Raw genomic sequence first — 56,921 nt, 5'->3', positions numbered from 1 at the left:
GCCCGAGGATCTGGGCGAAGGTCAGCCCCAGCGCCCGGCCCGCTTCGGCCTGGCCGACGGGCACGGTGTTGATGCCCGAGCGCACGACCTCGCAGATGAACGCCGAGGTGTACACGGTCAGCGCGATCACGGCGGCCGGGAAGTAGTCGACCTTGACGATGTCGAGCAGCGGGTAGGCGAACACGAAGAACGCGAAGACCAGCGTGAGCGGCGTGTTCCGGGCGATCGTCACGTACGCCGTGCCGACGGCGCGGAAGACGGGCACCGGGCTCACCCGCAGCATGGCCAGGATGGTGCCCCAGATCAGGCTGCCGACGGCGGAGAGCACGAACAGTTCGATCGTGCGGAGGAAGAACGGACCGAACAGGTCCAGGTTGTTGAGCAGGACGTCCATGGAGCCTTCCCCGCGTCCGTTTCTTTCGAGCGGTGGTCAGGTGGTGATGGATGTGGGAAGGCCGGCGGACCGGGAAACCCGATCCACCGGCCTCGTGTCACGTCAGTACTTCTCGAGGGTCGGGACCTTGGCGGCCGAGCCCGACTTGCCGAGGGTGGCGTCGTAGATCTTCTGCCAGGTGCCGTCGTCCAGCGCCTTCTGCAGGATCTCGTTGACCTTGTCGCGCAGGACCTTGTCGTCCTTGTTCAGGCCGATGCCGTACTTCTCGGTCGAGAACGGCTGGCCGACGACCTTCAGGTTGTCCGGGTCCTGGGCCGCGTAGCCCTTGAGGATCGCGTCGTCGGTCGTGACCGCGTCGACGTCCTTCGACAGCAGCTTCTCGACGCACTGCGAGTACTTCTGGAACTCGACGATGTTGTTCGGCTCGGTCAGGTTCTCCTGCCGGACCTTCTGGATCGGGGTCGACCCGGTGACCGAGCAGACCTTCTTGCCCTTGAGGGTGTCCTTGCTGGTGATCGAGCTGTCGTCCTTGCGCACCAGCAGGTCCTGGCCGGCGACGAAGTACGGGCCGGCGAAGGAGACGAGCGCCTTGCGCTTGTCGGTGATCGAGTAGGTGCCGACGTAGTAGTTCACGTCGCCGTTCGCGATCGTCTGCTCGCGGGCGCCGGAGTCGACCGTGCGGAAGGTGATCTTCTCCGGGTCGAAGCCGAGACCGGCCGAGACGAGCTTCGCGATCTCGATGTCGAAGCCGCCGAACTTGCCGGTCGTCGGGTCCTTCTGGCCCAGGCCGGGCTGGTCGTCCTTGGCGCCGACGGTCAGCGCGCCCGCCGACTTCATCTTCGCGAACACCGGGGAGCCGGCCAGGTCGACGCCGGTCGCGACCGGGTAGGTCGGCAGCGCGGCGGCGTTCGTGCCGCTCTGGTCACCCGAGCCCGGCGTGGTCGGCGTCCCTTCCTTGCCGCAGGCGGTCAGGGTGGTCATCGTCAGACCACCGACGAGCAGTCCCACCGCGAGGGTGCGGATCCTCATGTGAATCTCTCCTGTGTGTCGTCACCCGTGACGCGAAAGGGCGCCGCGGAACGTTCTCAGTGGGTAAGGATCTTGCCGAGGAAGTCCTTCGCGCGCTCGCTCTTCGGCGAGGAGAAGAACTCTTCGGGTGTCGTGTCCTCGACGATCTCGCCGTCGGCCATGAAGATCACCCGATCGGCTGCCCGCCGGGCGAAGCCCATCTCGTGGGTGACGACCAGCATGGTCATGCCGTCCTTGGCCAGGCCGGTCATCACGTCGAGGACCTCCTGGACCATCTCCGGGTCCAGCGCCGAGGTCGGCTCGTCGAACAGCATGACCTTGGGCCGCATCGCCAGCGCCCGCGCGATGGCGACGCGCTGCTGCTGGCCGCCCGACAGCTGCGCCGGGTACTTGTCGGCCTGGTTGGCGATGCCGACGCGCTCCAGCAGCTCCATCGCCGTCTTGCGGGCTTCGGCCTGGCCGACCTTGCGGACCTTCACCGGCGCGAGCATGACGTTCTCGACGATGGTCTTGTGCGCGAACAGGTTGAACGACTGGAACACCATGCCGACGTCGGCGCGCAGCGCGGCGAGGGCCTTGCCCTCGGCGGGCAGCGGGACGCCGTCGACGGCGATCTCGCCGGAGTTGATCGGCTCGAGCCGGTTGATGGCCCGGCACAGGGTCGACTTGCCCGACCCGGACGGGCCGAGCACCACCACGACCTGGCCGCGAGGCACCTCGAGCGTGATCTCCCTGAGCACGTGCAGGTCGCCGAAGTACTTGTTCACGGCGGACGCCTTGATCATCGGCGCCGCCACCTCCGCGGTCATCTGGCCTCCAGGGTCGTTCGTACCGGCATGTGGGGCATGGGTCACCACGCGATGGCGAGAACCTACCGTTGCTCTACCGGCTGGCAAGGCCGCTTGAGCAATACTTAGGGTTTCAACTGAGTATCGATGTCCATTTCGGGCAGTATCGGCCCCCCGGGCCCCCACGTCGAATTCGACTCACGGAGAGTGACCGTCCGGGTGGCCGGTGCGGACCTCGCCCCGACGTCCTAGAGTTCGCGCTACCGGCCGGTGGAGCAGGTCACCATGGGAGGCGGACGGGTGCGGGTGCTGCTGGTGGAGGACGACGACCGGGTCGCGGGTGCGCTCATCCCGGCGCTGGTCCGCCGCGGCCTGGCGATCGCCCGGCTGGCCACCGGCGCCGGCGTGCTGGACCGCGTGCACGAGGTCGACGTCATCCTGCTCGACCTCGGCCTGCCGGACATCGACGGCGTGACGCTCTGCCGCCAGATCCGCGCGGTCAGCGACGTCGCGATCATCGTCGTGTCGGCGCGCGGCGAGGTCGACGACCGGATCCAGGGCCTGCGCGCGGGTGCCGACGACTACCTGGTCAAGCCCTACGACGTCGAGGAGCTGCTCGCCAGGGTCGAGGCCGTGCGCCGCCGCCGCGGGGAGCACACGGCGACCGAGCCGGTGGTGATCCGGGTCGGGGACGTCAGCGTCGACCTGTCCCGGCACGAGGTGCTGGTCGACGGGCGCGCGGTGGCGTTGTCGCGCAAGGAGTTCCAGGTGCTCGCGCTGGTGGCGGGCGCGCGCGGCGCGGTGTGCTCGCGCGAGCACGTGCTCACGGAGGTGTGGGGCCACCGCGGCCCGGCCGAGAGCCGCTCGCTGGACGTCCACGTCGCGACGCTGCGGACGAAGCTGGGCCGCCCGGCGCTGATCGAGACGGTGCGCGGGGTCGGCTACCGGCTCGGCGGCCAGGTCGCCCGGAGCTGACGGGGGTGCGCGTCCGGCTGCAGGGCATCGTGCTGACGCTGGTCGCGTTGCTGGTGTTCGGCCTGGGCATCCCGCTGGCCAGGAGCATCGCCGCCGGCGCGCAGCAGGACCTGTTCCTCGACCGGCTGACCGACACCGCCCGGTTCGCGTCGCTGGCGCAGCGGCCGCTGCTGGACAACAAGCCGGGGCTGATCAACCCCGACCTGATCCGCTACAACGAGGTGTACGGCGTCCAGGTGGCGGTCGTCGACCAGGACGGCGAGCTGTTCGCCTCGTCGCTCGGGCCGTCCGCCGCGCGGATCGACCTCCGGGACGAACGGATCAGCGGGCCGATCCACGAGGCGCTCGCCGGCCGCCGGTCCCAGCCCGCCGGGGTGCTGATGCCGTGGGATTCGACGCCGCTGGTGCTCGCCGAGCCGGTGCTCGCCGACGGCGAGGTGCACGGCGCGGTGCTCACGGTGTCGGACACCGGGTCCGAGCGGGCCGACGTGCTGTGGTGGTGGCTGCTGCTCGCCGCGGGCGGGATCCTCGCCTTCACGCTGGCGCTGGCCGTGGCGATCCCGGTGGTCCGGTGGATCCTGCGGCCGGTGCAGCGGCTCGACGACGCGACCGGCGCGCTGGTGGCGTCGGTGGTCGGCGGCCGGGAGGCCGAGCCGGTGGGGGAGGGCGGCGGGCCGCCGGAGCTGCGTCAGCTCGGCCGCTCCTTCGACCGCATGGCCGAGAGCGTCTCGGGAGCGCTGGCCGCGCAGCGCGCGTTCGTCGCCGACGCCTCCCACCAGCTGCGCAACCCGCTGACCGCGTTGAAGATCCGCCTCGGCAACCTCGAAGGCCACGTCGACGACGAGCCGGCCGCCGCCGACCTGGAGGCCGCCCGGGTCGACGCGGGGCGGCTGCACCAGATCCTGGACGGGCTGCTCTCGATGGCCCGTGCCGAAGCGTCCGGCGGCGAGCTGGACCCGGTGGTGCTGGACGAGGCCGTCGCCGACCGGGTCGCCGACTGGACGGTGGTCGGCGAGGCGCGGGACGTGCGCCTGGTCGTCGACGCCGCCGGGGACGGCGCCCGCGTCCGCATGCCGCCGCGGGGCGCCGAGACGATCCTGGACGCGCTGCTCGACAACGCCCTGAAGTTCACGGCGGCGGGCACGGAGATCCGGATCGCGGTGGCGCGGGACGGCGACCGGGTGCGGTTGTCGGTGCGCGACCACGGCCCGGGGCTGCGGCCCGACGAGCTCGACCGCGCGCGGGACCGGTTCTGGCGGAGCCCGGCCCACCAGAACGTCCCCGGTTCGGGGCTGGGCCTGGCCATCGTCAGCGAAATCGTCGCGCACTCCGACGGCGAGCTGGAGCTGGACCTGCCCGACGGGGGCGGCCTGCGGATCACGATGGTGTTCCCGGTCGCCTAGGTCTTCTGCGACCGGTAGTAGCGCAGCGCGCCCGGGTGCAGCGGGACCGGCTGGGTCTCGATGCCCGGGTGGACGTCGATCGACAGGGCCGCCGGATTGGCCTCCGCCAGCTGGTGGCGGGCGTCGAACAGGCCGCGGACCAGTGCCTCGGCGACGTCGGCGGACATGGACTTCGGGACCACCAGGAAGTTCGGCACCACCAGCGTCGTCACCGGCAGGAGCTGGTTGTACGTGCTCGCCGGGATCGTCGCGGTGCTGTAGACCGGGGTGAGCGCCTGCATCTTCGGCATCAGGTCGGCGATGTCGAGCAGCCGCAGCGAGCCCTTGTCGTTGTAGTCCACCAGTCTCGGCGTCGGCAGGCCGCCGGACCAGAAGAACGCGTCGACGTCGCCGTTCAGCAGCGCCGCGACGGAGTCTTCGAGGCCGCGGGGGGTGGTGGTGACCTTGTTCTTGAGGCCCGCCACCTCCAGGAGCTTGCTCGCGATGTACTCGACGCCGGACGCCGGCGTGCCGATCGCGATCCGGCGGCCGCTCAGCTGGGCCACCGACCGGATGGGGGAGTCGGCGCGCACCACGACGTGCAGGTAGTCGTCGTGGATGCGGGCGAGCGCGGCCAGGTCGGGACGGCGCTTGTACTCGTCCGCGGCGACGTCGGCGGCGACGAAGGCGACGTCGGCCTGGCCGGCGAGCACCTTGGCGACGTTGTCGGGCGAGCCCTGGGTCTGCAGCACCTGCGGCCGGTCGATGTCCAGATCGGTCTGCCAGGCGGTGGCGAGGGTCTGGGCGAGCTTGTAGTAGACGCCGCCGGAGTTGCCGGCGGCGATCCGCAGCTTGAGCTCACCGAAGCCGGCGGTGCAGGCCGAGAGCACCAGCAGCAGGGCGGCCGCCACCGCGAGTCCGCGTTTCCGCCGGGTCCGGGCCACCGCCTGATCGTGCCAGATCCGGGGCCCGGGGTGCGTCCGGAGCCGAGGTTCCCCGGTCCTTCTCGCCGGCGACCGCGGCCGCGGACAGGAGCGTCGCGGTGGCGAGGCTGCCCCAGAGGACGCCCGGGCCGTGGGGGGCGAGCGCCGTGATGGCCGCCGGGGAGACGGCGAGGCCGAAGCCCGTGGAGAGCTGGAAGCGGGCGAGGGCGCGGCCCAGGACCCGCGGCGGGACGAGGGCCGTGACGAGCGCGGTGGCGCTGCCGGCGTAGAGGATCTCGCCGAGGGTGCAGACCACGGACACCGCGGCGACGGCCGGGGCGCTCCAGCCGGGGCCCAGCGAGGCGGCCCAGAGGAAGCCGAGGTAGGACGCGGTGAGGACCACGCCGGCGAGCGCCAGCACGGTCCGCCGGGAGAAGCGGGACATCAGGACGGTGACCGGGACCTGCAGGGTGACCACGAGCACCGTGTTCGCCACGAAGATGGCCGAGGACCACACCGGGGACGCGTGCACCTGGGTCACCAGGACCAGGGGGAGCGCGATTTCGGGGACGTTGAGGCAGAAGACGTAGACCACGTTCGCGGCCAGCAGGCCGCCCACCCGGGGTGCGGGGCCGCCGGTCCGGTCCCGGACCGGGGCCGCGGGCGCGCGGAGGTGGACCGACCACGCCAGGGCCGCCGCGGCGAGGTAGGCCAGCCCGGTGACGGCGGCCAGTGCCTGCAAGGCGGTCGTGCCGCCCGCCACGCACGCGGTGGCGACCAGCGCGCCCACGCCCAGGCCGGCGTTGCGCAGCGCGCGGCCGCCCGCCAGCGCGGCGTCGCGTTCCCGGCCGTGGGCGACCGTGGCCACGAGAGCCGCGTGGGCGGCCGGCCACGCCTGGTTGCCGATGCCGAGGAAGAGCGCCGCCGTCGCGAACAGCCAGCCGTTCCCCTCGGGGGTGACCAGCAGGAGCGCGACGCCCAGCACCCGCACCAGCATCGACGCGGCGACGACCGTGCTGCGGGCGCCGCGGTCCAGCCACCGGCCCACCGGGGGCAGGCACAGCAGGCCCACGACGATGCCGGCCGTCATGGCGACGCCGGTGGCCGGCGCGGACAGCCCCAGCACCGTCACCCCGTAGAGCAGCAGAAAGGGACGCAGCAGGCCGGTGCCGAGCGCGTCCACGGCCAGAGCGGCGGCGTAGCGGGGGCCGCCGGAGGCCCGGACGAGGGCCCGGGGCCCGATCTTCGTGGTGATCGCCATGGCGCCGACGGTGCGGCCCGGCCGCCGGTGCGGGCACGTCGATTGACGGCCACCGTCAATCGGCGACGCCGCCGCCCGGCCGGTCGGTGATGATGACGGCGTGACGTTGAGGATCGACATCAGCGGCCTGCCGCCCGAGCGGCTGCGGTTCGCCGCCTCCCCGCTGGCCGAGCTGACGGCGATGCTGCACGTGCTCGCCGAACCCGGGCACCACCCGCACCTCACCGGCTGGGCCGCGGACGTCTGGGCCGGGCTGGGGCCGGAGCTGGCGGAGTGGCTGCGGGAGGCGGACTTCCTCTGGCGGTCCTCGCAAGCCGACTTCCTGCTCCCCGCCCGGCCCCGGCCGACGCTGGCCGAGGAGCTGGACGACGTCGACCGGATCGACGACGAAAGGTACGTCACCGCCGCGCTCGTCACCACCTGCGGAAGCAACCGGGTGCACTTCGCCACGACGTCGCCGCTCTCCGACGCGACCGCCCGCGACCGGGCCCTGGACCTGGCCCAGGCCCGCGGCGCCCGCCAAGAGGCCTTCGCGGAACGGCTGCTCGCGGACCCGGCCGCCGTCCGGGCGCGGGTGCGGCACACCTTCGAACAGTGCGCCGAGGCCTTCTTCGACGCGGCTTGGCGGGGCGTCGCCGGGCAGCTCGCCGCCGACCTGCGCCTGAAGAACGACCTGCGGACGCGCAAGGGCGTCGGGGCGGCCCTCGCCTCGGTCTCCGGTGCGGTCGCCCTGGCCCCGGACGGCGACCGCATCATCGTGGACAAGCTGCAGGACAAGGCGACCGCCGCCCGCGGCGCCGGCGTCACGTTCATCCCCAGCGTCTTCGGCCGCCCGCACCTGGCGGTGGTCCACGCGCCCGGGTGGCAGCCGGTGGTGCAGTACCCGGTGGCGGAGCCGGCGCCGCCGGACCAGGTGCCGCTGGAGACGGTCACCCAGCGGCTGGAAGCGCTTTCCCATCCGGTCCGGCTGCGGCTGCTGCGCACCCTGGCCCGCGGCTCGCACACCACCGGCGAGCTGGCCCACGCCTGGGAACTCACCTCTCCGGAGGTTTCCCGCCACCTCGCCGTCCTGCGCCGCGCGGGGCTGCTCACGGCCCGGCGGCACGGCCGGTACGTCCGGTACACCCTCAACTCGCCCGAGCTGACGGCGCTGGGCACCGACCTGCTGGCGGCCGTCCTGCGCTGAGCGGCCCCGGGTTTCCGGTCCGGCCGGCTCTTGACACGGTGTGGCGCGGGCCGCTTACACTGCGGTCATTCCTCCGGCTGTGGCCGATCACCCCGATCCTGGCGACCGGTTGCCGCAGGCCGGAATGTTAGCGCTAACAGTGTTGTGGTGCACGGCTTCGGCGTTCGACGACGAAACGGGTGGACGATGATCGGTCGACGGGGACTGATGGCGGGCGTGGCGGGAGCCGCGGTCGCCGGCGTGGTCGGCGGCAGGGCCGTGGCGCGAGCCCAGACCGCGTACGGCGGTTACGTCATGGCGTACTTCACCGAGTCGCCGTCCATGACCGGCGCGGACTACGGGCTGCACCTGGCCGTCAGCGCGAACGGCCTCGACTGGACGCCCCTGAACCAGAACAACCCGGTGGTGACGCCCACGGCCGGCACCGGCGGGCTGCGCGACCCGTTCGTGCTGCGCCGGCAGGACGGCCGGTTCGTGGTGCTCGCGACCGACCTCAAGGGCACCGACTGGTCGCTGCAGAACCAGTACGTCCACGTCTGGGATTCGGCGGACCTGCGCGGGTTCACCGGCTACCGCCGGGTGAAGCTGCACTCGATGGCCACGCACAGCTGGGCGCCGGAGGCGTTCTGGGACGCGTCCCGCAACCAGTACGCGATCATCTACTCGGCGGCCTACGGCGGCCACGACGTCATCATGGTCAACTACACCACCGACTTCGTGACGGTCAGCGCTCCGCAGGTGTTCTTCGACCCCGGCCACGCGACGATCGACGGGACCATGGCCGCCATCGGCGGCGTCAACTACCTGTACGTCAAGGACAACACCAACAGCACCCTGGTCGGCACGCGGTCCGGCTCGCTCGCCGCCGGTGGCTTCACCACCTACCGGACCGGGATTTCCCCCGGGCGGGGTGTCGAGGCGCCGCAGATCGTCCCCGCGCCGGCGGGGAACCGCTGGTACCTCTGGGGTGACACGTGGAGCCCCAACGGCCGGTTCTTCTGCTGGGAGACCACCGACGTGGCCGCCGGGAACTGGACGCTGCTCGGCGACCGCGCCTACACGCAGCCGCTGAACTCCAAGCACCCCGGGATCACGCCGATCACGGCCGCGGAGATGTCCGGCCTGCTCACCCGGTGGGGCGCGCCGGCCTGGCGGCGCCTCAAGTCCTACAACTTCCCGGACCGCTACGTCCGGCACGCGAACTCCGTGGGCCGCATCGATCCCTACCCGTTCGACCCGTACCAGGACCAGCTGTGGAAGCTGGTGCCCGGGCTCGCGGACGCGGCCGGCGTGTCGTTCGAGTCCGTCAACTACCCGGGCCGGTACCTGCGGCACAGCGACTACCAGCTGGTCCTCGCGGCCGACGACGGCTCGGCGACGTTCGAGGCGGACGCCACCTTCCACCAGACGCCGGGTCTCGCCGACCCGGGCTGGTCGTCGTTCCGCTCGCACAACTTCCCGGACCGCTACCTCCGGCACTACGCCTACGTGCTGCGGATCGACCCGCTCGGCAGCACATCCTCCACTGTGGACAAGCAGGACGCGACTTTCCGCGTCGGCTACTGAGATCGCTCGCGGAAGGAGCCGTCATGCTACGACGTCGTGGCGCGGTGTTGTCCTTGCTCGTGCTCGTCACCCTCCTGCTCGGCGCACCCGGGGCGCACGCCGCCCCGGTGACGGTGACCAACGGGAGCCAGTTCACCGACACCTCCGGCGCCTTGGTGCACGCCCACGGCGGCGGGGTGCTCAAGGTGGGGGCGTACTACTACTGGTTCGGCGAGAACCGCAACGCCGACGACACCTTCCGCGCCGTCTCGGTCTACCGCTCGACCGACCTGAAGACGTGGGAGTTCCGGGGCGACGTGCTGACGCAGTCGTCGGCGGCCGAGCTGGGCCGGGCCAAGATCGAGCGGCCGAAGGTGCTCTACAACAGCTCGACCGGGCAGTACGTGATGTGGATGCACAAGGAGAACGGCGACGACTACGCCGAAGCGCGCGCGGCCGTGGCCACCTCTTCCACGGTCGACGGCGGCTACACCTACCGCGGCAGCTTCCGCCCGCTCGGTGCCCACATGTCGCGTGACATCACGCTGTTCAAGGACGACGACGGGACCGCGTACATGGCCTCCGCGGCCCGCGAGAACGCCGACCTCAACGTGTACCGGCTCACCGCCGACTACACCGGCGTCGCCGCGCTGGTGCGGACGCTGTGGCCCGGCTCGTACCGCGAGGCCCCGGCGATGTTCAAGCGGAACGGCGTCTACTTCATGGTCACCTCGGCCGCGACGAGCTGGCAGCCGAACCAGCAGAAGTACGCCACGGCCACCAGTGTCACGGGGACGTGGAGCGGGTTGGCGAACCTCGGGGATGCCACCGGCTACGGCAGCCAGACCGCGTACGTGCTGCCCCTGCAGGGTTCGCAGGCGACTTCCTACCTCTACCTGGGCGACCGCTGGGCGGGTGCGTGGCAGCGGCCGGTCAACGAGTCCCGGTACGTGTGGCTGCCGCTGACGTTCCCCAGCGCGACCACGGTGTCGATGGGCTGGTTCCCGAAGGTGAGCATCGACGCGGCGACCGGCGTGGTCGCGGGCGTCGGCACCGGCAGCGCGTACGAGTCCTTGGTGGCGCGACACAGCGGGAAGTGCGCCGATGTCCCGGGTTCCGCGCGCGACGACGGCACGGCGGTGAAGCAGTACTCGTGCAACGGCGGCTGGAACCAGCAGTGGAGCCTGCTCGACCTCGGCACCGGGTACTACAACCTGATCGCCCGGCACAGCGGGAAGTGCCTCGACGTCTCGGGAGGCTCGACCGCGGACGGCGCCGCGGTGGTGCAGTGGGCGTGCACCGGCGGGACGAACCAGCAGTGGCAGATCCAGGCCGCCGACAGCGGGTACGTCCGCCTGGCGGCGCGGCACAGCGGCAAGTGCCTGGACGTCGTCTCGGCGTCCACGGCCGACGGCGCCGCCGTCAAGCTGTACCCGTGCACCGGCGTGACGAACCAGCAGTGGCTCCGGCGGGCGGCCTGATCGGCCCTTGACGGCCCGGACCCGGCTCGCTAACTTTTTGCGAAACTCCTTCATGTTTGGGGCCGCCATCATGCGCATGCTCGTGGCTTTGCTCACCGCCGTGGCGATGACGTCCGGCGTCGTCGCCTCCGCGGTGGCCGAAGACGTCCCACCGCACCGGCTGACCGTGCGCGGATCGGCCTTCGTCGACGAGTACGGCCGCGAAGTGGTTCTGCGCGGCTTCAACGTGTCGGGGGAGACGAAGCTGGCGGAAAACGGTTTCCTGCCGTTCGCCGACGCGGCCGACGCGCGCCGCTCGGCCCGGTCGATGCGGGCGCTCACCGGCGCGAACGCCGTGCGGTTCCCGATCGCGTGGGCCGGGACGCAGCCGGTGCGCGGGCCGGTGAACACGCAGTACCTGGCCGCCTTGACCGACCAGATGAAGGCGTTCCTGGACGAAGGTTTCACGGTCCTGCCCGACTTCCACCAGGACCTGTTCTCCCGCTACCTGTTCAACCGCGGCAGCTGGTACACCGGCGACGGCGCGCCGAAGTGGGTTGTCGACCTCGGCGGCTATCCCGCGGAGAGCTGCGGCATCTGCGCCCACTGGGGGCAGAACATCACCCAGAACGGCGCGGTCCAGGACGCCACGAAGGACTTCTGGCACAACGCGCGGGGGATCCAGGACGAGTTCGTCGGCCAGGCCGTCCAGACGATGGCGTACCTGCGGACGAACCTGAGCACCGGCCAGTTCGCCGGCATCGCCGGCATGGACCCGTACAACGAGCCCTTCGCCGGCCGGTACGACCAGGGCCAGGACAGCAAGGCGTGGGAACAGAACGTGCTGTGGCCGTTCTTCAAGCGGTTCCGCGAGGCGATGGACTCCGCGGGCTGGCAGGACAAGCCCGCGTTCGTCGAGCCGAACATGTTCTGGAACGCCAACATCTCCTTCCAGCTCCACCCCGGCGGCTTCCAGGACACCGGGGTCATGGGGCCGCGGTACGTGTTCAACACCCACTTCTACGACCAGCTCGCGCAGTCCGGCGTGTTCATGCCGGGCAAGGCGGGCGACGGGCAGTACAGCGCGAGCTTCGGCGCGGTCCGCGACCGCGCCGCCGCGCTGGGCACGGCGGCGATCGTGACCGAGTTCGGGCACCCGATGACCGGGTACACCTCGGACAAGACCCCGACGGTGGACAAGGCGATGTACCAGGCGCTGGACTCGCGGGTTTCGGGCGCGAACTGGTGGCGCCGCCCCGCGGAGTCGGGGCCGGTGCTGTCGGGAACGCAGTGGCAGTGGGACATCTACAGCGGCCGTCACCACGAGCTGATGAACGACAACCCGGACAAGGTGCGCACTGAAGGGGACGCCTGGAACGGCGAGGACTTCTCCTCGGCGCGCACGGCGGACGACGGGACCGTCCAGCTCCGCCAGGACGCCCGCCTCCTCGACCGGCTCTACCCCGCGGCGGTCGCCGGCCACACGCTGGCGTTCACCTACGAGGACCGCTCCCGCGACGGCAGCCAGACCCTCACCTGGAACCAGGTCCCGTCGACGCTGCCCGCCACCGGCGCCCTGACCGGCGCGGGCCGGTACGGCGTCCTGGTCTGGCAGGGGACAGCGGCGGGAGCGCCGACCGAGCTCCACATCCCGGCCGGCATGACCCCGACGGTGGTGACGGACCTGGCCTCGTCAGCGGTCACCCGCTCCGGAGACCGCCTCCAGCTGGCGGCGACGCCGGGCCTGCACTACGCGCTGATCGCCGAGCCGTCGACACCCCCGACGGCGGCCCAGCTGTCCGCGGCCCGAGCCGAACTGGCGGCCTGGGCTCCTACGGCGACGAGCTGAGGACGAACCGGGTCCGGCGACCCTGGGTGGCCGAGGCCACGAGTGGGGAGGGGACCGCCGAGCCGCAGGTGGGAGCGGGGCTACCCTGAAGGGCGATGACCGAGAACCAGGCACCCAGGGCGTACCAGATCCGCACCTAAGTCTGTACAGATTTGCAAACGCTGAGGCACTGACAGCCTCTGCCGTCTCTGACGGCGGACGTACTTCGGCTGTGGCGTAGACGACTCGGATTCGGCCGAGGGGCCGCGCGGGTGTGGGCTGCCGTCAAGGGACGGGAGACGAGCGAGACGCCCACAGAACCGCCCCTGGATTGCGAGAGCCGCGATCTGCAGGTCCTGCAGATCCTGGAGCAGGTCTCGCCGTGGCCGGGGCGCGAGGTCGAGCTGGTCACAGCCGAGATGCGCGCCGCGGACAAGGCCGGCATGTGAGCAACGACGACCCGATCGAGCAGCGGCTCTCCGCGGCCGGAGCGCAACCCGGACGCCAGCGTCGAGTTCACTGTTCGGCGCCGGATGAAGCAGCTGCCGACCGCCTACGACGATCTGCTCGCCGACCCGGAAGGGCTCGCGGCCGCGGACGCGGAAATGGACGCCTTCGTCGCTGGCGAGAAAGTCCTGCGCGACGGAATTGCCGCCCTGCTACAAGGGGGCACTGTGGCTGGCGGAGGGGCGGCTGCAGACGTTCGCGCTGCTCATCAACCATGACGGACAGCTTACGAATTGGGCCGAAATCCTCGTCTGCGACGCGGCCCTGGTTGAGGGCGTCGGACGGCAGCGGCGCGGCACATCCCGGAGCTGGACCTCGATGGTCTCGGCTCACTGACCTTGATCTCTAGTGGCTGGTCGGTCTACGCGGCGGGAGCGCAGCCGCAGCGGCGGCGATCTTGGCTGCGACGTTGTCCGGTGTCGACTCCTTGGTACTCAGTCCAGCGTGCGAAGCCAGCAGCGGGCTGACGTTGTTGAGGTCGTCAAAGCTCACCCCGTGCAAACCCACCACGGTAAGAAGTCCGTGGCGAGTCGTAGGAGGAGTAGGACCGATACGACCTCCCCCACGACATGCCGGGCATCGCGCAGCAGCCGCTGACGAGCGGTGGCCTTCGACTGGTGCTGTGCATTGCGCCATAAGTGCATGGCAGACGCAACCTCCGACACTACTGAGTCGCTTTGCCGCCTGACGCTTTCCGTGTCGGAACGCGACCTGTTGACCAGCTCGACGAGACTCGCCGACGTCGGGCCATGCGCTGGCTGCTGTCGAGGTTCGACGCCGGGCACGCCTCCGCGCGGGCGGCCGCGCCGGTCAATGCACCGGGAACCCCTCTGGGGCCTTGCCCCCGCCGCGTTTGCGGCCCAGCGACTTGAGGAATTCGTCTTCCCCCGGCGTTGGTGCTCGGGCGATGATGCCGTCCGCCGCGATTTGCAGGCGCATCGAGTAGGCCCGGCTGGCATCCGGCGTGCCGTCAGGGCCGTCGAGCACGTCCAGCACGATCCGACCGGTCGGGCTCTTGGGGTCATCGGCGATCCGGACATACCAGCTCGACACCGAGCCCGTGATGATGTAGCCGTGCCAGTTGCGATGCCGGGTGGCACGCCGCTGCTCTCGCCATCCGCGGGCCTGCTTATTGGTCCACACGATCACGCCGACCACGATGGACAAGCACCCGCTGGCTCGAGCCGCTGTCGGCGCCATCAGCATCGGTGGCGCGACACCCTTCTTCTACAACTGACAGAGGTCGAGACGATGACTTCCGATCAGCGCCTACCTCCCGCCCGTGCCGCCGTGGTTCGACTGTGCACGATCGCCCAGGTGCTGTGGTTACTCCGCTGGTTGATCAAACCGGTAGGGCAACCCTTCGGTCCTGAAGCTCACCCTGCCGATCCTCAAGGCCCTGCCCGGCTTACTTCGCGAAGACAGACACTGGGCGGCCTCCCCCGGGGCAACTGTTCCCCCGGCCCCCAAGATCGGCGACGAGGACAGCGCGGACGGGGGTGATGCGCCCAGCTGATCTTCGCCCGGTTCGGCGCTGCATCGAGCCCACGCCGGGCCCATCCCTCGTCGCGGCTATGACGTTCCGTGCTCGGTGATGGTGAACTCGCGCGGGATGAACATCGCGGTGGTGAGATCGGAGTGCGGCGGGTCCACCGCCTGGTCTAGCTGCAGCTCGTAGTAGTCGGTCTCGACGCCGCTCCGAGCGTGGCCTGCGGGTGCCTAACGTCGCGCGCACTTCGCGTCCCGCCAGCGCGGGCGGGACGTCGAGGTCGCGCCTCAGTCTCCAGCGGGTGCCCTCCCAAGGCGTTCGCCGTGTGGCCGCGGCGGGTGTCCCACACGACCGGGCGGCGCACCGGCCAGAATATCCTCGACGACCGACTCGAGGTTGTAGAGCAGGGTGTCGCCGACTCCTCGTCCAGCGTCGGCTCCGTGCAGTACGGCGTGACGAGCAGCCCGTCCAGCACCGCAGTCCGATCAGGTCCCGGGCCACGACGGTCAGGTCGCCGTCGCTCCAGCGCGGCTCGCCGACCTTGACTCCGGCGGCGCCGGCGGGCAGCAGGCCGGCGGGGTCGAGGTGCCGGTCCGACCACTCGGGCAGTTCGGTGTCGTGAGCGCGGATCTGCACGGCCATCGCGGCCAGCGACACCGCGACCGATCCGGGGGCTCGAGGCCGAGCGCGTCCTGGGGCACGAACTGCAGCAGCGCGGCCGCCTCCCGCAAGGCCGCCGAGTGCCCGGCTAGCCGGTGCCGGGAGATCTCCCGCGCGCCGGTTGCGGTGCGCACGTCGGCACGGGGAGATCAGCCGCGCCGTGCCGCGGTCAGTGCTTGTAGCCAGGCGGGTGAGCGCGTCGGCTTGGCCGCGGCGCTCGGCCAGCCGCCAGGGGGCGGCGTCCCCGCAGCCGGATCGTTCCGGAATGGTGGCCCTGGCGCAGCAGGCGACCTCGACGACGACGTCGGCGGCCCGAAACCGGGTGGAGTCGGCGGGTTCGATGGCCAGGGGTGGCGCCCAGTGCGGCAGCGAATTTCCGGCATGCCGCGGCGGCCTCGGCCAAGCGCCGGCGCGCCCAAACCAGCTCCCGTTTCCCGGAGAAACGGTCGGAGGCCGCGGTCTGCTCGCAAGCGGCCGCGGCGGAGGGATTGGGCGGAACTTGGTACGCCATAATTGTTGTGCTCGAGACGTGCTCGGGCCTGGGTGGGTGCCCACCGGGCTGCGCTTGTTCAAGTGCAGCCCGGACTCCATTGGACTGACGGTCTCGCCGTGATCGGCGGTCGGCGACGTGTCAGGAACATGGCCTTCGGCGTGCGAGGCAGGCCCGCCTGTCCGGGCGACGTGGGTACCGGAAGGCGAGATGTTCAGGTCCACGTTCAACGTTCGATCGACCACCAGCGCCATCGCATCCACTAGTAAAGCGGTGTGCGGGTCTACTTGCGTGGATTTAGTGGTTTGGCTGGAGCTTGTCTCTCGAAAGAAGTAACCCTTTTGCGGGGGATGGGTTTGTCAGTTTTTGCAAGCTGTTTATATGGCAGGAAAACTGAGAATTTTGGGTGCTATCCGACTTAGTCGTGCAACCGATGAGAGTACCTCGCCTGCGCGGCAACGCGACCGAATCGAGTGGTGGGCGAGTGGAAACGGTGGTCGTGTCGTGCACGTCTCTGAAGACCTGGACGTATCAGGGTCGTATCGCCCTTCGAACGTGGAGGACCGGGTGAGTGGCTGACCGATGCGCAAGCCAAGCATTGGGATGTTCTGGTCGCCTGGAAACCAGACCGAATCAGTCGCTCGGCTGAAGACACGTTGCGTCTGCTTCGGTGGTGTATTGATCGGGGTAAGCGCATCGTATGTGTCGATGACGGTATCGACTCGGAGACGTCGATGGGTCGGGTCTGGACCCAGCTCGCGGCGATCTTTGCCGAGGTTGAGCGGACAGCGATCAAGGAACGCACTGCCGGTAGCCGGGAGAAGTTGCGGCAGGATGGAAGGTGGGCTGGCGGGGCACCTGTGTACGGTCTGCGTGCCCAGCCTCGCGAGGACGGTCCTGGGTATGGCGTGTATCGGGACCCTGAGGCTTATCCGCACGCGAGGTACATGGTCGAGGTGGTCCTGGCAGGGAAGTCGCTCAATTCTGTCGCGAAGGAGTTGACGCGTCGGGGCGTGCTGTCACCGCAGGACCTCCGGCGTCAGCAGGCTGGTAGGTCGACCCGGGGTCTCAAGTGGAACGTCTCGACGGTTAGGTCGATCCTGACTTCGGATTCTCTTCGGGGTCTCATGAGTCACGAAGGACGGCCGGTAGTCGGGCCGGACGGATCGCTGGTCAAGGGGGGAGAGTCGATTGTCTCTGTAGGCGAATGGAAGCAGCTGCGTCTTGGTCCGGTTTGCGGCGGTTCGTCGGCTTTGCCGGCCGTAGAAGGCTATGTGAACGTGGACGCGCCAGGCGCGGTACCCGAGAGCGGGGCCATCTCACTGGACGGATGTAGTGGCCGTCCGGTCACGACGGTCTGATGTCTTCCTCGCCGCTTGCCTGTTCGTTCGGCGGCCGACCCGGTGGCTGTGATGACCGGCATCTTTCGCACTCGGTGCGAACGAGCGTGAGATTCTGTGTCGGTGAACCAGAGCCGTAGGAGTCGCGCGAATCAGTCTCGGCGCAAGCGCGAACGCTTCAATTGGGCGGGCTTCATCGTCGGCGCGGTGCTCTGTGGCGGTGTTGCGGCGGCCCTGCTCTCGGTCGGCGTGTACAAGTGGCAGCAGGCGCCCACCGAACCCGCGTCCACCACCGCGACCGTCGTCGCCTGTTACACGGCGACGCCGGGAAACGCCTGCAGCACCGGCGACGCGGTTTTCACCGTCGGTGCCACCGTTTACCACACCGAGCGGGCCATCCCCTACGACGCCCACGTCGGCGACAGCTTTCAGATCAACTATGACCCCGGCGACCCCGAGCACAACGGCGACACTCTCACTACCGCCATCACGTCCTTCGTGATCGGTGGCATCGCGTTGGTCCTGTTCGCCCTGAGCATCTCCAGCTTGATCCGCTACCGCCGGCGTGTCCGGCGGAAGCAGGGCGCGCCCGGCCGCCCGAGGACGGCATGACCCCGTCCGGGCCACGCGAACGCGAGACCCGGTCACTCCGGACTCGATCAGGGTCGGTGCGGGCAGGGGTACCGGTACCACCGCGTCCCCGAACCGGCTGTGGTCCCACCCGTGGACGGTCCATGGGTGCTCGCCGCCTTCGGCTCGAACCTCCTTTCTCTGCTGGCGCGGGAGGCGGAGCTGATGTCGAGCACCGTGACGGCGCTGGGCTCGCTGGGGTCCGGGCCGCCGTCGCGCTGGGCAGCGACGAGGCGGTGGAGAGTCGTGGGCCGGCCCGTGTCCGGCGAACGTCGAGCTGGCCGGGTTTGTCCCGCAATGCGCGTTGCTCGCCACATGCGACGTGTTTGTGACAAGCCGGCTTCAGCGGTGTGCGCGAGGCGTCCGCGGCCGGGACCCGTCAGCCCACCCGACGGAACAACAGTGGGGCGAGGCAGGCGATGGTCGCGCAGAGGAACCCGATTGCCACGTACTGCGGGTAAGCTGGCCCGGTGGTCGCCGCGATGACCGCGCACACCACCGCGACCAGTGCGTAGAGCCCGCTGGCGAGACGCACCCGACGGCGCCGCCGAAACGCTGGCGGCTGTCCCCGGAGGAGCACCTCGTGCTGGCGGTGCTCGGGCAGCGTTACCTCGGCTACGACCCCCAGCCGCTGCCGCTGTCCCGGCAGCAGGCGGCCGCCGAGCTCGCCGAACGGCGGCCCCACGAGAACTGGACGGTCAAGCGGGTCGAGCACCTCGTTTCCCGGGTCCGGCAACGGCTTTCCGACGCCGGGGTGCACGGGCTGCGGCGCGAGGAGGTGGGGGAGCCGGTGGGGCTGACCCTGACCGTGAACCTGCTTCGCGAGCTGGTGCTCTCGACGACGCTGGTGCCGATGGACCTGGAACGGCTCGAACTCCCCGATCCGCCGCCGTTTCCCGGATGAGGGAGGCCGTTCGCTTCGCGACCTGTTCGGCGTCTAGCTCGGCGAGGGGCGAGGCGTTGTGGCCTCGAAGACCCGGTGGGTCAGCAGGGCGGCGCCATCGGTGAATCCGTTGATGACCAGCTTCCGGCCGTCGGTGAGCTTGACCAGGCAGCCGACGTCGCCACCGAACGCCTTGGCGAGAACGTTCTGCTTGGTGTGGTCGACGACTGTTAGGACAAGATCAGGATGACGCCGTGCTCGCGTCGAGCGGCCTGCTGCAGGCAGTCCAGTTGCTGCAGTGCGAACGACCGAAGCATGAGGTAGTCGTATCCCTCGAAGGGGGCAAGGCTATGGCCGGCAAGGTCGCCGGCATCGTCGACGAACTTGTCCAGTTCGGGCCATGGCAGCGACTGAGTCGCGTCGAGTACCTCCGCCACAGTGCTTGGGCGCAGGGCGTACAACGGCCGGCTCTCGGATGTAGGCGGCTCCGCGAGCCCAGCGTCGGTGAGCAGGCATTGGCGGTCGAAAGGCACTGGAACCTCCTCGCACAAAGCCAGCAACGGCAGCACAGGTTCAAACGCGTGTCGCAGTTCGTCCGTCAGCGCCGGGCGGAAAGCATCCTCGTAAAAATCCGACACGAGATAAAATGCTCGGGTGCCGCACCACAGGTCCGGGTCTGCGGCACCCGGCAGGCCGGGCAGCTCGTCGAGTTCCGGTGGGTACGGCCAGGAGGCGCCTGAAGCCGTGTATCGCTCGTTGCGTGCCAGGCAGGCATTCCAATAGAATTCCAAGCCGTTCTGGCGATAAGCATCCACGGCCGACTCCCAGTCAACCATCAAGCACACGATGTCGATTCCCATCGGGATCGCGATTCCGTTCTTGAGTTGGCTGGTGAATTTTCACTAGACGGGTCATGACTTTTATGAAGATCATTTTAGCAAGCACTTCCGGGGACCGGTCCCGAGCTTCGATCTTACCAGGCGGTGCCGGTGCAAGGTGGAGACCAGCCCGGCAGTTCTTGACAGGCGCAACGCCAACGCCCCCCCCGGGACGTGCTCGCCGCACAACGCCGCGAACGCGCCCGCATCCGCACCGAGAAAGATATCCGCTGGGGCGGCAACACCTCACCCCAGCAGCCTGACCTGAATGCAGGTCGCCGAGGTCGAGTGGTGGCGTGCTGTCGAGGTGTAGCCAGTGGACAGGCCGACAGCAATCTACTTGCGGTCTCACATCTGGCCTTTTCGTAGGCGATCGCCCAGGTTGTCGGCGTCCTGACACCTGTACAGGCAGTCAATCTCAAGGTCGGCTCGGGCGAATGCCTGGTTGTCGTGCTGACCAGCGCATTTCTCGGATCACCGCCGACCTCGATCGACTTCGGTGCCGGCGGTGCCGACATCGAGTTCGAACTAACCGCAGCACGCCGCAGTGGCTCGCAACGCTGGTGGGGCGCGACGACGTCCAGCGCGTTGACTTCGAGGTGAAGTCGCCGTTTTGTTGCGGTTGGTGATGAAGTGTTGCTGGGCCCGCCAGCGGCAGGTGAGGACAGCGGCGCGGCGTTCGCCCAGGCAACGCAGACCCTGCAGCGACGCGTTGCGGGTACGCGTAGCGCCGTCACGACGGCGCTCGGCAGCCGTGTGAAAATGCCCGATTATGAGCGACGTCCCGGAGCTGCGCAAAGAGGCGTGAGTCATCCTCGCCTCGGCTATGGAAACCTTGGCGCGCGACCTGAAGAAGTTCCGCCGGAAGTTCCAGCCACTGGGTTTCGCCCAGGAGAGCGGGATGGTGCGCGCGATGCCTGGCGGGTCCTACCTCGTGGTCGAAGACCTGGACCCGGTGGACTACGGGGCGAGCGGCACCCTGGGCGACGAAGTCCTTACGCCGGGTTACCTGTGGAAGTTCCAGAACCGTAAGTGGGGCTACTGCGAAATGACATTGACCGTCAACGACCGGCGGGAGGCCGAGGAAGCCGACTTGCACTAGTCGTAACGTTCCTCCACGAACCAGCGAGCGGGCGGTGCGCCGCGCAGTACCCGGTCGTTGCCGATCCGCGGCTGGCCGCCGGGGCGCCGCTGGTCTCGATGTGCTCAAGTGCCGGCTGCGCCCGGTCGACTTCTCGGATTACCGCGTCCCGCTGACCGCCGCGGGCCAGGCCCGCATCCGCGCGACGTTCCCCGGCGGGGACTGCGGCTTCCGGCAACCGGGGGTGGGTCAGGTCCGGCCGCTGGGCACCTGGCTGTCCTACGGCGACGGACACAACGGCGCCTTCGGCCACGCGCCGTTCCCGACACCCGTGGATGGGAACCGATGAAGATCATCCTGTTCGGTGCCACCGGCACGCTCGGCCAGGGCGTGCCGGCGTACTGCCTCGCCCACCCCGAGGTGGACACGTCCTGGTCGTCACCCGGCGCGGCACCGGCGTAGCGCGCTCGAAGCTGCGCGAGCTGCACCACGACGACTTCGGCGACTACTCGGCTGTCGCGGGGGAGTTCGAAGGCTACGACGCGTGTTTCTGGTGCCTCGGCCGCACGGCGAGCGCGCTGTCCGGACCGGAGTACGTGCGCACCACCCGGGACTTCACCCTCGCCGCCGTGAACCCGAAGCTGCGCTTCTGTTTCGTCTCCGCGGTCGGCGCCGATCCGGCGGCGCGGCTGGCCGCGGCGCGGGTGAAAGGGGAGACCGAGCAGGAGCTGTGGCGGATCTTCCCGGACACGGCGTACTCGCTGCGCCCGGCGCACGTGCAGCCCATGACCCTGGGCGGGGTCGAGCGCTACAGCGCGGGCTATCGGCTGACCGCGCGGCTGTTCCCGGCGCTGGACACGCTGTTGCCGAAGTACATGACGACGGCGGAGCGACTCGGCCGGGTGATGGTGGACGTCGCGGGGAACGGGGCGCGCGGCAAAGTGCTCGAGGGCCTCGACTTGCACTGAGCGGCTCGTCGGGTGCTGCGGGCTCGTGGGAGCGCCGCTCACTTGTCGCTCGGGCCGAGGATCGCCACTTCGCAGTCTTGTTCGATCTTCTCCGCGTTCGAAGGCTGTGAGTCGCTCGAGTACGCCCAGGGTGACTCGTCGTTGTCCGGTGTCTCGACCACGTGCATGCCCTTGTCGTTCATGCACTGGACCCACCGGTGCATGTTGTCCTGGTATGCCGGGTTCTGGCGGTCCATTCCCCAGGGCAGCAGGGGCAGTTTCGGCCGGCACGCGTCGCCGGCGTCCTTGTGGTCGGCGCTCCACTTCTCCGCACCCTCGATGGTGTTCGGCTGCGTGTCGACGTCCGCGCCGTGGTCCTTCATGCACGTGCGCCACGGCTCGATCAGGCGCTGGGACTCTTCCCGCGTCTCGTCGACGCGGTGGCGGGGACGGCCGCCGTCGGCGTCGGTTGACGGCGCCGCCGAAGAAGCAGTTGCCGACGGTGTTGCCAGCGAAGCCACCTGGGGCGCCGGCGCGGACGGTGTCGAACACGCGGTGAGCCCCAGCCCGAGCACGAGAACGGTCAAGATCCGAGGTGTCATTCCCCGAGCATGACCGGTGACTTTCAGGAACTCGTCAGCACGCTGTGAGCGGATCATGCCAGTGCCTGCGTCGGCGGCATCCGCGCGGCCCGCACCGCCGGGTGCAGCCCGGCCAGCACCCCCACCACCAACGCCCCGAAGACCGCGGCCGCCACGGACCACGCCGGGATCACGGGCGGCCACCCCTGGTAGGTCACATACGCCAGGGTCACCAGCACGCCCAGCGCGGTCCCGGCCAGGCCACCGAGGCCCGACAGCGTCACCGCCTCGGTGAGGAACTGGCCGCGGATGTGCCCGCGCGTCGCGCCCAGCGCCCGGCGCAGGCCGATCTCGCGCCGGCGTTCCAGGACGGAGACGAACATCGTGTTGGCGACGCCGACCCCGCCGACCAGCAGGGCCACCCCGGCCAGCCCCAGGAACAACGCCGAGAACGCTGTCTGCGTCGCCTGTTTCGCCGCCAGCGCGTCCGACGGCCTCGAGACCTGCACCAGCCCGGGCAACCGCGGGTTCAGCGTCGCCGGCAGCACCGCCCGGACGTCGCCGAGCGCGTCCTCGCGGGCCTTCACGTACACCACCGTCGGGTGCCCGTCGAAATCCAGGAACCGCTTCGCCGAGTTCCACCCGACGACGACCGACCGTTCGATGTCCGGGGCCAGCGGCATCGGCGCGAGCACGCCGATGACCGTGTACCAGGCCGTGCCGATCAGCACCACCGGCGGCGGTTGTCCCGGCACCACTCGCGCGATTCCGAGCCGGGACGCGGCGACGTAGCCGAGCACCGTCACGGGCAAGTCGGACGCGTCGAGAAACCGTCCTGATTGGACGGTGCCGTTCAGTGCCGGCAACAGGCCGGGCGAGGCGGCCAGGACCGACAGCCCGGAGCCGTCCTGGGGGTCCGTCCGGTCGGACCGGCGGACGACGGCGTGGGTGTTCGCCACAGCCGCGGCCGTGGTCACCGGCCCGATCCGCCGCACGCTGCCCAGCGCCGACTCCGGCAGCACCACCGGCGGTGTCTGGTTCGGCTGAGGCTCGGCGCGCAGCAGGTTCGTGCCCAGCGCCGTCAGCCGGTCCAGCAGCGCCGCCTGGCTCGATGCCGGGATGGTGGTGACCACGATCATCGTGGCGATCCCGAGCGAGATCCCCAATGCGGACAGCGCCGCCCGCAGCCGCCGGGTGCGAATGCCCAGCAGGCCCAGGCCGAGGACGTCGGCGGGGGTCATGCGGTGTCTGCCGGGATGTCTCGCACGATCCGGCCGTCGCGGAACTCGACGCGCCGGGGCAGCCGGGCCGCGATATCGCGGTCGTGGGTGATGACGGCGATCGTGGTGCCCTCGGCGTGGAGCCCGGTCAGCAGGTCCAGCACGGCTTCGCCGTTCGCGGTGTCCAGCGCGCCGGTCGGCTCGTCGGCCAGCACCAGCGCCGGGTCGTTGACGACCGCGCGGGCGATCGCGACGCGCTGGCGTTCACCGCCGGACAGCTCGCGCGGCCGGTGGGCGACGCGGTGCCCGAGCCCGACCCGGCCCAGGGCCTCCAGCGCCAGGGCCCGCCGCCGGCGCCGCGGCACCCCCGCGTAGAGCAACCCGGTCGCCACGTTGTCCACGGCGGACAGTTCGTCGGTGAGGTGGAACTGCTGGAACACGAAGCCGATCCGGCGGCCGCGGAGTGCGGACAGCTCCCGGTCGGACAGCGCCGTGACGTCCTGGCCGTGCAACGCCACCGAACCGGAGGTCGGCCGGTCGAGCGTGCCGGCGATGTGCAGCAACGTCGACTTCCCGGACCCGGACGGGCCGGTGATCGCCAGCAGTTCGCCCTCGGACACGATCAGGGTGACGTCCTCGAGCGCGACGACCTCACCGGGATAGCGCTTGCTCACCCGATGCAGGACCAGTACCGGCGTCACGACGTCGTCACCACCTGGAGACCCTCGGTAATCCCGTCGCCGCTGACCTCGACGAGGTCGCGCGCGAACATCCCGGTCTTGACAGCCTTCAACGTCCCTCCCGGCAGCTGTACGGCGTACCCGCCCTCGCGCAACGCCACCAGCGCGCCGACCGGCACCGCGAGCACGCCCGGGTGGGTCTCGATGGCGATCCGCACCTCCACCGAGGCCGAGTCGAGGTCCGCGACGGACCCGGGGTCGTCCGGGGTGACCGTGATGTTCACCTTCGGCGGTCCCTGCGGCCCGCCGTCCGGCGTGCCCTGGACGTCGGTGCTGACCGACGTCACCTTGGCCGGGACGGCGGTACCGTCCGGCCGCACCACCGACACCGGTGCGCCGGTCTTGATCGCCGCGACGTCCGAGGCGGACACCGGCGCGACCACCACCTTGGTCGTGGCGCTGATGGTGAGCAGTGGTTCCGTGACGGGGTCGCCGGGTTGCGCGGTCACCGAGTTGACCCGCACCGGGCCGGGCAGCACGAGGACCTGCCCGACGTCGAGCGTGCCGGTGTCGTCGAGCCCGGCCTTCCGCTGCCACCGCTTCAGGGCGGCGGCTAGCGCGGGCGTGAACGTCTTCGGGCGACCCGTGGCGTACCCGAGCGCGGTCAGGTTGGCGCTGACGACGGCGACGTCCGGTCCGCTGAGATCGGGGTCGCCGAGCTTGCGGAACAGGGGAGTGTCCCCGAAGAACACCGGAACCGGACGCCCGTCGACCGCGTACAGCGCCTTGCCCCGCTGCGCGACGTCGCCGACGGCGGGCAGCTTCGTCACGATGCCGGATCCGGTGCCCTTCACCGGTGCCGGTGTGCCGAAGCCGAGGGTGCCGCTGACCGATTGGGTGTTCGCCAGGTCGGTCTTCCGGACGGCGACGGTCGCCACCGCGGGCGGTGCTGCGGCGGACACGGTGGTCTTGCGGCCGTGGTCGATGACGAAGAACGTCGTGGCGCCCAGCAGCACCACCACGGCGACGGTGACGAGCAGCCACACCAGCCGGCGGCCACCCGATCGGGTCGATCTCATGCCGTCACGCTCGCAGCGGATTGTCAGGGACTGGTCAGGAAGCCGTGGTCTTCCGGTAGCCGCGCTTATGCTCTCCGATCATGTGCGCCCACATCGTGCTGGCCGAGGACGACGCCAAGCAGGCGGAGCTCGTCCGGCGCTACCTCGAGCGGGAGCGGCACACCGTGGTCGTCGCACCGGACGGCGTCACCGCGCTGGACCTGGTCCGCCGCCACCCGCCCGACCTGCTCGTGCTCGACGTGATGCTGCCCGGGATGGACGGCCTCGAGATCTGCCGGACGCTGCGGGCCGAGTCGGATCTGCCCGTGCTGATGCTGACCGCGCGGTCCACCGAGGACGATCTGCTGGCCGGGCTCGACCTCGGCGCCGACGACTACGTGACCAAGCCGTTCAGCCCACGGGAGCTGATGGCCCGGATTCGCACGCTGCTGCGCCGGGCGGCGCCGCCTCGGCCGGACAGGGGCGGAGTCGCGCGCGTCGGCACGCTCACCGTCGACCCGGTGCGGCACGAGGTCACCGTGGGCGGCCGGGCGATCGACTGCACGCCGGGGGAGTTCCAGCTGCTGGAACTGATGGCCGGTCAGCCCGACCGGGTGTTCACCCGCGGCCAGCTGCTGGAGCACCTGCACGGCTTCGACCGGTTCATCACCCAGCGCGCGATCGACGTGCACGTGATGAACCTGCGCAAGAAGATCGAGGCGCAGCCACGGCGTCCGGCACGGCTGCTCACCGTCTACGGCGTCGGCTACAAGCTGACCGCGGGCACCGATGCGCCGTAGCCTCCTCCTGCGGTTGTTCGTGCTGTCCGCGCTGGTCGCGGTGGCCTCGATCGCCGCCACCGCCTGGCTCGCCGCACGCACGACCTCCGGCGCCATCCGGCAAGAACAGGGCCAGGCGCTCGCCGACGACGGGAACATCTACCGTGGCCTGCTGACCTACGCCGCCACCCACCCGAACTGGCGGGACGTCGTCGGGAAGGTGCGCGGCACCGCCGCGGTCAGCGGCCGCCGGATCGCCCTGACGCTCACCGACGGCACGCCGATCGCCGACTCGGCTCCCGACGGCAGGCCGCTGCCACTGCGGCCCTCGATCGTCGTCGATCCACTCTCGGTCGACCCGGGGCTGGGGCAGGGCACCACCGCCGACCGCATCGCCCCCGACGCCGTCGGACCGTACGCACTCCCGGCCGGGGACCGGGAACGACTGGCCGCTCTCGCCGAGCGCGTGCTGCGCTGCGTGCAAGCCCGCTCGGGCATCGGGACCATCGTCACCTCACCCGCCGGGCACCCCCGGATCGAGGACGCGGACTCGTTCGTGCAGTCGTCGTGCGACGGCAACGCACTCAACGTGCCCACGGCGTCGGAACAGATGGCGCTGAACAAGCTCTCGGCCCTGGTCAACGCGTGCCTCGACCGCGGACCCGAGCCGAAGCCGGCCGCTCAGATCCGAGTGCTGCTCGACTTCACCTGGGTGCGCAAGGGGGTGCGCGACGCCGAGTCCGACCAGGCCGTGCAGTCCTGCCTGCTCTCGGCGCGCCGGGAGCAGCTGACGCCCTACGTGGCTCCCGCCGCGTTGCTCTACCTCACCGCGCCAGGCGGCGAAGTGGAGCACGCCGGGTTCACGTTGTCTCCGGAGAACGAGATCCGGCTGATCGAGGTCGCCGGTGGAATCCTGCTGCTGACCTTGACGGCCACCGCGCTCGGTGGGCTCGGCCTGATCCGCCCGCTGCGCGCGCTCACCGGCGCTGCGCGGCGGATGACGGCGGGTGAGACCGGAGCCCAGGTGAAGGTGCGCGGCCGCGACGAGATCGCCCGGCTCGGGACCGCCTTCAACGCCATGGCCGCCAGCCGCGAGTTGCTCGAGGAGACCCGCAAGGCGATGGTCAGCGACATCGCCCACGAGCTGCGCACCCCGTTGAGCAACATCCGCGGCTGGCTCGAAGCGACCCGCGACGGCGTCAGCGAGCTCGACGACGAGCTGATCGAGTCGCTGCTCGAAGAGGCCGTTCACCTGCAGCACATCGTCGACGACCTGCAAGACCTCGCCCTTGCCGATGCCGGCGCGCTGCGGCTGCACCCCGAGCCGGTGGACGTGCCGCACCTGCTCAATCAGGTGGCGGCGGCGCACCGGCCCCGCGCCGGCGTCGAGCTGTCCGTCGAGGCGCCCGCGCCCCTGGAGCTTGACGCCGACCCGGTGCGGCTGCGGCAGGCCGTCGGCAATCTGGTGTCCAACGCCCTCCGGCACACCCCCGAGGGCGGCTCGGTGGTGGTGCGCGGCCGCCGGGACGGCGACGACGTCGTCATCGAGGTCGCCGACACCGGCACCGGGATCGCCGCCGAGGACCTGCCGCGGGTGTTCGACCGGTTCTGGCGGCCCGACAAGGCCCGTACGCGGGGCAGCGGCGGCAGCGGCCTCGGGCTGGCGATCGTCCGGAAGCTCGCCGAAGCGCACCGCGGGACGGCGACGGCGGCCTCGGTGCCCGGTCAAGGCTCGACGTTCACGCTGCGGCTGCCCGCCGGTACAGCGGATCGGTGATCGCCTTCGTGAACTGCGGGCCGAACAGGTACCGCGTGCAGTCGGGCGTCTGGTCGAGACAGAGTGATCCGTCGGGGTGCAGGTACCAGCCCTCGGTGTCGACGCCGACGACCACGCCGTAGCCGGTCTTCTCCGAGAACGACGTCAGCCGCGGGCCGCCGCTGGATCCGCCGCCCATGTCGCACGGCACGCCCCACTGGTCGCGGGGAATCTCGACCTCGGCGTTGCCAGGGTTCTCCTTCGGCGCGCCCCAGCAGTGCGCGACGCGTTGCCCGGTGAACTCGGGCCGGCCCTGGTGACCAGGTTGTTTCGCGGCGCGCGGGTAGCCGAACTCCTGTGCCGGGAGGCCGCCGGGCAGGCCGATGCCGAGTGGTTGCGCGGCTTTCGTGACGTCGGCGGCGCGCCGGCCGTGTTCGTCGGGGTTGAGCACCAGGAACGCCTGGTCGTGGGCGGTCTGCTGGTCGTCGGTCACCCAGGTCGTGTCGGCGTACGCGGTCCGCGCGACGAACGAACCGTAGGGCCGGGTGTTGTCGCGGAAGCCGGGGACGAACAGCACCTTGTCCATCCACTGTGGATCGTTGCCGATCAGGTCCATGCCGTGCACGCAATGCCCGGCGGTGACGATCGTGGCGCGGTTGGCCGCCGCGACCAGCGTCGCGGTGCAGCTTTCGTCCTCGCCGCGGTCGACGAAGAACAGCCGGCCGATCGTGCGGTCCACCGCGGTGCCGGGGGCGAACCCGGCGCCGTCGGGGCCGTCGGCCGGCGGCGTGCCGGGCGTGGCCGGGCCGGTCGGCATCGCGGAGATGCGCTCCGGTGTCCAGTAGTCGAGGACGGCTTGGCGGTCGGCTGCCGACACGGCGAGGTCGTGCACGACGACTCCCTCGGCGGCCTGCGCGGAGGCGCCGCCGAGTGTCGCTGCCGCCAGCACGACCGCGGCGAGCATGGATACGTTCTTGGCCTGGATCACAAGAAACCTCCCTTTCGTGGCTCGGGCAGCGTCGCGAAAGGATGTGGAGGACTTGTCAGCGAGTGGTCAGGCGGTCGTCAGGCAGCCAAGCCGCAGTCGCGGATCTGCTCCCAGGGGTCGATCTCATAGGCGGCTTTTCCGGGAGCGGTGTCGGAGTCGCCGAAGCCGCGGTTGTCCCACAGCAGCACGCACAGGCCTGCTTCGGCTAACACCTCGGCGAACCGGTCGAGATAGAGGCGGCGGGTGGCCGACCAGCCGTGCGCCATCACCGCGCACGGCGCCGGTCCCGACGCTCCCTCGGCTTCGAAGAACCAGCCGCGCAGCGTGACACCCTCGGCATCGAACTCGACATCGTGACGCATGGGAGGTTTCCTTCCTGCGGGCTGCTGCTGACGATCCTCAGCGTCACTCCGTCGAGTGGGCAGCGTCCAGTACCTCCACCGTCGTCTGTGATACCCGGCCGTGATAAGTCCACAGTGGAATATCCACTGATGCCGTGCGGGTATCACAGAGAGCGAAACAGGTCTTGGACGCGCTGGCCGGCCGCGCCGCACCCTGGAGGGGCAAGACACGAACGAAGGAGCAACGATGAAGGTCTTCCTGACGGGCGGCTCCGGCTACATCGGCCGGGCCACGATCGCGGAACTGCGCCGGCAGGGCCACACGGTGGAGGCGCTGGCCCGCAGCGAGCGCGCCGAGGAGGCCGTCGTGGCGGCGGGGGCCACGGCGGTCCGTGGCGGTCTGGCGGACTTGGCGGTCCTGAACCACGCCGCCGCTCGCGCGGAGGCCGTGATCCACCTCGCGCAGGCGAGCACGGACGAGGAGGATCTCGCCGCGGCCCACGCGATGCAGGACGGCGTCGGCGCCGGCACGTACGTGCACACCGGCGGCAGCTGGGTCTACGGCGACACCGACGGGGTCCAGGACGAGACCGCGCCGTGGAACCCTCCGGCCCTGGTGGCGTGGCGCAAAGCCGTCGAGGACGCCGTGCTGGCGCGAGCCGCCGACGGTGGCCGCCCGGTGATCGTGCAGCCGGGCCTGCTCTACGGCGGCGACAACCGCCTGATCGACATCTTCTTCGTGCAGCCGGGCGTGAAGAACGGCGCGATCGCCTATCTCGGCGACGGCAGCGCCCACTGGGCGCTGGTGCACCTCGATGACCTCGCGGCCCTCTACGTCGCTGCGCTGTCGGCGAAGGCCGGGTCGGTCTACCTCGGAGTGGGCGGGGTGAACCCGACGGCGAAGGAGGTCGCCGAGGCGCTGGCGCGCGGTGCGGGGCTCGAGGGCAAGACCGTGTCGATCACGCTCGAGCAGGCGCGGGCGGAGATGGGCCCGGTTGCGGAGGCGTTCGCCCTCGACCAGCAGCTCACCCCGGCCAAGGCCCGGCGCGAGCTGGGCTGGGAGCCACGCCACACCGATCCGCTCGCGGTGTTCGCGTCGAACTGAGCAGCGTGCCGCTGCCGGTGCGGAGGAGAGGGAATCGTGGACGTCGATCTGCGGAGGTTGCGTTACTTCGTCGCGGTGGCCGAGGAGCTGCACTTCGGCCGTGCGGCCGACCGGCTGCACATCGCCCAGCCGGTGCTGTCCCGGCAGATCCGGGTTCTGGAGGGGGAGCTGCGGGTGGAGCTGTTCTGCCGCGACCGGCGCGGCACCGCCCTCACCCCGGCCGGCGAACAGCTGCTCGCCGACGCCGGTGACCTGCTGGTCGCGGCGGAGGCGCTGGTGCGCCGGGTGCGCGCCACGGCAGAGGGCGTCCGCCGCCTCACCGTTGGGTTCATGCCCGGGATCACCCTGACGCCGGTCGTGCGGCTCTTGCGGGCCCGGCACTCCGGCTTGGACGTGCGGATGCTGCGGACCGGGTGGCACGACCAGGTGGTGGTGCTCCGCGACGGCCGGGCCGACGTCGGCATCGTCCGGCTGCCGATCGACCGGACCGGCCTGGCGGTCGTCCCCCTGTACACCGAGCCGAGGGTGGCGGTGGTGGCCTCGGGTCACCGGCTGGCCGGCAAGGACTCGGTTCGCATCGCCGACCTGGCCGAAGACCACCTGCTGCAGGATCCCGACGCCGTGCCGGAGTGGCGGGACGTGGCGCTCGAGCTGCGGGAGGGCACGCAGCGGACGGTCCCGGCGATCCACAGCGTCGAGGAGAAACTGGAGCTCGTCGCCGGTGGCGAGGGCATCGCGGTCATCCCCGCGTCCACGGCGGGCTTCTACACCCGGCCGGGCGTCGAGGTCCTTGTTGTCGAAGACCTCGGGCCCAACCAGGTCGCCGCAGCCTGGCCGGCCGCACGGGCCACCGCCTTGGTCCGGGAGTTCGCCGAGGCGGCTGCCGAGCTGCTGCCCGAGTTGCCCGCGGACCGGCCGAGCCGAGTGTAGGGGGCTCAAGGCGGCCGGTCAGCGGCGGAACCGACCACAGTGGACGGTGACCTCGACGCCGGCCGCGGCCGTTCACCGGGGGTCGAACTGACCGACTCTCCACGTCGTCGCCTACGGGGGCGCAAGCCGGTGGTGGCGCTGCGTGCCCTGGCCACACGAACCCACCCACCGCCGGCCACACCAGGAACGGCACGGCCCGTCGCCACCGCGGAGTGCGTGCGCGCGCGGCCCAGGACTCACCGTCGCGGGTCGCCGGCGCCGTAGTTCGGGAGTCGAGCACCGCACGGTAATCGCAACTGAGCGAACCGGGTGGCAAGTCGAACCGGATGGGTGGATCCGGGCCGCCGCCGAGATGGCGTGGGTGCAGCGCGCAGGCCCGCAGCACCCGGTCAGAAACGAACTGTCTCCACAGCGATCGACCTTGCTGTCGAAAGTTCGAAAATGCCGTGGTCATCACAGGACTGCCAATCCCGGCTCGGTCAGCAGAGCTGCCGTGTCGGCGAGCAGTTCCGAAGCCTGCTGGCCGTCCATCACCCGGTGGTCGAAGGAGAGGGCGAGCTGCAGGATCGAGCGAGGCTCGATCCGCTCGCCGGCTTCGTCTGCCACGACCCACGGCTGTCGGCGGATTGTGCCGACGGCCAGGATCGCGGTCTCGCCTGGGTTGAGTATCGGGGTGCCCGTGTCGACACCGAAGACGCCGACGTTGGTGATGGTCGTCGTGCCGCCCGCCATCGCCTCGGGCGGCGTCTTCCCGGCGCGGGCGGTGACGGCCAGTTCGTTGATCGCGGTGGCGAGGTCGAGCAGGCCCAGGGTGTGGGCGTCCTTGATGTTCGGGACCACGAGGCCGCGAGGCGTCGCAGCGGCGATGCCCAGGTTGATTCCGGCGGGCACCACGATTTCCTGCGCTTGTTCGTCCCAGCGGGCGGTGGCCATCGGCGTGCGAGCGAGGGCGCGGAGGTAGGCGCAGGCCACGAAAGCCAGCGGCGTCAGCTTAACCTCGCGGAACTCGCGGCGACGGGCGACGACGTCGCGCAGTTCCAGTGTCTTGGTGACGTCCAGCGTGACGAACTCGGTGACGTGCGGCGCGGTGAACGCGGAGGAGACCATCGCGGCGGCGGTGTGCTTACGCACGCCCTTGATCGGGATCCGGGTCGGCACGCCTTGGATCACGGCCGCCGGCTCTGTCGCGCCGTTGTCGGCCGCGGCGAGCACGTCGGTACGCAGGATGACGCCGTCGGGGCCGCTGGGCGTGATCGTGGCGAGATCGACATCGAGTACCTTGGCCAGCTTGCGCACGGGCGGCTTGGCCCGGAGCTTGGCGTGCTCCGCCGGAGGCTTGTCGACGGGCTTGTGGGCGTTCGCGCCGCGGCGACGTCGTGTGGCGCCGGCCTCGCGGACGCCGTAGCCGACCAGCAGCTTGGGTTCGGTGTCGGTGGTGTCCCCGGCTGCGGGAGTGGTTTGCGCGCTGGGCGCGGGCACGTCGGAGGCTGTCTGGATCGCGATGATCGGTGAGCCCACTTCGACGGTCTCGCCTGCGGCTGCGAGGAGCTCGACGACTTCGCCGGCGTAGGGCGAGGGCAGTTCGACGACCGACTTGGCGGTCTCGATGTCGACGATGATCTGGTTGACGGCCACGGTGTCGCCGACGGCCACGTGCCACGCGACGATGTCGGCCTCGGTGAGCCCTTCGCCGACGTCGGGGAGCCGGAAGGTCTGCGCGGTCGGGGTGGTCACGGTGTCTGCTCCTGCAAGAGACGGTGGTACGGAGGTCAGTGCTTGAAGCTCTCGTCGCACGCTTCGAGCAGGCGGTCGAGGTTGGGCAGCCAGTCCTCCTCGAGGCGGCTGGCCGGATAGGGCGTGTCGTACCCGGTGACCCGGAGGATCGGGGCTTCCAGCTCGTAGAACGCCTGCTTCTGCACCCGCGTCGCGAGTTCGCCGCCGAGGCCACCGGTCTGCGAAGCCTCGTGAGTGATGATCAGCCGTCCGGTGCGGCGGACCGATTCGACGATGGTCGCGTCGTCGATCGGTGACAGCGAGCGTAGGTCGATGACCTCGGTCTCGCGCCCTTCCTCCGCCAGTACGGCCGCGGCTTTGAGGGCCACCGGTACCAAGGCGCCGTAGGTGACGAGTGTGAGCGCGTCGCCGCGGCGGACGATTCGGGCGCGGTCCAGGTCGGCGGGCGGTACGGAGGTGTCGAGGTGGCCTTTGGACCAGTAGGAGCGTTTGGGCTCGAGGAAGATCACCGGGTCGTTGCACCGGATCGCCTGGCTCATCAGTTCGTAAGCGTCCTGGGAGTTCGACGGGCACAGGACCCGAAGCCCGGGCGTGTGAGCGAAGTACGCCTCGGGGGATTCGCTGTGGTGTTCGGTGGCACCGATCCCGCCGCCGACCGGGATCCGGATGACGACCGGCAGGCTGACTTTGCCCTCGGACCGGTGCCGGTACTTGGCGAGCTGGGTGATGATCTGGTTCATGGCCGGGAAGACGAAGCCGTCGAACTGGATCTCGCACACCGGGCGGTAGCCGGCCATGGCCAGACCGATGGCGCTGCCCACGATTCCGGCTTCGCCCAGCGGTGAGGTGACGACGCGTTGGTCGCCGAAGTCCTTCTGCAGGCCTTCGGTGACGCGGAAGACGCCGCCGAGGTGGCCGATGTCCTCGCCGATCAGCAGGACCTTGTCGTCGGTGTCCATCGCATCGCGCAGACTGGCGTTGAGGGCGTGTGCCATCGCGATGGTCACGAGTGGTCTCCTTCCGCGCCGGCCACGAAGGCGAGGTGCTCGTTCATCTGGCGAGCGAGGTCGCAGGGCAGGTCGTGCAGCGTGTGCCGGAACGGGTCGTCCGGTTTCGGCACCGGGAGAGCGCGGCAGCCGGTCCGCAGCCGTTCCGCCAGTTCGGCTTCTTCCCGGGCGAGGTCGGCCAGGAAGGCGTCGTCGAGGGGCTGAGGTGCGCTGTCGCTGGCCAAGAAGGCGCGGAGGCGATCGATCGGATCTCGGGCCGCCCACTCGTCGTTCTCCGATCCGGTGCGGTAGCGCAGGTTGTCGTCGGAGGTCGTGTGCGGGTTGCGCCGGTAGGTGACCGCTTCGATCAGCGTCGGGCCGCCGCCGGAGCGGGCGGTGGCCAGCGCCCGCTGGGTCACGGCATGGCAGGCGATGACGTCGTTGCCGTCGACCCGGACGCCGGGAAGCCCGAAGCCGCGCGCCCGCTCGGCGGCCGGCACCCGGCTCTGAACGGAGAACGGCGCCGAGATGGCCCACTGGTTGTTCTGGCAGAAGAACACCACGGGCAGGTTCTGGGCCGCCGCCCAGACGAACGCCTCGTTGGTCTCGCCTTCGCTCAGTGCGCCGTCGCCCAGGAACACCAGGACCGCGCGATCCCGGCCGCGGTCGCCGGTTCCGACGTCGCCGTCGCGCACGATGCCCATCGCGTAGCCGACGCCGTGCAGCGTCTGGGCGCCGATGACGAGGGTGTAGAGGTTGAAGTTCCGCTCACGAGGATTCCAGCCACCCATCGTCGTCCCGCGGAACAGGCCCAGCAGCTGTACCGGGTCGACGCCGAAGCACCATGCCACCGCGTGCTCACGGTAGGTGGGGAACACGACGTCCTGTGCGCGAAGCGCCGATCCGGCGCCGACCTGGGCGCCTTCCTGTCCGAGCATGGAGGGCCAGACCCCGAGTTCGCCCTGCCGCTGCAGCGCGATCGCTTCGGTGTCGACCCGGCGGGCCAGCACCATATCCCGGTAGGCCGCTCGTAAGTCCAGCGCCTCGGTGCCGGTGGGCACTCGGCTGTCCGGCCGCAACGTCCCTGTGCGATCGAGGACGGACCAGGGGGGTGAGGACCATTCGGCGGGCATGCTTCTCCTTGAGTCAGCGTGGCGGGAACCATCGCAAGCGAAGAGCGCCTGAAGCAACTGAAAAGCGCGAGTCACGCGTGATTCACGCACTCCAGACTCAGGGAAGGGTGTTAGACGCTAGAATATTGCGGATTGTGATTGATTTGAGCGTAGAGAGTGTGACGTGATGGACGACATCGACCGGGAGATCCTGAACCTGCTGCGGACGAACGCCCGCATGCCCGTGAGCGAGATCGCGCGCCGGGTCGGGCTTTCGGCCGCGCCTGTCGCCAGGCGGATCGAGCGGCTGGAGAACGATGGTGTGATCGAGGGTTACGTCGCGATCGTCAACGACGGGGAAACCGGAGAACTCGACGCCTTCACCGAAGTCCGCTTGACCAGCGGAACGGATATCCGCGAGCTCGAGGAGATCGCGCGGAGGGTGCCGGAGGTCCGGCAGTACTTCACGATCGCAGGCGACCCCGACGGGCTCGTGCGCTTCCGCGTCCGCAACGTCGACCACCTGCAGAAGGTCGTGAACGCCATCCGCGGCACCGGGATCGTGGCCGGGACCAAGACGTTGATCGTGCTGAACGCGTGGGACCGGGCGCAGGCTGCTGCCGGGTGACCCCGTCCAGCACAGCCGAAGCCGATAATTCCTAATTTTGTCTGCCTTGTCTTCTTGACGGCCTCGCCGGGCAGCGTCAAAGCTGCGTTGGCAACGTTGTCAGCCGAGGGTGCTCACGCCCCTCGTCGGCTGGCCGCCCGGAGAACGGAGTGCACATGGCGGACGAGTTCGGCATCAGCGGGGACGCCGAGCCCGCAAAGGCTGCCGCCCTGTCCAGGCGTCACCTGCTGACCACCGGGACCGGCTTGCTGGCCGGGTTCGGCCTGGCCGCCGTCATGCCGGGCGTGGCTTCGGCGGCGGACGCGACGGCTGAGGGCCGGGACACCAGGGCCGATCTGGCGCTGTTCCGGCCGGTGCAGGTCTCTTCGACCGACTACGCCGCCACCCCAGCGGAGTTCGCCGTCGATGGCCTCGCCCAGGTCGGCGTTCGCGGCTCCGGCTGGCGCGCCGCGCCGGGCGACGGTCAGTGGATCGTCGTGGACCTGCAGGGCCAGTGCAAGATCGACTCGGTGGTGCTGACGTTCGAGGCGAAGCCCGGCGACCCGGCCTTCGATGCCGCCGGCTCGCGCAGCAACACGACCGGTGCTGAGGTGCTTTCCAGCTACGCGACGGCGTTCGACCTCGACGTCTCCGCCGATGGCAAGGCCTGGCGCACCGTCCACCACTCCGACTCCGGCGCCGGTGGCGTGGTGACCATTCCGCTGTCGGTCTCCGCCCGCTGGGTCCGGTTCACCGCGTCGAGCCGATCGACGACCAACCCGCTGGGCCTCAACGGATTCCAGGTGTTCGGCACGAGCCGGGACCATCGGCCTGCGGTCCGCGGCTGGACCAGCTTCCCGGTGCGCCCCCACGAGAACCCGCCCGCCCTGACCGTCGGGTCCGACGGCACCGTGCCGCTCGAGTCGGGCTGGGTCCTCACCATGGACGACTGGGCGCCTGCCGGCGACGGCCGGACGCTCTCCGGTGGCAACGTCGACACCCGGGGCTGGCTCCCCGCGACCGTGCCCGGCACGGTGCTGGCGTCGCTGGTCGAGCAGGGTCAGCTGCCCGACCCGGTGTCCGGGATGAACAACCTGCACATCCCGGAGGCCCTGTCCCGGCACGCCTGGTGGTACCGGCGGGCGTTCTCGCTCCCGCGTGGCCTGGACACCTCGGCGGGCCGGTACGTGTGGCTGGAGTTCGACGGCGTCAACCACGAGGCCGAGGTCTGGCTCAACGGCGCGGAGCTCGGCACCCACAGCCACCCGTTCGGCCGGGCGCAGTTCGACGTCACGGCGGCGCTGCGCCGGTCCGGGGACCAGGCACTCGCGGTGAAGATCTCGCCGATGCCGCTGCCGGGCACCCCCGGCGACAAGGGGCCGGCCGGACAGGCGTTCGTCGACGCCGACGCGACGATGTTCAAGAACTCGCCGACCTACCTCGCGGTGTCCGGCTGGGACTGGATGCCCGCGGTGCGCGACCGCGCGTCGGGTATTTGGGATCACGTTCGGCTGCGTTCCACCGGTGCCGCCGTGCTCGGCGACGTCCGGGTCGACACCAAGCTGCCGAACCTCCCGGACACGAGCACCGCCGAGGTCACGATCACCGTGCCGGTGCGCAACGCGGCCGCGACCGCGCAGCGCGTCAAGGTCACCGCCGCCTTCGACGACGTCGCGGTGAGCACCACGGTGACCGTCGCCGCCGGCGCGAGCGCCGACGTGGTGTTCGCGCCCTCGGCGTTCCCGCAGCTGCGGCTGAAGAACCCGAAGCTGTGGTGGCCCAACGGCTACGGCGACGCGAATCTGCGCGACCTCACGCTGACCGCGGCCGTCGGGGCGTCGCTCAGCGACAAGCGGATGACCCGGGTGGGCTTCCGCAAGATCGACTACCAATACGACCTGCCCATCCACATCGTCGACAGTGCCGCGGACCAGACCGTCGACCTGGCGCCGCAGCAAGCCCGCTACGTCCGGATCGCGCTCGACAAGCGGTCCGCCGGCTGGGGGTTCTCGATCTACACGATGTCGGTGCTGGACAGCGAGGACCCGGGAACGGACCTCGCCCTGCGCAAGCCGGCCACCGCGTCGACGACGGAGGACGGCGGCGTCCTGACCCCGGACAAGGCAGTGGACGGCGACGCGACCACCCGCTGGGGCTCGGCGTACTCGGACAACCAGTGGCTGCAGGTGGACCTCGGCGCGGCGACCACGTTCGACCGGATCGTGTTCCGCTGGGAGTATTCGTACGCGCTGACGTTCCGCGTCCAGGTCTCTCAGGACGGGGAGAACTGGACCGACGCCTTGGCGGTGGACAATACGCCGAAGCCGCTGACGTTCCTCGTCAACGGCGTGAAGATCTTCGCCCGCGGCGGCAGCTGGGGCTGGGACGAGCTGCTGCGCCGGATGACGGCCGAGCGGACCGACGCGGTTGTCGCGATGCACCGCGACATGAACTTCACGCTGATCCGCAACTGGGTCGGGTCTTCGTACCGGCAGGAGCTGTTCGACGCCTGCGACAAGTACGGCATCCTGCTGTGGAACGAGTTCTGGGACGGCTGGTCCTACGACCCGGCCAACCACGACATCTTCCTGGCGCAGGCGAAGGACACGGTGCTGCGCTACCGCCACCACGCCTGCGCGACCGTGTGGTTCGGCTGCAACGAGGGCTCGCCGCCGGGCGTGATCGACCAGGCGTTGCGTGAGATCGTCACCGGCCACACCGACTTGCTGTACCAGAGCAACTCGGCGGGTGGCGTGATCACCGGCGACGGTCCCTACCGCTGGCTCGACCCGAAGCAGTACTTCACGGGCGAGGCGACCGGCGGCAAGGCCGGGTTCTGGAGCGAGATCGGGCTGCCGACCGTGTCGGTCGTGGAGAGCATGCGCAACCTGGTGGGCCCGGGCGACCTGGGCTGGCCGATCGGCGCGCCGTGGTTCCTGCACGACTGGTCGACGAACGGCAACCAGTCGCCGCAGAGCTACCTGGCGGCGATCGACGCGCGGCTGGCGCCCTCGACGAGCCTGGCGGAGTTCTGCCGCAAGGCGCAGTTCGTCAACTACGAGAGCATGCGCGCGATCTTCGAGGCGTGGAACGCGAAGCTGTGGAACGACGCCACCGGGGTGCTGCTGTGGATGTCGCACCCGGCGTGGCACAGCACGGTGTGGCAGACCTACGACTACGACCTCGACGTCAACGGCAGTTACTACGGCGCGCGCAAGGGCTGCGAGCACCACCACGTGCAGGCCGACCTGACGACGTGGCAGGTGCGGGTGGTCAACCACACCCCGTCGGCGTTGAGCGGGGTGACGGCCTCTGCGCGGTTGTACGGCCTGGACGGCGCGAGCCTCGGGGCGGTCCAGCAGCAGAAGCTCGACGTGGCCCCGGTTTCGGGAGCGGCGGCTTTCACGGTGCCGTTCGGCGTCGGGCTGCCGGACCTGCATCTGCTGCGGCTGACCCTGACCGATGGCCGCGGCACGGTGCTGTCGGAGAACACGTACTGGCGCTACCGCAGCGACAGCGCGATGCGGGCCCTCAACCAGCTCCCGGGCGCGCGCCTGACGACATCCCTGCGCCCGGACGGCGACGCGTACACGGCCACGGTCCGCAACGACGGCCGCACGGTGGCGGCGATGATCCGCCTGTCGCTGCGGGAACGCAACGGCACGGACCGCGTGCTGCCGACCCAGTACGGCGACAACTACTTCTGGCTGCTGCCGGGAGAAAGCCGCACGGTCCGGGTCGAGCCGCGGCGGCGCGTGCCGGGGGCCCGGCTGCTGGTGGAGGCCTACAACGTCGCGGCCAAGCTGGCAGGATAAAGCTGCATGGGGCTGGTTGATGTCTCAGCCACCGCACGACAGCTCCGACGGCAGCCTCGCCCAGTGGGCGAGGCTGCCTCGTGATCACCGCCAAGCAGCGCAACCGGATCAGCTGGGGCACGTCGCTGTCCTGGCCCGGCTCACGGCGGGCGTCGGGACTTGCGAGACGATGCCCAGGTCGGGGCAGGAGGTCGATGGCGCGGATCAACCGGTTTGCGTCGCTTGAGTTCTCGCCCACGTGATCCGGCATGCAGCGGCGCGCACTGCTATGCGTGTGGATGACCTACGGTCGCCAGTACGGCTGCGACGTCGGCCGGTGGGATCGGGGCTTCGAACACGTCCGCGAGGACCTCGACCACCTCCGCGGGGGCGAGCTGCCGGACGTCGGGGGATCGTTCCGGGTACGTGGTCGTCAGCTGACCGTTGTCGAGCATCCGGTGTGTTCGCCCCGATACCCGCTGCGCGAACAGACGGCTGCTGAGAGGGGACCGTGGGTGCGTTGAGACATAGTGGTACGTGAGCACGTAGTCCACCGGGTAGCGGCGATCCTCGGTGAACGTGTACACGATCACCCACTCACCCGAGCGACGGGAGTGCAGGGCCCAGTGGTCCTGCTCTCGCGTCACGCGATAGTGCCAGTCGTCCTGCACGGAATCAGCGCCGTCCACCAATTCGATCGGTTCCGGCGGGCTGCCGCCGAAGCCGACATCGCAGATCCAGACACGGTCTTCCGCGGCCACCCGCAGAAGGCCGTGGGTGGCAGGGCGGATCGAGGCCGAGCCGAGTTGCACGCGCCCCGACATTCCGGTGACCGGGAATCCCAGCCGGGTCAGCGCCGCGGCGAACAGGATCGTGTGCTCTGAACACGTTCCTCCCCGGCGCTGGATCAGCAGCTTTTCCTGGATGGATTCGATGTCCAGTTGCACTGGGCGGCGCAGGACCATGTCCAGGTTGTTCCACGGCATGCTCAGGACGTGCGCGCGCTGCAGCGACTGCAGGGTGGGCTCGGCTACCGGGTGATTGATTCGGGACAGGTACGCATCCAGGTCCAGCTTTGCTGAACCCCATTCATCTTCATGCATTTTCGGATCCTGGTGGAGGCTGGGTCGTTCGCCGCTGGGTGGATGATTTGTGCTGTGTTCGCAGGGGTGACTTCGCGACTCGGTCAGAGCCCCAGAAGGGCGCTGGCGTTGTGCTCCAGGATGTCCTCGACCTGCTCGGTCGGCAGGCCGGCGTCTTCGATGTAGGTGCGGGCTCGCAAGTACATCTCGCCCTGGATGTAGGGGAAGTCGGAGCCCAGGACGATCCGGTCGGCGCCGAAGGTGTCCACGGCGCACCGCAGGGCCGGGCCGTGGAAGTTGGCGGCGTCCCACCACATCTTCTTCCAGGCCTCCGACGGCAGCTCCGGGAATCCTTGCTGCCAGTACGGCCGGTTGTCGTCGATCCGCTGGGCGAGGAAGGGCAACGGGCCACCCAGATGGGCGACGAGGACCTTGATGCCGGGGTGGCGCTTCACGACTCCGGCGGTCATGAAGTGCAGCAGGCCGATGGTGTCCTCGAACGGTGCGCCGACCACCCAGCGCAGGCCGTGGTCCGCGATCAGCGGCGACGCGGCGTCCTGGCCGGAGGCGTGGATGTAGAGGATCGCGTTGCGGCGGTCGAGTTCCGCCCAGAGCGGTTCGAACGACGGGTCGCCCAGGGTGCGGTGGGCGACTTCGGTGCCGATCGAGGCGCCGAGGAGCCCGAGGTCGTCCATGGCGCGGGCCAGTTCTTCGGCGGCGGCTTCGCCGTGCGGAAGCGGTGTCGTGGCCAGCCCGGCGAAGCGACCCGGGTAGCGCGCGATCAGTTCCGCGTAGAGGTCGTTGGCGAGCCGGGCGGCGTCGATCGCGTGGGCGGCGTCATCGAAGGTTGGCAGCTGCGGGGTCGCCGACAGCAGCTGCATGTCGACTCCGGCGGCGTCCATCAGCGCGAGGCGGTTGTCGATCTCGCCCGGTGCGTCGCCGGCGCCGAGGCCGCGGGCGATGGGGGTGAAGTCGCTGCCGTAGCTGTCCAGCTTGTCGAGGTAGCGGGTGGGGAAGTAGTGGGCGTGCATGTCGATACGCATCGGGTGTTCGCTTTCGGGTTGCGCGGATGGTTCTGTGGTGCGGTTGTGTTACTGGGGTTCCAGCACGAGCACGGGAATCGTGCGGCTGGTCTTTTCCTGGTACTCGGCGTACTGGGGGAACGCCGAGACGGCGTAGCCCCACCACTCCGCCCGTTCGGCGCCCTCGAGCTCGCGGGCGAGGAAGGTGTGGGTCTCGGCGCCGTCCTGGAGCTGGATTTCGGGGTGGGCCTTGATGTTGTGGTACCAGTCGGGATGCCCTTCAGCGCCGCTCTTGGATGCGACGACGGCGTAACGGCCGTCGTGTTCCACGCGCATGACGGGCGTGCGGCGCACCTTGCCGGACTTCGCGCCGCGCATGGTGAGCAGCACGATCGGCAAGCCATCGATGCCGCCGATGCCGTCGGTGGTGCCGCTCTCGAGGATCTGCTCGACCTGCATCCGCGCCCACTGGTGCGGATCGCCCCACGAAGAGTTGTCGGTCATGGTTTTTCTCTCCTCTGTTTCGCCGAGCGGACGTCCGCTCGGTCAGTTCGACATGGCGGTCAGTCCACGGCCGGATGTGGTCGACGCCGGCGGGGTGGAGCTGATGCTGGGCTCAGGACGCACCAGCCATAAGACGAGCAGCGCGCCCAGGACACCGACGGCGCCCGCGAGCAGATAGCCGGTGTCGAGTCCGGCCACGATCGCCGCGGCAGCCTCTTCGGTGTGCGGGGCCTGCCCCGCAGCGGCGGCACCGACGAGCCCCGGGTCATGGGCGTGCTGCGCGACCGTGGTGCGGAACACCAGGCCCAGGACCGCGACGCCCAGGGCGTAGCCGAGCTGCCGGGCGGTGTTCACCGCGCCGGCGACCATACCGCCGAGCTCCGCGGGTGCCGCCGACATCGCCGCGGCGGTCAGCGTGGGGATCGCCAGGCCGATCCCGAACCCCGCCACCGCGAGACCCGGCAGCAGCGCACTCGCTCCGGAGCTCGGCCCGACCAGCATCTGCAGCCAGCCGCCGACGCCGATCAGCAGCATCCCGCCCCCGGCCGTCCAGCGGGGGGAGATGCCCTGCACCGCCCGGCCGGCCAAAGCCGAGACCAGGAACCCGCAGCCGGCCATCGGCAGCAGCACCAGGCCCGCGGTGATCGGCGACAGCCCGAGCACGCCCTGCAGCCACACTGAGGTGAACGCCAGGATCGAGAACGCCGAGGCCATCAGCAGCAGTCCCGCGGTGATCGTCGCGGTGAACGAGCCCGACCGGAACAGCCGCAGGTCCAGTGAGGGGAACTTGGCGTGCCGCTCGATCACCAGGAACCCGGCGAGCGCCACCGCCGCGACCGCCAGGAACCCCCACGTACCGGGCGCCGCCCAGCCCCGGTCGCCGCCCTGGATCAGGCCGTAGGTCAGGGCGCCCGCGAACACGGTGAACGCCAGCACGCCCGGTACGTCCAGGCGTACGCCCGGCCGCCGGGTCTCGGCGCACGCCGCCAGCGTCACGATGATCGTCACCACGGCGATGGGCAAGTTGACCAGGAAGATCCACCGCCAGCCGACGTGCTGGGTCAGCAGGCCGCCGGCGAGCGGGCCCAGCGCCGACGCCGCGCCGCTGACCGCGCCCCAGATCCCGAAGGCGACACCGCGCTCACGTCCGGCGTAGGTCGCGTTGAGCATCGCGGTCGTCGTCGCGAACATCAGCGCCCCGCCGACACCCTGCAGCCCGCGGGCGGTGATCAGCACCGCCGCGGACGGGGCGAGCCCGCAGGCCAGCGAACCCAGGGCGAACAGCACCAGGCCGGCCACATAGGCCCGCCGTCGTCCGACGATGTCGGCGACCGATCCTGAGCCCAGCAGCAACGCTGCGAGGACCAGGGCGTACACGTCCAGCACCCATTGCAGGTCGGTGAACGAGGCGTGCAGGTCGGCGGCCATCTCCGGCAGCGCCACCGTCACGATCGTGACGTCCAGCAACAGCATGAAGGTTCCGAGGCAGATGGCCGCCAACGGCCACCAACGAGAGTTCATACCGACAACTTTGATCCTCGTCCCGAGGTGTTCGGCCTCAATGCAGCGTGTTTTGCAAGGAATAGACATAAACTGGGGTTCTGAGACGGGAAGCGTCACGGTCGGAGGGTAGTGCGGTGCCAGAGACACGTGCCCAGCTCGATGATGTCGACTGGGGCCTGCTGCACGCCCTGATCGTCGACGGCCGCGCGCCGTTCGCCCGGATCGGCGAAGCGCTCGGCGTCTCCGGCCGTACCGTCGCCCGCCGGTATGCCCGGCTCCGGCAAACCGGGCTCGTCCGGCTCGTCGGCGCGATCGACCCGGTCGGCGTCGGCGGCACGAGCTGGGTCATCCGCGTCCGATGCCGCCCCGGGACCGCCTCCGAAGTCGCTCTCGCTCTGGCCCGCCGGGACGACACGCAGTGGGTGCACCTGGTCTCCGGCGGCACGGAGATCACGGCGAGCCTGCACTCGTGGTCGCCGGACGAGCGCGACGACCTGCTGCTCGAACGTCTGCAGCGCACGACGCCCGTGGTCTCGGTCAGCGCGCACAACGTGCTGCACACCTTCGGCGGCAGCGGTGGCGGTTTCCGCGGTTTGCACGTGCTCGGTGAGGACCAGGTCGCCCAGCTGCGCGCCGGGGTTCCGCACGGCGGGGATCCGGTCACGCTGACCGAGGAGGACCGTCCGCTGCTGCACGCCTTGTCGGTTGACGGGCGTGCCTCGTACCCGACGCTGGCGGGGGAGACGGGGTGGTCGGAGTCCACCGTGGCCCGGCGCATCGAAGCGCTGCGAGCGGCGGGAGTGCTGTTCTTCGACGCCGACATCGACGAGAAGGCGCTGGGCTTCCGCGCCGAGGCCCGGCTGTGGGCGTCGGTACCTCCCTCGGAGCTGGCTGGGATCGGCGCCGCGATCGCCGCGCACCCGGAGGTCGCGTTCTGCGCCGCCACGACCGGTGTCACCAACATCCTCGCCGCCGTCGTGTGCCGGGACGGTCCTGACTTCTACCGGTACCTGATCGAGCGGATCGGAGCGCTGCCGGTGGTGCGTGACGTGGAGACGGCGCCGCTGATCCGGACCGTGAAGCGGGCCGGAGCCCTGCTGTGAACGCCAGTTGGAGTTCCCGGGCAGCAGCCGCGAGGAACGACTGAAGCATGCGGTGACCCAACCACGCAGTATCTGGGTCAAGCATCAGTCATGTGACTGATACCCGGCCGACGATGTGACAAGGAGTAGTTAAATGGGCACTCTGTGAACATGACCAGCGACGTGAGTCCGGTTCGGGGGGAAGCTGGAGTCTTGCATAAAGTAGCGATGTCACTGCTGTTCGTGTTCAAGGCGTGTCGTGTCGCGGTCCTCTTCGTGGCGCTAAAGCTGCTGAAAGGGTGCTCCGGCACCGAAGACCGCCGCGGGGACGCGTCATGTGACGCATGCGCGACGGCCCCGGGAGCGACCAGTGTCATTCCGGTCAGCGGCGGACGAGACAAGTCGGACGCCGACGGAACCGGAGAATCCGAGGTCGTCCATGCGCGCAGCACTCGCCAGCACCGTTCACGAGCCCTTGCGGCTCGTAGAACGTGAACTTCCCGAGCCGGGCTTCGGGGAAGTACTCGTCCGCGTTCTCGGGTGCGGGGTCTGCTTTTCCGACCTGAACCTGGTACGCGGCCACTACCCGTTCGCCCGCTTTCCCGTCGTTCCCGGCCACGAGATCACCGGAATCGTGGAAGCCGTCGGGCCTGGCGTGACCTCCCCCGCACCCGGCACCACGGTGGGCGGGCAGTTCCTCTACGACGCCTGCGGACACTGCGGTTACTGCGTGCGCGGCGAGCCGATCCTGTGCGCCACCAAGCGGATCACCGGCGTGGTCGTCGACGGCGGATACGCCGACTACGTCCTGCTCAAGGCCGGATTTGTCACCGCGCTACCGGCAGGGATGGACCCCCTCGCCGCCGCACCCCTGATGTGCGCCGGCCTGACCGCCTTCAACGGGCTGCGCCAGGGCGGAGTCACCGCCGGTGCACGAGTGGCCGTCGTCGGCCTCGGAGGCATCGGCGCGCTCGCCGTCCGCTACGCCGTCGCCATGGGAGCGCGCGTCGCCGTTGTCGGGCGCTCCCGCAGCGGAGAGGACGCCGCGAAATCGCTGGGGGCCGAACTGTTCGTCGCCTCGGCCGACGAGGACCCGGCAGCCGCGTTGCAGCAGTGGGACGGCGGCGCGAACGTCGTGTTGAACGCCGCCCCGTCCACCACGGCGGGAGCTGCGACGCTGGGCGGGCTCGCCCCCGACGGAACACTCGTCTTCTGCGGTTACGGCGCCGAGCCGCTGGAACTGCCCATCCAGCCGATGGTGCTCAACCGGCTGCGCGTGATGGCTTCACCGTCAGGGTCGCCGCACGACCTGCGCGACACCCTCGCCTTCTCGGCGCTGCACGGCATCCTGCCCGACGTCACGCCGATCCGCCTCGACCAGGCTCCCGAAACACTCGCCGCCATGGGGTCCGGCCGCAGCGCCGGCCGCTCGGTCATCGCCTTCCCCTGAGCCCTTTTCACATCCACGACAAGGAGCACCCCCATGCCCAAAACCATCCTCATCACCGGCGCCGGATCAGGCTTCGGCGCCCTGAGCGCCCGCGCACTGGCTCGCGCCGGACACACCGTCTACGCGGCGATGCGCGATACCCGAGGACGCAACGCCGGCCGGGTGGGCGAAGCCGGCCGGTGGGCCGAAGAAAACAGCGTCGACCTGCGCACCGTCGAACTCGACGTGCTGTCCCAGGATTCCGCCGACGCCGCGCTGGCGCACGTGTACGACCAGGTGGGCCGGCTCGACGTGCTGATGCACAACGCCGGGCACATGGTCACCGGCCCGACCGAGGCGTTCACCCCCGAGGAGATCGCGGCGGTCTACGACACCAACGTCCTCGGCACGCAGCGGGTCAACCGGGCGGCGCTGCCCCGGATGCGCGAGCACGGTGACGCGCTGCTGCTGTGGATCGGCTCGACCAGCACCCGCGGTGGCACCCCGCCGTATCTGGCCCCGTACTTCGCAGCCAAGGCCGCCATGGACTCCCTCGCGGTCAGCTACGCCGCGGAACTGGCCCGGTTCGACATCGAGACCACCATCGTCGTGCCCGGATCGTTCACCACCGGCACCAACCACTTCGCGACCGGCGGCCACCCCGCCGACGAGAAGACCGTCCAGGCCTACGAAGAGCGCTATCCGGGGCTGGTCGAACAGGTCAGCAAGCGCCTAGCCGCCCTGGCCCCGCCGGACGCCGACGCAAGCCTGGTCGCCGACGCCGTCGTCGAGGTCGTCGCCACTCCGCACGGCACGCGCCCGTTCCGCGTCCACGTCGACCCCGCCGGTGACGGCGCACAAGAGGTCAGCGACGTCGCCGACCGCATCCGCAGCGAATTCCTCGCCCGTGTCGGCCTCGACGACGTCCTGCACCCCCACTGACACCACAACCAGAACCCAGGAGAACGAGATGACTGTGACAGCCGAACCCCGCACCCGGCACCTGCTCATCGGCGGCGCCGATCTTCCGGCCGCCTCCGGCCGCACCACCGACAACCTCAACCCGGTCACCGGCGAGGTCTACCTCACCGTGCCGGCCGCCGGGACCGACGATGTGGACCGGGCGGTGGCCGCGGCCCACGCCGCGTTCCCCGGCTGGGCCGCGACCGCACCGTCGCTCCGTCGGTCGATCCTGGAGAAGGCCGCCGCCATCCTCGAGGAGCGGACCGAAGAATTCACCCGGATCATGATCGGGGAAACCGCGGGCACGGTGACCTGGGCGGCGTTCAACGTCCGGATGTCCGCGGAACTGCTGCGGCAGGCGGCGACCATGGCCACCCGACCCGTCGGCGAGCTGCTGGCCACGGACGTGCCCGGCGAGTGGTCGATGGCGGTGCGCGCGCCGGCCGGAGTGGTGGCGGCCTTCGTCCCGTGGAACGGCCCGCTGATCCTGTGCGCCCGCGCGGTCGCCGTCGCGCTCGCGACCGGGAACCCGGTGGTGATCCGGCCGAGCGAGGACGCCCCGGTCACCAGCGGCTACTTCCTCGCCGACGTCCTCGCCGCCGCGGGCGTGCCCGACGGAGTCGTCAACGTGGTCACCAACGACCGAGCCGACGCTCCAGAGGTGGTGGAAGCCCTGGTGTCCGACGAACGGGTGCGCCGGGTCAACTTCACCGGTTCCACGCCGGTGGGGCGGGTGCTGGGCCGGCTGGCGGGGGAGCACCTCAAACCGATCATCCTGGAACTGGGCGGCAAGAACCCCATCCTCGTGCTCGACGATGCCGACCCGGGCTACGCCGCCGCGGGCGTCACCGTCGCGAAATTCATGAACTCCGGCCAGATCTGCATGTGCGTGGACCGGGTGATCGTGCAGAACGGCATCGCCGACGCGTTCATCGAGGCGTTCCTCGCGAAGGTGGCTGCGCTCGGCCAGGGCGATCCGGCACGGCCGGACACCCTGGTCGGCCCGCTGATCAACGCCCGGGCAGCCGAGCGGGTGGCGGGGCTCGTCGCCGACGCCGTCGCCAAGGGCGCCGAGGTACTGGTGGGCGGCGGACCGGCCGACGGCGCGTTCTACCCGGCCACCGTGCTCGACAAGGTCACGCCGGACATGCGCATCTACCACGAGGAGGTGTTCGGCCCGGTCGCGACGATCTTCCGCGTCGACACGGTGGACGAGGCGGTGGCGCTGGCCAACGACACCGAATACGGGCTGTCCAGCGCCGTGTTCACTGAGAACGCGTCTCGCGGTCTCGCGGTGGCACGTGGACTGCGCCACGGCGCGGTCCACGTCAACGACCACTCCGTCGCGGACGAGCCGCAGGCACCGGTGGGCGGGGTCAAGAACAGCGGCTACGGGCACTTCGGCAGCGAATGGGGTGCGGAGTTCTTCACCGAAACCCGCTGGGTGACCGTCAGCGACCGGCACAGCCCGTACCCGGTGTGATCATCCCGGCCGGGTCCGCGGCGGCACCGCGGACCCGGCTGTTCCCCGTCCCCCAGACCGAGGCAGGAGCACCTCCCATGCCCCTCACCCCGCACGGCCGCAGCCGGGCCTGGCCCGCCGTGGCTGCGCTGATCCGGCTGCGGCCGTCACCGCCGCGGTACCGCACGGCCACCGTCGCCGCCGTGTGCACGCTGGCCCCTTTGCTCCTGGTCGAGGCCGGGCTGCTTCGCCCGGCGTGGGGTGCACTCGGCTCGCTGGGTGCGCTGGCCGCGCTCTACGGCAGACCTGGCCGCCCGGCCCGGGACGCCCTTGCCGTGGGAGCCGCGACGCTCGGGCTGGCTGGGGGGTTCCTGGTCGGCAGCGTCGCCCAAGGGCGACCCTGGCTGGCTGTGCCGGTGGTCGCGGTCTGGGCCGCGGTCGTCACCGCGGCGTGCGCGTGGTTCGAGGCGCGTCCGCCCGGCATCGCCATGCCGGTCCTGGCGGGGGCGGTCGCTACCGGGCTGCCTTCCCAGAACCCGCTGCCGCCTGCAGCCGTGATCACTGCGGTCGGAGCGTCGGCGACCGTGCTGGTCTGGTCGACCGCCGCGCTGCGGGATCTGCGCCACGGACCATTCGCCCCGGCGCGACGTGTCGCCGTGCGGTTGCGCGGGCCAGTGCCTCTCTGGCCGGCCTTCCGTACTGCGATCGGGATTGCCGCAGGCGGGAGCCTGGCGTTGCTGACCGGGTTCGAGCACGCGTATTGGGCCATGGCCACCGCAGCCGCGGTTCTGACCACCGGTAACCACGAATCCACCGTGCGCGAGCGCGCACTGTTGCGCGGGGCGGGCACGCTCGTGGGTTGTCTGATCGCGGGTGCTGTGCTGGCCCTGCACCCCGCGCACCTGGTGCTGGCGGTCGTGCTCGCTCTGTCGGCGTTCACGACCGAAAGCGTCGTCGCGCGCAACTACGCCCTCGCGATGATCTCCGTGACTCCGACAGCACTGCTGCTCGTGGCCCTGGCCGCGCCACCGACGCTCGCGCCGTGGGTGCTCACCGGCGACCGGATGGTGGAAACCGTCCTCGGCTGCCTCGCTGCGATCGTCGCCGGCCGGTTGGTGACAGCGCGCTGGGCGGTGCGGCAACGGGTGCGCGCCGTGACCGCGGTGCTCGCGGCTGTCGCCGAGGTACGGGAAGCCCGCGCGCGCAACGGCCCGGCCGGTGAAGCCGTCGCCGTCCTGGCGCGCCGTCTGCGCCGCTTGGACCTCGTGACCACCCGTACCGCAGGGGAACGACGTGCTGTTCACCGACGCATCGAAGCCTTGGACGACCTGGTCGACCGGACCAAGGCCACTGCGGAGGCCGTGATCTCGGGGAACGGGGAAATTGCCGGAGAGCTTGCCGAACTCGTGGCGATTTCACGGCTCCGGTCGGCGGAAGAGCGGTCCACGGCCGGGAACCGCTGCTGGAGCAGGGGAAACCCGAGGCGGTGACGGTCTTCGCACGGGCGGTTCCTCGTTAGCGCGGACTGTCCGAAGTTGACAGATCACGCGTGACCGGCTTCGTCGTCATCGGGTGATTCGGGCGGGTGTGGCAGGATTCGCGACAGGATCCCGCGCATCGAGAGGCCGTTCAATGGACACCTCCTCCACCCCTGCCGGGCCGCGGCCTTCGCGCTTGGTCGGCCGGGACGATGAGCTGGACTTCGTTCGCGGATTCTTCACCGAAGCCTCGGTCCAAGGGGGCGCGCTCGTCGTCACGGGGGAAGCCGGTATCGGCAAGTCCGCCCTGCTGCAGGCCGTGGCCCACGACGCCGGTCAGCGCGGCTGCCTGGTCCTCCGGGTGACCGGTGCGCAGTTCGAGGCCGACATCAGCTACTCGGGACTCAACCAGTTGCTGGTCCCGTTGCTGACGCACCTTGATTCGCTCAACGAGGCACACCGCGAGGCGCTGCGTGTGGCGATCGGGATCGGCGCAGGCCCGGCGCCCGACCGGTTGCTGGTCTCGACGGCAACACTGCTGCTCCTCCGGCAGGTCGCGGCGGAGACCCCGGTGCTGCTCGTGGTGGACGACGTGCCGTGGCTCGACCGGTCGACGGCGGTGGTGCTCGGGTTCGTCGCCCGCCGGCTCATCGGAAGCAGGATCGGGTTCCTCGCCGCCGCCCGGACGCACACGGACAGCTACTTCGAACGCACTGGTCTCCCCGAATACGCGTTGGCCCCCCTAACCGAAGCGTCGGCACTGGCCCTCCTGCGCACCGCACATCCCCAGCTGGCGGCCACCGTGCGCAGACGTCTCGTGTCGGAGTGCCGCGGGAACCCGCTGGCTCTGGTCGAGCTGCCCGCCCTTCTCACACAGTTTCAGCAGCACGCCGGGTCCTCGATGCCCGCGATCCTGCCGTTGACCGACCGGTTGAAGAACCTGTTCGCCGCGCGAGTCGCCGAGCTGCCGGCCGCCTGCCGTGAACTGTTGCTGCTGGCCGCGCTCGACGGCACGGGCGACTTGTCGGTGATCGGGCGAGCCGTAAGCCGCTCGTCGTTCGTCGATGACCTCGGACCCGCCGAGCAGGCTCGCGTCATCGTGATCGACATGGCCGCCTCACGGCTGGCCTTCACCCACCCGTTGCTGGCCTCGGCCGTTGTCGACGTGGCCACGGCGGGCCAGCGCCGGACGGCCCACCGGGCCCTGGCCGACGTGCTCGCCCGCCACCCGGAGCGCAGGGCCTGGCACCTGGGTGAGGCGGCAGCCGGGCCCGACGAGCACGTCGCCCGGCTCTTGGAGGAGGCGGCCCAGCTCAACCTCGCCAAGGGCGACGCCACCGGCGCGGTCGCGGCACTGACCCGCTCGGCGCGGTTGAGCCCGGATCCCCGGGACCGGAGCCGGCGGCTGGCGGAGGCGGCCTACATCGGCGCTGACGCGGGCGGGGAACTGCGGAACGCTTCAGCGTTGCTGGACAGCGCGCGAGAGGCCGATCCCGGGCTGCGGGACTCCCTGCTGGCCGCGGCCGCGACCGCGCACCTGCTGATCAACACCGACGGTGACGTCGACACCGCGCACGCTCTCGTGGTCAGCGCGGTGCAGGCCCAGGAAAAGGGGACAACCGACGAGTTCGCGCTCGCCGAGGCCCTGCACACCTTGCTGCTGTTGTGCTGGTACGGCGGCCGGGCGCACCTCTGGGAGCCCCTGCTGGAGGCGATCGAGAAATTCGGCCACGTCGTGCCGGAGCTGTTGTGGGTGTGTTCGCGCACGTTCGGCGACGCCGCGCGCACCGGGGCGGAAGCCCTGGAACGGCTCGACGCGGTGCTGCGTACCTTGCCGGAGGAAACCGACCCCACGCGCATCATCCGCGCCGGCACGGCCACCGTCTTCCCGGACCGCCTCGCCGAGGTGCGGGAAGCGTCCTGGCGAGTGATCAGGCAGGGCCGTCGAGGGGAGAGTCCTGCGCGCCGCCACCTGGGCGCCATCATGCACGTTTGCGTGGAGTACCTGCAGGTGGGCCGGTGGGACGAGGTCGATGCGCTCGCCGAGGAGGGGCTGGGGATCTGCCAGGAGCAGGAGTACAACTTCTTCGTCTGGTACTTCCGCTACATCCAGGCGGTGCTGGCCGGCGTCCGCGGACACGCCGACACCAGCCGGGCGTTGAGTGAGCAGATCATGCAGTGGGCGGGGCCTCGCGGCGCGCAGGGGGCCGCGCAGTGGGCAACGCAGTCGCGGGCCCTGGCTGCGCTCAGCTGCGGCGACTTCGAGGAGGCCTACCGCCAGTCGAGTCTGCTCACCCAGCCCGGCACTCTCGCGCCGTTCGTACCGGTGGCCATGTGGAACGCCCTCGACCTCGTCGAGTCCGCGGTCCGCACAGGCCGGTCCGCGCAGGCCCACGAGCACGTCGCGGCGATCAAGGAGTCGGCCATGGCCGAGCTGTCGCCCCGGTTGCGCCTCTTGGCGCGGGCGGCCGAGGCGTTGGTGGCGTCCGAGGAGGACGCCGCAGGCTGCTTCGAGGCCGCGCTGGCGGACCCGGAAGCGGCCCGCTGGCCCTTCGCCCACGCGCGGGTGCTGCTCCTGTTCGGCGAGCACCTGCGCAGGGTCCGGCGCACCGGCGAGGCGCGGGCACCGCTGTCGTCGGCTTTGACGTCGTTCCGCGGGCTGGGGGCGGCGCCCTGGGCCGAACGGGCCGCCGCCGGGCTGCGAGCGGCAGGAGAGACCCTGCCCGCCACACCGGGCGAGGCGCCCGACGACCTGCTCACCCCCCAGCAACGGGAGATCGCGGCGCTGGCCGCGTCGGGGCTGACCAACAAACAGATCGGCGAACGGCTGTTCGTCTCGCCTCGAACGGTCGGCTCCCACCTCTACCAGATCTTCCCGAAGCTGGGCATCACGTCACGGGCGGCACTGCGTGACGCGCTCGCGGCGCTCGACGAGCGGACCGGAAGCGGGGGAGGCCGCTCCTGACGGGCTCAGTCGACCCGGTCAGTCACATGACTGATGACCTTCGGAGCTTCTTCTCGCACGCTGACTGACAGCGGCCTGGTGGCCGATGACGCGAGCGGTCAGCGGGGGAAGTCATGCACGGTGGGCGAGACGATGGGCCGGGGGTGCACTGGCCCGCCGGGTTCACGCCGGACTGCGCCGACTACCACATCCGAGCCGTCGTGGTCGTGCGCGCGGGCCCGGCGTCGGTGTCCGGCCTGCTCGCCGACGTCGGCCGGTGGCCGACGTGGGTGCCGGGCGTGAGCGAGACCGTGCCGGGGTCCACGACCGGCGTGCCGGGATCCTTTCGCTTCCGCCTCTTCGGGGGCTGGTGCGAGTGCTTGATCGCCGAGTGGCTGCCCGGCGTGCGGCTGGGCTGGTCCGGGCTCGGTCCGGGACTGCACTTCTATCACGCGTGGACCTTCGCCGAAGCGAGCGGCTTCACCACCGTCGTGAGTGAGCTCACTGCCCGCGGCCCGACCGCGGTGACGATGCGCGATGCCCACCCGGAGTGGGAAAACTTCCTCCGCTACGGATGGCTGGAGGGACTCGCAGCAGCCGCCAAGAGCTGAACGCGGATCGAACGACGAAGACATGGAGGTGGCACGGCAATGGAAACAACCACGATTCCGCAGGCGCGGACGCGCTTGCAGGTCAACGGCGAGCCCGTCGAGCTGCAGCACGACACCCGCACGACCCTGCTCGACTTCCTGCGTGAGCAGCGCGGGCTCACCGGGGCGAAAAAGGGCTGCAACCGCGGCGAATGCGGCACGTGCACGGTGCTGGTGGACCGACTGCGGGTCAACAGCTGCCTCATCCTGCTGGCCGAGCTCGACGGTGCCGAGGTCAGCACCGTGGAAGGCCTGGCGCGTGACGGCAAGCTGCACCCCGTGCAGCAGGCGTTCATCGACCAGGACGCGTTCCAGTGCGGGTTCTGCACACCGGGGCAGATCATGTCCGCGGTTGCGTGCATCGCCGAGGGGCACACCGCCGACGCTGCGGAGATCCGCGAGTGGATGAGCGGCAACATCTGCCGGTGCTCGGCGTACCCCCAGATCACGGCCGCGGTGCAGCAGGCCGCGGAGGAGGATCGGTCGTGATCCCCTTCACCTACGAGCGTCCTCGGACGCTGGGCGACGCCGTCGCCCGCACCATGAGCGCAGACGCCGCGTTGCTCGCCGGGGGCACCGAACTGGTCAACTGGATGCGGATGGGCATCCGCACACCGTCCACCGTCGTCGACCTCAAGGCCGTTCCGGGTCTCGACTCGGTGACGCTCGCCGACGACACCGTCCACATCGGACCGCTGGTCACGCTGAACGACCTGGCCGCGCACCCGCTGGTGATCGAGCGGTTCCCGGTGCTGCGCCAGGCGATCCACCTGGCGGCGTCGGCGCAGCTGCGCAACCTCGCCACGATCGGTGGCAATCCGCTCCAGCGCACGCGCTGCCCGTACTTCCGCGCCGAAACCCCGACGCCCTGCAACAAACGCGTTCCCGGTTCGGGCTGCGCCGCACGGCACGGCATCACCGACAACCAGGCCATCTTCGGCTGGACCGACGACTGCGTCGCCGTGCAGCCCTCCGACCCGGCGGCGGCGCTGGCGGCCCTCGACGCGGTGTACGTGACCCGGCACACCGATGGTGGCCGCCGGATCCCCGCCACCGAGCTGAACACGCTGCCCGGAGATAACCCCGCGGTGCACAACGTCTTGCGCCCCGGCGAGGTGATCGTCGACATCGAGGTCACGGGAGCGGCCGTGAAATCGACCTATCTGAAGGTCCGTCCGCGTGCCAGCTACGAGTTCGCCTCGGTCGCGGTGGCGGTAGCTCTCGACCTGGATGGCGACGTGGTGCGGCGGGCGCGGATCGCGCTCGGCTCCGTGGCGATGCGGCCGTGGCGGCTGCGGGTCACCGAGGAGCGGCTGGCCGGTCAGCGGATCGGGTCGGCGTCGGCCTGGGATGCGGTGGCGGCGGGGTTCGGCGACGCGAACCCGCTGCCGGGCAACGAACACAAGATCGAACTGGCTCGCAACGCGGTGGCGCGGGCCCTGCACGGGGCGGTGAGGGCATGACGACGATCGGCGAAGGTATCCGCCGGCTCGACGGGCCGCTGAAGGTGACCGGCGCGGCGAAGTACACAGCGGACAACCGGCTTCCGGGCCAGCTGCACGCGGTGCTCGTCGGAGCCGCGGTTCCTGCCGGCACGGTCACCGGCCTGGACACCGCCCAAGCGTGCGCGGTTCCCGGAGTGGTGACCGTGCTCGGCCCGGGCGACCTGCCGAAGCCGCACGAGCGGCTGAACGGAGTTTCCGTGCCGCCGCTGGCGACGCGGTTCCTGCCTCTGCAGGACAACCGGATCGTTCATCAAGGGCAAGCCGTAGCGGTGGTGGTCGCGGAGACCCTCGAAGCCGCAGAATACGCCGCCGGCCTCGTCGTGGCCCACGTGGAGCACGCGGCATTCGTCGCTCCAGCGCTGGCACCGGTGCAGGAAGCGGAGACCGTCGAGGGATACGCCCAGCTCATGCCGCTGGACAACGTGGTCGGCGACCCGGTCGATCCCGCGTCGGCGCCCGTGCACGTCACCGCGACCTATACGCAGCCCGACCGGCACAACAACCCGATGGAGCCCTCCGCCGTCGTGGCCGGCTGGGACGGTGACGACCGGCTGACGCTCATCGATTCCGCCCAGCACGTCTACGCCGTGCAATCCACCCTCGAAGCCGCGTTCGGGCTCGAGGAAGGTGCGGTCCGCGTGCTGTCCCCGCACACAGGTGGTGGCTTCGGGGCGAAGGCGTTCGTGTGGCCGCACGAGATCCTCGCTCCGATGGTCGCGAAGGTGGTGGGAAAGCCGGTCAAGCTCGTCCTGACCCGGGCGCAGATGTACTCGATGGTCGGCTACCAGCCGGCGATGTGGCATGACGTCGGGGTCGGCGCGCACCGCAACGGCGCGTTCACCGCGATTCACCACGATGCCGTCAACAGCACCGCGGTGACCGAGGACTACGTCGAGTTCGCCACCGCGACCGCGCTGGGGCTGTACGCCACCCCGTCGATCAGCACGACGCAGCGAGTCCGGCGGGGCAACGTCAACCTGCCTACCTTCATGCGGTCCCCGCTCGACGGTCCCGGCACCTGGGCACTGGGCGCGGCGGTGGACGAGGTGGCTCGAGCGGCCGGGATCGACCCGCTGGACCTGCGGCTCATCAACCACGCCGACACCGAGCCGTCGACGGGAAAGCCGTGGTCGTCCAAGAAGCTCGTGCAAGCCTACGGAGAAGGCGCTCACCGGTTCGGATGGCGTGACCGCCCGGCCGGCGGAGAGACGGATGGCCCGTGGCGGATCGGGTACGGCGTCGCCGACGCGACCCAGGGGCAGTTCCGGTTCCCGTCGCAGGCGCGGCTGAGTGCCGATCGCAACGGCGTGGTGACCCTCGAAGCCGGGTTCACCGATATCGGCCAAGGGCCGGGCACGATCTTCCCGCAGGTCGCGGCCAGCGTGCTGGGTCTGCCCGCCGAGGCGGTCCGGCTCAGGCACGGCGACACATCCTTGCCGTTCACCGGACCCACCTACGGTTCGGGCACGACCATCGGAGTCGGTGCCGCCGTCCTCGACGCCGCGCACAAGCTCAAGGCCGAGCTGGCCCGGATCGCCGGTTGGCCAGAGGGCGAGACGACCTGTGAGGAGGGTCGTCTGTGCCACGGCGCGCAGCGCATCCCGTTCGGCAAGCTCGTCGCCGAGCACGGGGAGCCCGTGGTCGTCAGCGGATCGTTCGCCCTGCCCGGTGGCGCCCAGGCCGATGCGGGGCCGTCCGAGCTGGCCATGCGCACATTCGGCGTGGTGTTCGCCGAGGTGGGTGTCGACCCGGAGCTCGGCCTGGTCCGGCTCCGGCGGGCCACCGGTGTCTACAGCGTCGGCAAGGTCGTCAACGAGCGCACCGCGCGGTCCCAGATGATCGGCGGGATCATCTGGGGCTGGGGGATGGCGGCGCTGGAGGCGAGCGAGTTCGAACCCACTCTCGGCCGCTGGCACTCGCAGGACCTGGCCGGTGTCGCGCTCCCGGTCA

General features: G+C 70.4%; 51 protein-coding genes (2 of these 51 cut by a window edge). 31 read left to right on the top strand and 20 right to left on the bottom strand.

Features of this window, described 5'->3' with window-relative positions:
* The 3 genes from ACH54P_RS17110 to ACH54P_RS17100 form a co-directional block, all read right to left on the bottom strand.
* Window positions 1-394, bottom strand: partial view of an amino acid ABC transporter permease gene (locus tag ACH54P_RS17110; protein WP_489913857.1) — the 5' portion only. Its footprint begins 254 nt before the window's first position; 394 of the gene's 648 nt are visible here — the first part of the coding sequence; the start codon lies at window positions 392-394; its stop codon lies off the left edge, out of view.
* A gap of 102 nt (window positions 395-496) precedes the next feature.
* Window positions 497-1,423 carry a glutamate ABC transporter substrate-binding protein gene (locus ACH54P_RS17105; RefSeq protein ID WP_489913855.1) on the bottom strand — a complete coding sequence of 309 codons (927 nt, stop codon included), beginning with the start codon at window positions 1,421-1,423 and terminating at the stop codon, window positions 497-499.
* A gap of 56 nt (window positions 1,424-1,479) precedes the next feature.
* Window positions 1,480-2,208 (bottom strand): amino acid ABC transporter ATP-binding protein, encoded by a 729-nt coding sequence (locus ACH54P_RS17100; RefSeq protein WP_489916474.1) that lies wholly within the window; start codon window positions 2,206-2,208, stop codon window positions 1,480-1,482.
* Window positions 2,209-2,511: 303 nt separating this feature from the next.
* On the opposite strand from ACH54P_RS17100, the gene ACH54P_RS17095 reads away from it, so the two are divergent.
* Window positions 2,512-3,186: a response regulator transcription factor gene (locus tag ACH54P_RS17095; protein WP_489916472.1), complete on the top strand. Its 675-nt coding sequence runs from the start codon at window positions 2,512-2,514 to the stop codon at window positions 3,184-3,186.
* 5 nt (window positions 3,187-3,191) lie between these two features.
* Window positions 3,192-4,589 carry a sensor histidine kinase gene (locus tag ACH54P_RS17090; protein ID WP_489913853.1) on the top strand — a complete coding sequence of 466 codons (1,398 nt, stop codon included), beginning with the start codon at window positions 3,192-3,194 and terminating at the stop codon, window positions 4,587-4,589.
* On the opposite strand, the gene ACH54P_RS17085 is transcribed toward ACH54P_RS17090, so the two are convergent.
* Together ACH54P_RS17085 and ACH54P_RS17080 are read right to left on the bottom strand one after the other, a co-directional pair.
* Window positions 4,586-5,479, bottom strand: a complete 894-nt coding sequence (locus ACH54P_RS17085; protein ID WP_489913851.1) for a TAXI family TRAP transporter solute-binding subunit — start codon at window positions 5,477-5,479, stop codon at window positions 4,586-4,588. The two genes, ACH54P_RS17090 and ACH54P_RS17085, sit on opposite strands and share 4 nt — an antisense overlap.
* Window positions 5,427-6,752, bottom strand: coding sequence for an MFS transporter (locus ACH54P_RS17080; RefSeq protein ID WP_489913849.1), 1,326 nt, complete (start codon window positions 6,750-6,752; stop codon window positions 5,427-5,429). The genes ACH54P_RS17085 and ACH54P_RS17080 overlap by 53 nt, the downstream gene beginning before the upstream one ends.
* 100 nt (window positions 6,753-6,852) lie before the next feature.
* Between ACH54P_RS17080 and ACH54P_RS17075 the strand changes: the two genes are divergently transcribed.
* From ACH54P_RS17075 to ACH54P_RS17050, 6 genes are all read left to right on the top strand, one after another.
* Window positions 6,853-7,938 carry a DUF5937 family protein gene (locus ACH54P_RS17075; RefSeq protein WP_489913847.1) on the top strand — a complete coding sequence of 362 codons (1,086 nt, stop codon included), beginning with the start codon at window positions 6,853-6,855 and terminating at the stop codon, window positions 7,936-7,938.
* 186 nt (window positions 7,939-8,124) lie between these two features.
* Window positions 8,125-9,504, top strand: coding sequence for a glycoside hydrolase family 43 protein (locus ACH54P_RS17070; RefSeq protein ID WP_489913845.1), 1,380 nt, complete (start codon window positions 8,125-8,127; stop codon window positions 9,502-9,504).
* Window positions 9,505-9,527: 23 nt separating this feature from the next.
* Window positions 9,528-10,964, top strand: coding sequence for an RICIN domain-containing protein (locus ACH54P_RS17065; RefSeq protein ID WP_489913843.1), 1,437 nt, complete (start codon window positions 9,528-9,530; stop codon window positions 10,962-10,964).
* A gap of 76 nt (window positions 10,965-11,040) precedes the next feature.
* Window positions 11,041-12,792: a glycoside hydrolase family 5 protein gene (locus ACH54P_RS17060; protein ID WP_489913841.1), complete on the top strand. Its 1,752-nt coding sequence runs from the start codon at window positions 11,041-11,043 to the stop codon at window positions 12,790-12,792.
* 251 nt (window positions 12,793-13,043) lie between these two features.
* On the top strand, window positions 13,044-13,220 hold the full coding sequence (locus ACH54P_RS17055) for a hypothetical protein (RefSeq protein ID WP_489913839.1): 177 nt from the start codon (window positions 13,044-13,046) through the stop codon (window positions 13,218-13,220).
* Window positions 13,221-13,304: 84 nt separating this feature from the next.
* Window positions 13,305-13,496, top strand: coding sequence for a hypothetical protein (locus tag ACH54P_RS17050; RefSeq protein ID WP_489913836.1), 192 nt, complete (start codon window positions 13,305-13,307; stop codon window positions 13,494-13,496).
* A 592-nt stretch (window positions 13,497-14,088) separates the two neighbouring features.
* Here ACH54P_RS17050 and ACH54P_RS17045 read toward each other — a convergent pair.
* Window positions 14,089-14,427 carry a hypothetical protein gene (locus ACH54P_RS17045; protein ID WP_489913832.1) on the bottom strand — a complete coding sequence of 113 codons (339 nt, stop codon included), beginning with the start codon at window positions 14,425-14,427 and terminating at the stop codon, window positions 14,089-14,091.
* A 2,020-nt stretch (window positions 14,428-16,447) separates the two neighbouring features.
* Here ACH54P_RS17045 and ACH54P_RS17040 point away from each other — a divergent pair.
* The 4 genes from ACH54P_RS17040 to ACH54P_RS17025 all read left to right on the top strand — a co-directional run bounded on the left by ACH54P_RS17040 (window position 16,448) and on the right by ACH54P_RS17025 (window position 19,004).
* On the top strand, window positions 16,448-17,278 hold the full coding sequence (locus tag ACH54P_RS17040) for a recombinase family protein (protein ID WP_489916470.1): 831 nt from the start codon (window positions 16,448-16,450) through the stop codon (window positions 17,276-17,278).
* 102 nt (window positions 17,279-17,380) lie between these two features.
* The gene (locus ACH54P_RS17035; RefSeq protein ID WP_489913828.1) at window positions 17,381-17,869 is read left to right on the top strand and encodes a phage holin family protein; all 489 of its coding nucleotides are present in this window, start codon (window positions 17,381-17,383) and stop codon (window positions 17,867-17,869) included.
* A gap of 601 nt (window positions 17,870-18,470) precedes the next feature.
* Complete coding sequence (locus tag ACH54P_RS17030) at window positions 18,471-18,791, top strand: hypothetical protein (protein WP_489913826.1); 321 nt, start codon at window positions 18,471-18,473, stop codon at window positions 18,789-18,791.
* A gap of 75 nt (window positions 18,792-18,866) precedes the next feature.
* Window positions 18,867-19,004 (top strand): hypothetical protein, encoded by a 138-nt coding sequence (locus tag ACH54P_RS17025; RefSeq protein WP_489913824.1) that lies wholly within the window; start codon window positions 18,867-18,869, stop codon window positions 19,002-19,004.
* Here the strand turns inward: ACH54P_RS17025 and ACH54P_RS17020 are convergent.
* Window positions 19,001-19,630: a hypothetical protein gene (locus ACH54P_RS17020; RefSeq protein ID WP_489913822.1), complete on the bottom strand. Its 630-nt coding sequence runs from the start codon at window positions 19,628-19,630 to the stop codon at window positions 19,001-19,003. The genes ACH54P_RS17025 and ACH54P_RS17020 overlap by 4 nt on opposite strands.
* Window positions 19,631-20,474: 844 nt before the next feature.
* Here ACH54P_RS17020 and ACH54P_RS17015 point away from each other — a divergent pair.
* From ACH54P_RS17015 to ACH54P_RS17005, 3 genes are all read left to right on the top strand, one after another.
* A complete protein-coding gene (locus tag ACH54P_RS17015; RefSeq protein ID WP_489913820.1) occupies window positions 20,475-20,750 on the top strand; it encodes a hypothetical protein in 276 nt (91 codons plus the stop codon).
* A gap of 34 nt (window positions 20,751-20,784) precedes the next feature.
* Complete coding sequence (locus ACH54P_RS17010) at window positions 20,785-21,078, top strand: DUF6351 family protein (protein WP_489913818.1); 294 nt, start codon at window positions 20,785-20,787, stop codon at window positions 21,076-21,078.
* Between the two features lie 247 nt (window positions 21,079-21,325).
* Window positions 21,326-21,697: a Rossmann-fold NAD(P)-binding domain-containing protein gene (locus ACH54P_RS17005; protein WP_489913816.1), complete on the top strand. Its 372-nt coding sequence runs from the start codon at window positions 21,326-21,328 to the stop codon at window positions 21,695-21,697.
* 38 nt (window positions 21,698-21,735) lie between these two features.
* On the opposite strand, the gene ACH54P_RS17000 is transcribed toward ACH54P_RS17005, so the two are convergent.
* From ACH54P_RS17000 to ACH54P_RS16985, 4 genes are read right to left on the bottom strand one after another with little or no spacing between them, the layout of a single operon-like run.
* Window positions 21,736-22,278, bottom strand: a complete 543-nt coding sequence (locus ACH54P_RS17000; protein WP_489913814.1) for a hypothetical protein — start codon at window positions 22,276-22,278, stop codon at window positions 21,736-21,738.
* Window positions 22,279-22,331: 53 nt separating this feature from the next.
* Window positions 22,332-23,498 (bottom strand): ABC transporter permease, encoded by a 1,167-nt coding sequence (locus ACH54P_RS16995; protein WP_489913812.1) that lies wholly within the window; start codon window positions 23,496-23,498, stop codon window positions 22,332-22,334.
* Window positions 23,495-24,178, bottom strand: coding sequence for an ABC transporter ATP-binding protein (locus ACH54P_RS16990; RefSeq protein WP_489913810.1), 684 nt, complete (start codon window positions 24,176-24,178; stop codon window positions 23,495-23,497). Before ACH54P_RS16990 ends, ACH54P_RS16995 begins: the two co-directional genes overlap by 4 nt.
* The gene (locus ACH54P_RS16985) at window positions 24,175-25,236 is read right to left on the bottom strand and encodes a peptidoglycan-binding protein (RefSeq protein ID WP_489913808.1); all 1,062 of its coding nucleotides are present in this window, start codon (window positions 25,234-25,236) and stop codon (window positions 24,175-24,177) included. Before ACH54P_RS16985 ends, ACH54P_RS16990 begins: the two co-directional genes overlap by 4 nt.
* Before the next feature lie 80 nt (window positions 25,237-25,316).
* Between ACH54P_RS16985 and ACH54P_RS16980 the strand changes: the two genes are divergently transcribed.
* Window positions 25,317-26,015, top strand: coding sequence for a response regulator transcription factor (locus ACH54P_RS16980; protein ID WP_489913806.1), 699 nt, complete (start codon window positions 25,317-25,319; stop codon window positions 26,013-26,015).
* Window positions 26,005-27,771, top strand: a complete 1,767-nt coding sequence (locus tag ACH54P_RS16975; RefSeq protein WP_489913804.1) for a sensor histidine kinase — start codon at window positions 26,005-26,007, stop codon at window positions 27,769-27,771. Before ACH54P_RS16980 ends, ACH54P_RS16975 begins: the two co-directional genes overlap by 11 nt.
* Here the strand turns inward: ACH54P_RS16975 and ACH54P_RS16970 are convergent.
* The gene (locus ACH54P_RS16970; RefSeq protein ID WP_489913802.1) at window positions 27,734-28,738 is read right to left on the bottom strand and encodes a trypsin-like serine peptidase; all 1,005 of its coding nucleotides are present in this window, start codon (window positions 28,736-28,738) and stop codon (window positions 27,734-27,736) included. The genes ACH54P_RS16975 and ACH54P_RS16970 overlap by 38 nt on opposite strands.
* Before the next feature lie 77 nt (window positions 28,739-28,815).
* Window positions 28,816-29,100, bottom strand: a complete 285-nt coding sequence (locus tag ACH54P_RS16965; RefSeq protein ID WP_489913800.1) for a hypothetical protein — start codon at window positions 29,098-29,100, stop codon at window positions 28,816-28,818.
* 226 nt (window positions 29,101-29,326) lie between these two features.
* On the opposite strand from ACH54P_RS16965, the gene ACH54P_RS16960 reads away from it, so the two are divergent.
* Window positions 29,327-30,184 (top strand): NAD-dependent epimerase/dehydratase family protein, encoded by an 858-nt coding sequence (locus tag ACH54P_RS16960; RefSeq protein WP_489913798.1) that lies wholly within the window; start codon window positions 29,327-29,329, stop codon window positions 30,182-30,184.
* Between the two features lie 36 nt (window positions 30,185-30,220).
* Window positions 30,221-31,114 (top strand): LysR family transcriptional regulator, encoded by an 894-nt coding sequence (locus ACH54P_RS16955; protein WP_489913796.1) that lies wholly within the window; start codon window positions 30,221-30,223, stop codon window positions 31,112-31,114.
* 453 nt (window positions 31,115-31,567) lie between these two features.
* On the opposite strand, the gene ACH54P_RS16950 is transcribed toward ACH54P_RS16955, so the two are convergent.
* The 3 genes from ACH54P_RS16950 to ACH54P_RS16940 are packed head-to-tail and all read right to left on the bottom strand — an operon-like array spanning window position 31,568 to window position 34,895.
* Window positions 31,568-32,848: a dihydrolipoamide acetyltransferase family protein gene (locus ACH54P_RS16950; protein WP_489913794.1), complete on the bottom strand. Its 1,281-nt coding sequence runs from the start codon at window positions 32,846-32,848 to the stop codon at window positions 31,568-31,570.
* A 35-nt stretch (window positions 32,849-32,883) separates the two neighbouring features.
* The gene (locus ACH54P_RS16945) at window positions 32,884-33,843 is read right to left on the bottom strand and encodes an alpha-ketoacid dehydrogenase subunit beta (RefSeq protein ID WP_489916468.1); all 960 of its coding nucleotides are present in this window, start codon (window positions 33,841-33,843) and stop codon (window positions 32,884-32,886) included.
* 8 nt (window positions 33,844-33,851) lie between these two features.
* Window positions 33,852-34,895 (bottom strand): thiamine pyrophosphate-dependent enzyme, encoded by a 1,044-nt coding sequence (locus ACH54P_RS16940; protein ID WP_489913792.1) that lies wholly within the window; start codon window positions 34,893-34,895, stop codon window positions 33,852-33,854.
* 238 nt (window positions 34,896-35,133) lie between these two features.
* Here ACH54P_RS16940 and ACH54P_RS16935 point away from each other — a divergent pair, with 238 nt between their 5' ends.
* Window positions 35,134-35,574 carry an Lrp/AsnC family transcriptional regulator gene (locus tag ACH54P_RS16935; RefSeq protein ID WP_489913790.1) on the top strand — a complete coding sequence of 147 codons (441 nt, stop codon included), beginning with the start codon at window positions 35,134-35,136 and terminating at the stop codon, window positions 35,572-35,574.
* 155 nt (window positions 35,575-35,729) lie between these two features.
* Complete coding sequence (locus tag ACH54P_RS16930) at window positions 35,730-39,368, top strand: discoidin domain-containing protein (protein WP_489913788.1); 3,639 nt, start codon at window positions 35,730-35,732, stop codon at window positions 39,366-39,368.
* 266 nt (window positions 39,369-39,634) lie between these two features.
* Here ACH54P_RS16930 and ACH54P_RS16925 read toward each other — a convergent pair whose 3' ends face one another.
* The 4 genes from ACH54P_RS16925 to ACH54P_RS16910 form a co-directional block, all read right to left on the bottom strand.
* A complete protein-coding gene (locus ACH54P_RS16925; RefSeq protein WP_489913786.1) occupies window positions 39,635-40,450 on the bottom strand; it encodes an arylamine N-acetyltransferase family protein in 816 nt (271 codons plus the stop codon).
* Window positions 40,451-40,533: 83 nt separating this feature from the next.
* Window positions 40,534-41,472 carry an amidohydrolase family protein gene (locus ACH54P_RS16920; protein WP_489913784.1) on the bottom strand — a complete coding sequence of 313 codons (939 nt, stop codon included), beginning with the start codon at window positions 41,470-41,472 and terminating at the stop codon, window positions 40,534-40,536.
* Window positions 41,473-41,520: 48 nt separating this feature from the next.
* The gene (locus tag ACH54P_RS16915; RefSeq protein ID WP_489913782.1) at window positions 41,521-41,955 is read right to left on the bottom strand and encodes a nitroreductase family deazaflavin-dependent oxidoreductase; all 435 of its coding nucleotides are present in this window, start codon (window positions 41,953-41,955) and stop codon (window positions 41,521-41,523) included.
* A 42-nt stretch (window positions 41,956-41,997) separates the two neighbouring features.
* Window positions 41,998-43,476 (bottom strand): MFS transporter, encoded by a 1,479-nt coding sequence (locus ACH54P_RS16910; RefSeq protein WP_489913780.1) that lies wholly within the window; start codon window positions 43,474-43,476, stop codon window positions 41,998-42,000.
* A 116-nt stretch (window positions 43,477-43,592) separates the two neighbouring features.
* Here ACH54P_RS16910 and ACH54P_RS16905 point away from each other — a divergent pair, with 116 nt between their 5' ends.
* The 10 genes from ACH54P_RS16905 to ACH54P_RS16860 form a co-directional block, all read left to right on the top strand.
* The gene (locus ACH54P_RS16905) at window positions 43,593-44,561 is read left to right on the top strand and encodes an Lrp/AsnC family transcriptional regulator (RefSeq protein WP_489913778.1); all 969 of its coding nucleotides are present in this window, start codon (window positions 43,593-43,595) and stop codon (window positions 44,559-44,561) included.
* Between the two features lie 418 nt (window positions 44,562-44,979).
* Entirely contained in the window at window positions 44,980-45,990 is a 1,011-nt protein-coding gene (locus ACH54P_RS16900) for an alcohol dehydrogenase catalytic domain-containing protein (protein ID WP_489913776.1), read from the top strand.
* Window positions 45,991-46,023: 33 nt separating this feature from the next.
* Window positions 46,024-46,911, top strand: a complete 888-nt coding sequence (locus ACH54P_RS16895; RefSeq protein ID WP_489913774.1) for an SDR family NAD(P)-dependent oxidoreductase — start codon at window positions 46,024-46,026, stop codon at window positions 46,909-46,911.
* Window positions 46,912-46,939: 28 nt separating this feature from the next.
* Window positions 46,940-48,415, top strand: a complete 1,476-nt coding sequence (locus ACH54P_RS16890) for an aldehyde dehydrogenase family protein (protein WP_489913772.1) — start codon at window positions 46,940-46,942, stop codon at window positions 48,413-48,415.
* A gap of 77 nt (window positions 48,416-48,492) precedes the next feature.
* Window positions 48,493-49,884 carry an FUSC family protein gene (locus ACH54P_RS16885; protein ID WP_489913770.1) on the top strand — a complete coding sequence of 464 codons (1,392 nt, stop codon included), beginning with the start codon at window positions 48,493-48,495 and terminating at the stop codon, window positions 49,882-49,884.
* 97 nt (window positions 49,885-49,981) lie between these two features.
* Window positions 49,982-52,837: a helix-turn-helix transcriptional regulator gene (locus tag ACH54P_RS16880; RefSeq protein ID WP_489913768.1), complete on the top strand. Its 2,856-nt coding sequence runs from the start codon at window positions 49,982-49,984 to the stop codon at window positions 52,835-52,837.
* 143 nt (window positions 52,838-52,980) lie between these two features.
* Window positions 52,981-53,427, top strand: coding sequence for an SRPBCC family protein (locus ACH54P_RS16875; RefSeq protein WP_489913766.1), 447 nt, complete (start codon window positions 52,981-52,983; stop codon window positions 53,425-53,427).
* 39 nt (window positions 53,428-53,466) lie between these two features.
* Window positions 53,467-53,955, top strand: coding sequence for a (2Fe-2S)-binding protein (locus ACH54P_RS16870; protein ID WP_489913764.1), 489 nt, complete (start codon window positions 53,467-53,469; stop codon window positions 53,953-53,955).
* Window positions 53,952-54,929: an FAD binding domain-containing protein gene (locus tag ACH54P_RS16865; RefSeq protein ID WP_489913762.1), complete on the top strand. Its 978-nt coding sequence runs from the start codon at window positions 53,952-53,954 to the stop codon at window positions 54,927-54,929. Before ACH54P_RS16870 ends, ACH54P_RS16865 begins: the two co-directional genes overlap by 4 nt.
* Window positions 54,926-56,921, top strand: the 5' portion of a protein-coding gene (locus ACH54P_RS16860) for a xanthine dehydrogenase family protein molybdopterin-binding subunit (protein WP_489913760.1). 209 nt of this gene lie beyond the right edge of the window; only the first 1,996 of its 2,205 coding nucleotides appear in the window; its start codon is at window positions 54,926-54,928; the stop codon falls past the right edge of the window. The genes ACH54P_RS16865 and ACH54P_RS16860 overlap by 4 nt, the downstream gene beginning before the upstream one ends.

Source organism: Amycolatopsis sp. N2S4-7, assembly GCF_058119595.1.
The sequence above is the reverse complement of the archived record's forward strand: the minus strand, read 5'-3'. Positions and strand labels throughout refer to the sequence as shown.

What these genes read in the sequence shown, in the direction of transcription:
- ACH54P_RS17105 (WP_489913855.1), bottom strand. Translation starts at nt 1,423, where the DNA reads ATGAGGATCCGCACCCTCGCGGTGGGACTGCTCGTCGGTGGTCTGACG.
- ACH54P_RS17100 (WP_489916474.1), bottom strand. Translation starts at nt 2,208, where the DNA reads ATGATCAAGGCGTCCGCCGTGAACAAGTACTTCGGCGACCTGCACGTG.
- ACH54P_RS17080 (WP_489913849.1), bottom strand. Translation starts at nt 6,752, where the DNA reads ATGGCGATCACCACGAAGATCGGGCCCCGGGCCCTCGTCCGGGCCTCC.
- ACH54P_RS17070 (WP_489913845.1), top strand. Translation starts at nt 8,125, where the DNA reads ATGATCGGTCGACGGGGACTGATGGCGGGCGTGGCGGGAGCCGCGGTC.
- ACH54P_RS17065 (WP_489913843.1), top strand. Translation starts at nt 9,528, where the DNA reads ATGCTACGACGTCGTGGCGCGGTGTTGTCCTTGCTCGTGCTCGTCACC.
- ACH54P_RS17060 (WP_489913841.1), top strand. Translation starts at nt 11,041, where the DNA reads ATGCTCGTGGCTTTGCTCACCGCCGTGGCGATGACGTCCGGCGTCGTC.
- ACH54P_RS17050 (WP_489913836.1), top strand. Translation starts at nt 13,305, where the DNA reads ATGAAGCAGCTGCCGACCGCCTACGACGATCTGCTCGCCGACCCGGAA.
- ACH54P_RS17020 (WP_489913822.1), bottom strand. Translation starts at nt 19,630, where the DNA reads ATGGGAATCGACATCGTGTGCTTGATGGTTGACTGGGAGTCGGCCGTG.
- ACH54P_RS17015 (WP_489913820.1), top strand. Translation starts at nt 20,475, where the DNA reads ATGGAAACCTTGGCGCGCGACCTGAAGAAGTTCCGCCGGAAGTTCCAG.
- ACH54P_RS17000 (WP_489913814.1), bottom strand. Translation starts at nt 22,278, where the DNA reads ATGACACCTCGGATCTTGACCGTTCTCGTGCTCGGGCTGGGGCTCACC.
- ACH54P_RS16995 (WP_489913812.1), bottom strand. Translation starts at nt 23,498, where the DNA reads ATGACCCCCGCCGACGTCCTCGGCCTGGGCCTGCTGGGCATTCGCACC.
- ACH54P_RS16985 (WP_489913808.1), bottom strand. Translation starts at nt 25,236, where the DNA reads ATGAGATCGACCCGATCGGGTGGCCGCCGGCTGGTGTGGCTGCTCGTC.
- ACH54P_RS16980 (WP_489913806.1), top strand. Translation starts at nt 25,317, where the DNA reads ATGTGCGCCCACATCGTGCTGGCCGAGGACGACGCCAAGCAGGCGGAG.
- ACH54P_RS16975 (WP_489913804.1), top strand. Translation starts at nt 26,005, where the DNA reads ATGCGCCGTAGCCTCCTCCTGCGGTTGTTCGTGCTGTCCGCGCTGGTC.
- ACH54P_RS16965 (WP_489913800.1), bottom strand. Translation starts at nt 29,100, where the DNA reads ATGCGTCACGATGTCGAGTTCGATGCCGAGGGTGTCACGCTGCGCGGC.
- ACH54P_RS16960 (WP_489913798.1), top strand. Translation starts at nt 29,327, where the DNA reads ATGAAGGTCTTCCTGACGGGCGGCTCCGGCTACATCGGCCGGGCCACG.
- ACH54P_RS16945 (WP_489916468.1), bottom strand. Translation starts at nt 33,843, where the DNA reads ATGGCACACGCCCTCAACGCCAGTCTGCGCGATGCGATGGACACCGAC.
- ACH54P_RS16935 (WP_489913790.1), top strand. Translation starts at nt 35,134, where the DNA reads ATGGACGACATCGACCGGGAGATCCTGAACCTGCTGCGGACGAACGCC.
- ACH54P_RS16930 (WP_489913788.1), top strand. Translation starts at nt 35,730, where the DNA reads ATGGCGGACGAGTTCGGCATCAGCGGGGACGCCGAGCCCGCAAAGGCT.
- ACH54P_RS16925 (WP_489913786.1), bottom strand. Translation starts at nt 40,450, where the DNA reads ATGCATGAAGATGAATGGGGTTCAGCAAAGCTGGACCTGGATGCGTAC.
- ACH54P_RS16920 (WP_489913784.1), bottom strand. Translation starts at nt 41,472, where the DNA reads ATGCGTATCGACATGCACGCCCACTACTTCCCCACCCGCTACCTCGAC.
- ACH54P_RS16915 (WP_489913782.1), bottom strand. Translation starts at nt 41,955, where the DNA reads ATGACCGACAACTCTTCGTGGGGCGATCCGCACCAGTGGGCGCGGATG.
- ACH54P_RS16910 (WP_489913780.1), bottom strand. Translation starts at nt 43,476, where the DNA reads ATGAACTCTCGTTGGTGGCCGTTGGCGGCCATCTGCCTCGGAACCTTC.
- ACH54P_RS16900 (WP_489913776.1), top strand. Translation starts at nt 44,980, where the DNA reads ATGCGCGCAGCACTCGCCAGCACCGTTCACGAGCCCTTGCGGCTCGTA.
- ACH54P_RS16895 (WP_489913774.1), top strand. Translation starts at nt 46,024, where the DNA reads ATGCCCAAAACCATCCTCATCACCGGCGCCGGATCAGGCTTCGGCGCC.
- ACH54P_RS16890 (WP_489913772.1), top strand. Translation starts at nt 46,940, where the DNA reads ATGACTGTGACAGCCGAACCCCGCACCCGGCACCTGCTCATCGGCGGC.
- ACH54P_RS16885 (WP_489913770.1), top strand. Translation starts at nt 48,493, where the DNA reads ATGCCCCTCACCCCGCACGGCCGCAGCCGGGCCTGGCCCGCCGTGGCT.
- ACH54P_RS16870 (WP_489913764.1), top strand. Translation starts at nt 53,467, where the DNA reads ATGGAAACAACCACGATTCCGCAGGCGCGGACGCGCTTGCAGGTCAAC.